The following is a 56,765-nucleotide window of genomic DNA, read 5'->3' on the forward strand; positions in this document are numbered from 1 at the left end:
GTTCCACTTTAGTTGAGCGTTGAACTTTCTGCCACCCCCAACGACGACGGCCCGGAGGGAATGCCCCCCGGGCTTCGCAGCGCGCGGCGGCCGCCGAGGGCGTAGCGGGCGTCGGGGGAGCGCAGGGTGCTGTCGAGACCCCGGCCGCCTCGGGCGCGGCGGCCGCCGAGGGCGCGGAGGGTTCGTCGGTAGCGGGGAGCGCTTCGGCTGCGGAGGGTGCGGCGGTTCCGGGGGGTACGGCGGTTCCGGAAAAATCGCAGGCCGCGGACGGTACGGAGGCTACGGCGCAGGCAGGTTCTGACGCCGAGGTGGCGCCCGCCGGCCCCCGCTCGCGCCGTGCCCGCAGCGCGTCCGAAGGTTCCGCCTCGCAGCGCGCGGTACAGGAACCGGCGGCGGAGAAGCCCACCCGTGCGGCCACCCCCCGCAGCTCCGACGCCCCTTGGCACCACGCCCGCCCTGCTTTCGACGAGACCGGGGCACCCGACGCGCAGGTCGAGGACGGGGGCGAGGTCGGGATCGAGGCCGCGGACGAGGGCGGCATCGGGATCGAGGTCGCGGACGAGGGCGGCGTCGAGGTCAAGGGCGCGGAGAGCTCCCGCGAGACCCCCCGGAACTCTCCGGAGCCCCCCGCCCCCAAGGACTCCGGCCCCGACGATCCGCCACCCCCCACCCCCGAAGACCCTCAAGGAGGCCGGCAGTGAACGACGTGTTCGACGTCGCCCAGCGACTCCTGATCGTCTTCGTCGTCTTCCTGACCTTCCCCTTGATCGTCGGCCAGACCGAGCACAAGGTGATGGCCCATATGCAGGGCCGCCTCGGCCCCATGTACGCCGGTGGCTTCCACGGCTGGGCCCAGCTCGTCGCGGACGGCGTGAAGTTCGCGCAGAAGGAGGACATCGTCCCGTCGGGGGCGGACCGCCGCATCTTCCAGCTCGCCCCGGCCGTGGCACTCCTTCCCTATCTGCTGGTGCTGCTCGCCATCCCGATCGGCCCCGGCGAGGGTGCCGTGGGTGTGGTGATCGACGCGGGCATCTTCTTCGTGCTCGCCGTCATGGGCGTCGGCGTCCTCGGCTCGCTCATGGCCGGCTGGGCCAGCGCCAACAAGTTCTCCCTCCTCGGCGGCCTGCGCACCGCGGCCCAACTGCTCGCCTACGAACTGCCGATGCTGCTCGCCGCCGCCTCCGTCGCCATGGCGGCCGGCACGGTCTCCCTGCCCGGCATCCTCGCCGCCTTCGAGTGGTGGTGGCTGCCCTGGCAGATCGTCGGCGCGATCGTCTTCTTCGTGGCGGGCCTGGCCGAGCTCCAGCGCCCCCCGTTCGACATGCCGGTCGCCGACTCGGAGATCATCTTCGGCGCGTACACCGAGTACACGGGTCTGCGCTTCGCCCTCTTCCTCCTCGCCGAGTACGCCGGGATCGTCGTCCTGTGCGGCCTCACCACCGTTCTCTTCCTCGGCGGGTGGCACGGCCCCTGGGGTGCCGACGGCCTCGGCTGGGTCTGGACGCTGCTGAAGTCGGCCGTGCTGGCGTTCCTCGTGATCTGGCTGCGCGTCACCTACCCGCGGCTGCGCGAGGACCAGCTCCAGAAGTTCTCCTGGACCCTGCTCGTCCCCCTCTCCCTAGCCCAGATCGCCCTCACCGGCATCGTCAAGGTGGTGATCCGGTAGCCATGGCCGAATCCCTTCCGCCCACCCGGCCCCGCTTTCCCGGCAGCGGTCTCGCCAAGGGGCTGGCCGTCACCCTGCGCACGATGACGAAGAAGACCGTCACCGAGCAGTACCCGGACGTCCAGCCCGATCTCCCGCCCCGGACCCGCGGCGTGATCGGCCTGTTCGAGGAGAACTGCACGGTCTGCATGCTGTGCGCCCGCGAGTGCCCGGACTGGTGCATCTACATCGACTCCCACAAGGAGACCGTGCCGCCCGCCGCCCCCGGCGGCCGTGAGCGCAGCCGCAACGTCCTCGACCGGTTCGCGATCGACTTCGCCCTGTGCATGTACTGCGGCATCTGCATCGAGGTCTGTCCTTTCGACGCCCTGTTCTGGTCCCCGGAGTTCGAGTACGCCGAGACCGACATCCGCGACCTCACCCACGAGCGGGACAAGCTCCGCGAGTGGATGTGGACGGTGCCCGCCCCGCCGGCCCTCGACCCCGGCGCGGAGGAACCGAAGGAGATCGCCGCCGCCCGCAAGACCGCCGAGAAGCTGGCAGCGGCAGCGGCAGACCGTGCGGCAGACTCCGCAGCAGCCCAGCGCGAGGCACCCCGGCTCCAGTCCGAGGCACCCCAACCTCAGTCCGAGGCCCCCCGGCCCCGGCGCGAGGCACCCCGGTCTCAGTCCGAGGCACCCCAGCCCCGGCCCACGGAGCGTGGCGAACCCATCGAGCCGACCGATCCCCAGGGAGGAGCCTCGTGACCCTGGCCGCGACCTCGTACGGCTACCTCGCCGCCACCCCGCACGACCACCTCGCCGCGACCCAGCCCGGATTCCTCTCCCCGACCGGCGTCGAAATCGCCTTCCTGCTCGTCGGCGTGGTCACCTTCGGCGCCGCGATCGTCACCGTCACCACCCGGCAGCTGGTGCACGCCGCCCTGTGGCTGGTGGTCGCCCTCGGTGGTCTCGCCGTCGAATACCTCCTGCTCACCGCCGAGTTCATCGCCTGGGTGCAGGTGTTGATCTACGTCGGTTCCGTCGTCGTCCTCCTCCTCTTCGGGCTCATGCTCACCAGGGCCCCCATCGGCCGCTCCCCGGACGCCGACTCCGGCAACCGCTGGGCCGCCCTCGCCGTGGCCGTCGCCTCGGCCGTCGCCCTGGTCTGGGTCGTCGTCGACGCCTTCCGCACGACCTGGATCGACCTGGACGGCGCCCCCGCCGGATCGACCGAGGTCACGGGCAAGGCCCTCTTCCAGAACTGGGTCCTCCCCTTCGAGGCACTCTCCGTCCTCCTCCTCGCCGCGCTGGTCGGCGCGATCGTCCTGTCCCGTAAGGCGAAGGCCGGCGCGGCGACGGCCGGCTCGCCGAACAGCCCGTCGGTCCCCGGCACCCGAAGCGACAAGGGCGGTGCCCGCTGATGCACCTCGCCTACCCCGCCGTGCTCTCCGCCCTCCTGTTCTGCACCGGCCTGTACGGCGTCCTGGCCCGCCGCAACGCGATCCTGGTCCTGATGTCGGTCGAGCTGATGCTCAACGCCGTCAACCTCAACCTGGTCGCCTTCGACGTCTGGCTCAGCAGGACCGCCCAGGAGACCCTGCACTCCGGCCAGGCCCTGACCCTGTTCACCATCGCCATCGCGGCGGCCGAGATCGGCATCGGCCTCGCGATCGTCCTCGCCGTCCACCGCAACCGCGGCACGTCGGACATCGACAAGCTCCGCGACACCGCCGAGGGCCACGAGACCGACGGACCCGACGACGAGGCCGGCGAGACCGGCGCGGCCGAGCCGGGCGCCGAGAAGGCTGAGGCCACCGCGTGACCACGACCACCCTCGCCTACCTCGTCCCCCTCCTTCCGTTCCTGGGCGCCGCCGCCGGGCTCTTCCTGGGACGCACGGCCCCCGGCTTCGTCCGCCCGATCGCCGTCCTCCCGACGCTCACCTCGCTCGTGCTCGCCGTACTGGTCGCCGTACGCCAGAGCGGCGACGAGGCCGTCACCTCCGCCACCGAACTCACTCCCACCGGGTCGATCCCGATCGAACTCGCCCTGTACATCGACGGCTTCGCAGCCCTGGTCGCCGTCCTGGTGGTGTTCGTCGCGCTCTGCGTGCAGATCTACTCGACCGGCTACCTGCAGGACGACCCGCGCTACCCCTCGTACGCCGCACTCGTCTCCCTGTTCACCTCCGCGATGCTCCTCGTCGTCTACTCGGGCGACCTGATGGTGCTGCTGGTCGGCTGGGAAGTCATGGGCATCTGCTCCTACTTCCTGGTCGGGCACTACTGGGAGACCCCGGAGGCCCGTGCCGCCTCCATCAAGGCGTTCCTGGTCACCAAGCTCGGTGACGTCCCCTTCCTGATCGGACTGTTCGCGCTCGCCGTCGACGCCGGGTCGTTCCGCATCACACGGGTGCTCGGCGCGGTCGCGGGCGGCGGGCTCGACCACCCCACGCTGATCGCCCTGCTGCTCCTGGCCGGTGTGGCGGGCAAGTCCGCCCAGTTCCCGCTCCACACCTGGCTTCCCGACGCGATGGCGGGCCCCACACCCGTCTCCGCGCTGATCCACGCGGCGACGATGGTCGCCGCCGGCGTCTACTTCATCGCCCGTCTCCTCCCCGTCTTCCAGGCATCCGAGGCCGCGCTGGTGGTCCTCGCCGTGATGGCCGCCGTCACCATGGCCGGATCCGGCGTCGCCGCGCTCGCCCAGGACGACATCAAGCGCGTCCTCGCCTACTCGACGATCGGTCAGCTCGGCTACATGACCGGCGCGCTGGCCGTCGCCGACCGCGGCGCCGCCGTCTTCCACCTCATGTCCCACGGCGCCTTCAAGGCGCTGCTGTTCCTCGCGGCGGGCGTGGTCATCCACGCCGCGGGCACCAACTCCCTGGCCGCCATGTCCCGCATGGGCGGTCTGCGTGACCGCGTCCCCGACGCCTACTGGACGATGACCGTCGCGCTCCTCGCGCTCGCCGCGATCCCCCCTTTCAGCGGCTTCTTCTCCAAGGAGTCCGTCCTCGGCGCAGCCGAGCACGTCACCACCGGGCACACCGCGCACGTCCCCGGCGCCGCGGGCTGGATCGTCCTGGTCGCCGGCCTGCTCACGGCCCTGCTCACCGCCGCGTACGCCATGCGCTTGTGGCTGCTCGCCTTCCGCGGCCACGGCGCCGAGGTGCCGGACCACGGCAGGCAGCCGCTGACGATGACCGTCGTGCTGTGGGTGCTCGCGGCCCCGGCCCTGGCCCTGGGCGGACTGGCGTACCAGTCACTGCCCGGCTGGTTCGACGGCGGGGCGCTGACCCCCACCCTCACCACCTCCGTGCTGGGCACGGGCCTGGCCCTGGCCGGCGGCCTCGTCACCTACGCCGCCTGGCGCCACACCAGCGCAGGCGCCGCCCGTGCCCCGCTCGGAGCTGTCGCCGCCCACCCCGAGGGGGACGCCGGGCAGGTCGAGGCCGAGGCCGTCGCCGCCCACGAACCCGCCTACGGCGACGTGGCCCACGCACCCGACCCGGCGGATCCCGGACGCCTGCTGCTCGGTCCGCTGCACCGGCACGCCGCCGTCGGCTTCCACCTGGACGCCGTGTACTCGGCGCTGTTCGTCCGCCCGGTGCAGGGCGGCGCGAGTCTGGTGCGGTTCCTCGACCGCGAGGTCGTCGACACCTACGTACGCGGGGCGGGCGCCCTGCCCCGCTGGCTGGGAGCCGCCGTCCGGCGTGCCCAGACCGGCAATGTGCAGACCTATGTGAGCGCGCTGCTCGCCGGCACCGTCGTCCTGGTGGTCGCCGTCGTCCTCGTCGCCTCGGGAGCGTGAGCAGGCGTGATCGATATCAACGAGTCCGTGATGCAGTTCCTTCTGGCGTTCGTCGTCGTCGGCCCGCTCCTCGGCGCCGTCGCCGCTCTGCTGCCCGCGCCGCCCGGACTGAAGGGGAAGTCGCCCGAGCAGGCGGTACTGCGGCACGGCGTGACCGTGACCGGCGTCGTTCTCGTCGCCGCCCTCGTCCTCGCGCTCGGCTTCGACCACGACCAGCCCTCGAAGATGCAGGCGAGTACGGACATCAGCTGGATCCCCGCGCTCGACGTGCGGATCCACCTCGGTGTCGACGGCATTTCCCTCCCCCTTGTCGTTCTGACCGCGCTGCTGACCTTCCTCTGCGCGCTCTACTCGTACTTCAAGATGCCCGCGGGCCCGGCCCCGAAGGCGTTCGTCGCACTCCTGCTCGTCCTGGAGGCCGGCACCCTCGCCACCTTCACCGTCCTCGACCTGCTGCTCTTCTTCCTCGCCTTCGAGACCGTCCTGATCCCGATGTACTTCCTCATCGCCCGCTGGGGCGGTGAGGGGCGGGCCCAGGCCGCCTGGAAGTTCATCCTCTACACGCTGCTCGGTTCCGTGGTCATGCTGCTCGGCCTGCTCCTGATCGGAATCACGGCGGGCACATTCGACATGGTGGCACTCGCCACTGACAACGGCCGGTCGATGACCACATCCGTGCAGGTCATCGCCGTTCTGGCGGTCGGCATCGGGCTCGCGGTCAAGACGCCGATGTGGCCGCTGCACAGCTGGCTGCCCGACGCCCACACCGCCGCTCCGACCGTCGGCTCGGTCCTGCTGGCCGGCGTCATGCTGAAGATGGGAACGTACGGGTTCGTCCGGGTTCTTCTCCCTGTCGCGCCTGACGGATTCCGCACCTTCGCCCCGTACCTCGCCGCGTTCGCCGTCGTCGGCATCATCTACGGATCCCTTGCCTGCCTCGCCCTCGCCAAGCAGGGCGCGAAGGGCGACCTCAAGCGCCTCATCGCCTACTCCTCCGTCGGCCACATGGGCTTCGTCCTGCTCGGCATCGCCACGATGACGCCGACCGGCGTGAACGGCGCCCTGTTCGCCAACATCGCCCACGGCCTGATCACCGGCCTGCTGTTCTTCCTGGTCGGAGCGCTGAAGGACCGTACGGGCACCACCGACCTCGATGCCCTCGCCGACAAGACCGGCGCCGCGCTGTACGCGAAGGCGCCGCGCTTCGGCGGCCTGCTCGCCTTCGCCGCCGTCGCCTCCCTCGGCCTGCCCGGCCTCGCCGGGTTCTGGGGCGAGATGCTGGCGCTGTTCGGTGCCTTCCAGCCCGCCGCCGGACTCAGCCGCCCGGCGTTCCTCACCTTCATGGCGATCGGCGCGTTCGGCACCCTGCTCACCGCCGCGTACCTGCTCGTCGTGGTCCGCCGGGTCTGCATGGGCGCCGTCCAGCGGGAGGCGCCGCAGCTCACCGACGTACAGACCTACGAATACGCGGCGTGGACCCCGCTGGTCGCCCTCACCGTCGTCGCCGGGCTCTGGCCGAAGGCCCTCCTCGGTCTGACCGACCCGGCCGTGCAGCAGCTCCTCGCAGGAGGCACCCGATGAGCTCCTTGGCCCAGTCGCCGGCTGTGTCCCTGGTCCAGTCCGTCGACTGGCTGGCCATCGCTCCGCCCACCGTCGCGGCCGTGGTCGCCCTCGCCGTCCTCGTCGCCGACCTGTTCGTCGGCGATGCCAGGAAGGCGCTGCTCGGATGGGTGTCCGTGGCCGGTCTCGCCGTCTCCACGCTGATGCTGCTGCCGATCCTGGACGGCGAGCGCTCCACCTTCTGCCTCACCGGCGACTCCGACGTGTGCAGCTACACGGCGGACCGGTTCACGCTCGTCATCCAGCTCCTGGTCCTCGGCGGCGCCCTCCTGGCCGCCCTGCTGTCCGTCACGGCGCTCAAGGACGCGCGCGGGGGACTGCCCGAAGGGGAGTTCTGGTTCCTGCTGCTCTCCTCCGCGGCCGGCGCCGCCCTCCTGCCCGCCTCCCGCGACCTCGCGACCCTGATCGTCGCCCTGGAGGTCGCCGCGCTTCCCTCGTTCGCCCTGGTCGGCCTCCGGCACGGTGACAGGAAGTCCTCCGAGGCGGCCCTGAAGTTCTTCCTGTCGTCGGTCACCGCGACCGCCGTCAGCCTCATGGGCATCAGCTTCGTGTACGCCTCGACCGGCACGCTCTACCTGACCCAGATCGCCGAGCGCATCCAGGACGTCGACGGACAGCTGCACACCCTCGCCCAGACCGGCGTCGCCCTCACCCTCATCGGCTTCGCCTTCAAGACGGCCGCCGTGCCCTTCCACTTCTGGGTGCCCGACACCTACGTGGGCGCCCCGCTGCCGGTCGCGGCCTACCTGTCGGTGGTCGGCAAGGCGGTCGGCTTCTCCGGGCTGATCCTCGTCACGGTCATCGCCTTCCCGTCCTACGCCGACGTCTGGGGCCCGGCACTCGCCGTCCTGGCCGCCCTCACCATGACCGTCGGCAACGTCGGTGCCCTCCGGCAGCAGAGCACGCGCGCGTACAGCGCGGTCCGCCTGCTCGCCTGGTCCTCCGTCGGCCAGGCCGGCTATCTCTTGGTGCCGATCGCCGCCGCCGCGTACTCCGGCGACCCCGAGCACTCGATCGGCTCCACGGTCGCCTACGCGCTCATGTACGCCGCCGTGAACCTGGGCGCCTTCGCGGTAGCCGCGCTGGTGGGCCGAACCTGGACCCTCAACCGCGTCAGCGACTACCGCGGCCTGTACGCCTCGAACCCGGTGACCGCGCTGCTCCTGGCCTTCTTCCTGCTCTGCCTGGCCGGACTGCCGCCGGGCGTCGTCGGCCTGTTCGCCAAGGTCACCGTCTTCTCCGCGGCCGTCGACGCGGGCCTCGGCTGGCTCGCCGTGGTGATGGCCGTCAACGTGGTGATCGCCCTGTACTACTACCTCCAGTGGACGGCCCTGCTCTTCCGCGCTCCCGAGACAGAGCCCGCCAGGCATCTCGTGCCCGCCCCGCTCACTGCCGCGCTCGCACTGACCGCCGTCCTGGGCATCGGGCTGTCCGGTGCCCCGCAGCTCGCCCTGCGCTTCGCCGACATCGGGCTCTTCTAGACCCACGGCGCCTTTCCGCAGACGACTCGCACGTACGGGTGCCCTCACCCGTACGGCCGACGCGCGCCGCCGCACGGACCAGGGAACTGGTGGCGCTCGCCTCGCGTTGTGCAAATCGGAAGGGTCCACTGGACGTGACACCACGGCACCAGCGGGACCGGAGATCGACTAGCAAAGGGTTCCCCTGCTGCACCACTTGGAGGGCGTACCGTGCACCGCCGGCACAACGGGCTCAGGACCGCAGTACTCCTCGGGGGACTGTCCGCGCTCATCATCCTCATCGGCAGCTTCTTCGGGCGTGCCGGTCTCGTCGTCGCCGTCCTGATCGCTCTCGGCACGAACGCCTACGCCTACTGGAACAGCGACAAGCTGGCCCTGCGCGCGATGCGGGCCCGCCCGGTGAGCGAGTTCGAGGCCCCCGCCCTGTACCGCATGGTCCGCGACCTCTCGACACAGGCCCGCCAGCCCATGCCCCGCCTGTACATCTCCCCGACGGAGGCGCCCAACGCCTTCGCGACCGGCCGCAACCCGCGTAACGCCGCCGTGTGCTGTACGGAGGGCATCCTGCGCATCCTGGACGAGCGCGAGCTGCGCGGCGTCATCGGCCACGAGCTGAGCCACGTCTACAACCGCGACATCCTCATCTCGTCGGTCGCCGGTGCGCTCGCCTCCGTGATCATGTTCCTGGTCAATTTCGCCTGGCTGATCCCGATCGGCCGCTCCGACGACGACGACGGCCCCGGCATCCTCGGCATGCTGCTGATCATGATCCTGGGCCCCCTCGCGGCCACGGTCATCCAGCTGGCCATCAGCCGCTCCCGCGAATACGAGGCCGACGCGTCCGGCGCCCAGCTCACCGGCGATCCGCTCGCCCTCGCCGGCGCTCTGCGCAAGCTGGAGGCCGGTACCAAGCAGCTGCCCCTGCCCCCCGAGCCCCGCATCGAGACCGCGAGCCACATGATGATCGCCAACCCCTTCCGCCCGGGACGGGGACTGTCCAAAATGTTCTCCACGCACCCGCCCATGGCCGAGCGCATCGCTCGCCTCGAACAGATGGCAGGTCGGCGCCCATGAAGACAATCCTCAACGTCATATGGCTTGTCCTGAGCGGCTTCTGGCTGTTCCTCGGCTATCTGCTGGCGGGTGTGCTGCTGTGCATCACCGTCATCGGCATTCCGTTCGGCATCGCGGCGTTCCGTATCGGTGTCTACGCCCTGTGGCCCTTCGGATACACGACGGTCGAGCGCCGCGACGCCGGAGCCCCGTCGTGCGTCGGCAACGTGCTGTGGCTGGTCCTGGCGGGCTGGTGGCTGGCCCTCGCCCACATCGTCACAGGCATCGCTCTGTGCGTCACGATCATCGGCATCCCGCTCGGCATCGCCAACTTCAAGCTGATCCCGGTCTCACTGCTGCCTTTCGGCCGCGACATCGTCTCCACGGACCAGCCCTTCGTCTCCGGCTGGTGACGCAGACCTCGCACGTTGTCCACAACCAAGCGGTTGTCCACAGGGCGGCCCCCGTTGTCTGTGCCGCCTTGCATCATGAACGCATGACCGAGATCGAGCAGTTACTGGCACGGGTGGAGGACAAGGCCGGTAACACCCGGCCACGGGGCTGGACTTCACTTCCCGAGCCCGTGGAAGCCGCCACCGTGGCCCGCGCCGAGGCCGCGCTCGGCTTCCGCTTGCCACCCCTGCTCGCGCGGCTCTACACACGGATAGGGGACGGCGGATTCGGCCCGGAGTACGGCCTGCTGCCCCTGCTCGACAGCCCACCCGCCGGCGAGCCCGCCGCCGTCGTGCAGTACCTCGCCCACCGCGAAGGCGCCCGCCGGGACCCCGAGTGGCCCTGGCCCGAAGGAGTGCTGCCGATATCGCACTGGGGTTGCGCGATGTATGCCTGCGTCGACTGCCTCGACCCGCGGGCCCCCGTCCTGCTCTACGAACCGAACGCGGGCGACGCCGCCCACGCCTGGTACGCGGACGCCCCGAGCCTCACGGACTGGCTGCACGCCTGGGTCGAGGGCACTGGCTGGTACGAGGAGACGGAAGAGGGATCGGAGATGGAGCCCTGGTCCGACTTCCCCCTACGCACGGCCCCGATGTCCACGCTCTAGCCGGATTCCGCCCGGCTCCTCGGCACGGTGTGGCATCCGCCGCCCGCCCACCGGCCGTTGCAACCCTGAGGTACCGCGCTGCCGTCTTCCAGAGGAGGACGACACAACGTGAGCCGCCGCCGAGGCTGCCCTCGGCGATGTGCCCGCGTTGTGCCCTCAGAAGTCTGCCCAGCTACATTTGTGCACGTCAGGTGCGTCGATTACCGGTAGTTCACGAACTGCAGTGCGAAGTCGAAGTCCTTGCCCTTCAGGAGGGCGATCACAGCCTGCAGGTCGTCCCGGTTCTTGGACGTGACGCGCAGCTCGTCGCCCTGGACCTGGGCCTTGATGCCCTTCGGGCCCTCGTCCCGGATGATCTTCGCGACCTTCTTCGCGTTGTCCTGGGAGATGCCCTCCTCGATCGAGGCGAAGATCTTGTACTCCTTGCCCGAGAGCTGGGGCTCGCCCGCGTCCAGGGCCTTCAGCGAGATGCCGCGCTTGACCAGCTTGGACTGGAAGACGTCGAGGACGGCGTTCACGCGGTCCTCGGAGTTCGCCTCCATCAGGATCTTTTCGCCGGACCACGAGATCGAGGCGCCCACGCCCTTGAAGTCGTAGCGCTGCGAGATCTCTTTGGCGGCCTGGTTGAGGGCGTTGTCGACCTCCTGCCGCTCGACCTTCGAGACGATGTCGAAACTGGAGTCGGCCATGTGGTGTGGCTCCTTGTATCAGGGGGCGAGTCGGTGCGTAGCGGCGTACGCGGGCGGCGACCCGGCCCGGCTGGGACCCGGGGCCGCATCCGGACAAGACTAGCCACCCCCCGTCCTCAGGGCGGCGATCAATCGGGTGGCGAAGCACCCCTGCGTATCGGGTATCGTTTACGTCGTTGCCAGAGAACAACGCCGAAAGGCGGTTCGAACGGCGGCAAACCCCCGGCGGTGTGCCCGAGCGGCCAAAGGGAGCAGACTGTAAATCTGCCGGCTTCGCCTTCCCAGGTTCGAATCCTGGCGCCGCCACAAGACCGAAAGGGTCTGTGACCAGCAGCAATGCTGATCGCAGACCCTTTCGGCGTTCACGGGCAAGGCGTGGTCGCTATGGGTGCTTTTTCCCAGTATGTCTCACCCTGATTCGGGTGCTGACCAGCCCGTGTGGGGCAGGCGTGGGGCAGCTTCCGGCCCTCCTAGCTGCCGTTCTTCAGCGCCCGCTCGATCCGGGCGTTCGCCGTGGCGGCGCCACCGTCCAGGCACTTCGCGTACACCCGGAACAGCACGGCCACGCTGTGGCCGGCGCGCGCGGCCACCTCCTGCGGTTCCACCCCGGAGCTGAGCCACGTGGACACGGCGGCGTGGCGGAGATCATACGGGCGCTTCGCCAGCAAAGACGCGCACTGAGCGGGTGTGAGAGCACGCGAACGGGCTTCCGCCCACACCTCGCCGTATCCGGTGTCCTGGATGAGTCCGCCGCGTTGCGTCCGGAACAGCCGCCCGTCGGGGGCGACGCCGTAGGCCGTGATGTGCCACCGCAGCAGGTTCACGAGGTCGGGTGGGATCGGCACAGTGCGGACCGCTTTCCGGGGCCGGTGCTTGAGCCCTCGCCGGTCGTGCGCTTCACCGCTGTCCGTCCAGGCCGATCCCGAGCGCGGGCGGGTCTCCCGAAGTCGCAGAGTGCCCCATCCTCGGCGGGGCAAGTCGCAGTCCTGGAGACGGAGGCCGATGACTTCCGCCGGCCGCGCCGCCGCGTAGTACATGCAGCCGAAGAAGGCGACCAGGCGCCGCCCGCGGGGGCTCTGCGTCCGCACGGCATCGAGCAGGGCGAGAGCTTGCCGGGGCTCTGGCACTGAAGCCGGGTCCAGTTCCTCAGCCACCTGCTCCGGAGCCTTCCACTGCACCTGTGGCAGGGGGTTGTCCGTGAGGCGGCCAGCGTCAACGGCGTAGCCGAGTGCGTTGTGAAAGATGGCTCGCTTCCGGCGGATGGTCGACGCCGCCGCCGTGGTGCCGTCCAGCTTCTTGGTCAGGGCGTCCAAGGCGGCGCGTACCTGCATGCGGTCGGCCAGAGCGGAGGTGGGCAGGGACTTCCGCTCGAACCACGCGAGCACGGCGGCCACCTCGTCGGGCGGGTCCTGGTTGCGGCGGCTCACGTTGAATGCCCAGCTATAGAGGGCCGTCCGAACGGTCGTGGCGTCGGCCATGCCCTTGGTGTCCTTGACGAGAGTCGGCGTCACGGTGGCCATGGCTTCCGCGAGCGTCCGGCGAGTCGAGCCGGGGGAGTGCTGCCACTTCATCTCGATGTACTCGCGGGCGTGCTGGTACCAACTCACGTCGTTGCGCTGTCGCAGCTCAGAGAGCGGCACCCCGGTGGCCTCGTCGAACGGCTCGCCAGCGTGTGCCGCCCTCAGCAGCTCAGCACGTCGCCCCTCTGCCAGTGTCTTGGTGCGGAACGTCTGAGAGTGAGGGGTCTCACCCGTCTTCCAGCGCAGTTCTGCGGAGGTCTGTCCACGGTCCTTCCGCTGCCGGACGGACCAGATTCGAACGTCGTACGTCTTCCCCATCGGGGGCCTTCCTGCGAACGGGGCCCGGCATGAGCCGGGCCCCGTGGGTGGGTTGGTCAGTCGGTGCGATCAGTAGGCGGGGGAATCCAGGTTGCTGAGCCAGTCGTCCAGGTCGTTGCGGCGAACCCGCAGGTGACCGTTGGGCAGTTTCACGAGTCGCGGCGCCTGCCCACGGGCGCGCATGCGGTAGAAGGCGGCGCGGCTCATACCGATCTCGGTGAGGACTTCGGGGAGTTTGAGCATCTGGGGGCGTGCCACGGTGCGACTCCTTGGCGAAGTGTGGTGGTGGGGCTCTTGGCCCCCTTCTGGGAAGTCCGCTACATCCGCTACGCCGCTACATCGCAGGTCAGCGGGGGTGTTTTTGTAGCGGAGGGGTGGCGTGTAGCGGCTACGCGTGTGCTACGGGGTGGTGGGCGTAGCCGCTACACGCTTGGGTGCCGCTACAGATTCAGGGGCTCTGAGCTGGGCTGTAGCGGTGTAGCGGATGTAGCGGACTCTGCGGGAGGGGGCGGGCAGTAGCGGGCCCACGCGTCCGCCAGGTCCTCGGCGTGGAAGCCTTTGAGGACGCCGCCGGCGGTGCGGATGTTGCGGGACCGGACGGGGCCGTTGTCGGCGGTCATGTACTCGCTGAGCATGCGGGCCAGGCGCCGGTTGTCGAGGGGCTTGCCGTCGAGGTCGGCCCAGGGGGCGTCGTCGAGGGCGTTGAGCCGGTCGAGGATGGCGATGGTGGGCAGTTTGTCCACGCCGATCAGGACGTGGTCGCGCAGGTCGGTCAACAGCCGGATGCCGAGACTGTGTTTGTCGGTGGTCTGCGCGGCCTTGACGAGCGTCACGCACGCGTCGCGGGCCCGCTCGGGCCACTGGCCCCCGACTGCGTCCGCGATGGCCAGCAGCGGCTCCCACACGTCGGCGGGGCGGTCGGTGACGCCGTCGGGCATGTCCGGCCAGGCTCCGAGCACGAAGCCGCGTGCCTGTTCGGCCCATTGGGCGAGCCGGTCACGGAGCTTGTGGCCCTCGGCTTCGTGGATGCGGGCGCGGAAGGGTTCGACGCGTTCGTTGCGGGCCCGCCGGCGCATGCGGATGACGATGGAGCGGGTGAGGATCGTGTCCGGCAGGGAGCCGAGTCCGGCGACCGCGACCGCGCAGTACGAGGGGAATGCCTGCACGGTCTGGTTGCCGCCGTCGCCGATGCACCGGTAGGTGACGCCGGTGCGGCGGTGTCCGGCGTTCAGGAAGCCGCGCAGGTCCTCGTTGTCGCCTGCCTTGGGGCCGAAGATGGTGTCGATCTCGTCGAACAGGATCGTGGGCCGCCCGTCGGCCCCGGACACGGCCCGGAACAGGGCGGCGGCCGACGCGTTCACGGCCACCATCGGATGCGGCACTAGGGTTTCCACGATCTCCAGCGCCCGCGACTTCCCCGACCCCGGTTCGGGGGACAGGAAGGCGAGGCGGGGGGTGGAGTCGAAGCAGTCGAGCAGGTGGGCGTGCGCGTCCCACAGGGCGACCGCGACGTAGGCGGCGTCGGTGGGGAAGACGTTGAACCGTCGGTGGAAGGCTTCCACCTCGTCGAGCAGTGCGGCGCCGTCGACGGTGGGCGGGGCGGGGGGCTGGTCGCTCATGCGGCCCGTCCTTCCTGGCGGTTGCGTGACGAGCGGGTGGCGTGGCGCCCGTCGTCTGCGTGGCGGTCAGTACCAAGAGCAGTTCGGACGCCTTCGGCGACGCCCTTCGGGTCGCCCACGGCCGGTGTGGGCGGGGCGAGTTCGGCGACCTGGGGTCCGTTCGCGGGAGGCTGGCCTTCCAAGGGGGAGGATCGGGGGCCGTTCACGCCGCCTCCCGGGGTCGGGCCTTGCGGATGGAGCTGTCCAGAGCGCTGCGGATCGTGGCGCGGCACTCGGCAGCGGTGAGCCCCCGCGCTTCCCCCGCCCCTTGGAAGGCCTCTTCCACCACGTGCCGGGGGATGTCGCCCCACGCGACGAAGCGCCCCACCTTGAAGGCGCACCGGTTGAGCGTGGTGTTGCGTTGCTTGTCCGGCGCCCCGGACACGGCGGCGCACTCGGCTTCCAGCGCGGACAGAGCCGCGCGGCTCCCGTCGACCGCGGGAAGCCTCAGCGGCCCCGCGGGGCGAGTGGGGACGGGTGCCAGGATGGTTCGCAGCCATCCGGGTAGTAGGGCCGCCACAGAGCCGCTCATGGCTTCGTACGTTCCGGTGGCGGTGGTGCTGCCCGCGGCGACGACGTAGCCGCCCCACGCGCGAGTGTCGACCGAAGCGGCGACCGTGCCAGCCGTGTTGGTGAGCCGGACGCCGTTCGGGGCGGTGAAGTACAGGTGTGTTCCGCCGCTGGTGGTCCGCACGCGGTAGGTGTCGGGGACGGCGTGCCCGGCGCGCTCGCAGAGCGCCCCGAAGGTTGTCGCGCCGTCAGGCGCGTCCGAACTGCCGTTGTGCTCTGGCGTGTCCAGGTCGACCACGACCAGTCGGGAGGGGCCGGTGGCGATGCCGACGTTGAACGGCGCCCGCGACCATGCGGCGCGGATGTGGTCGGGGTCGGTGGTGGCGCGTTGCTCCCACTTCACGTGCCCGCCGGCGCACTCGCCGGTGCGGGTGCATGTGCGCTCGCCGTGCAGGGCGGGGCGCTTGGTGCCGGGGCGCAGGGGGAAGACGTGCCAGCCGCGTTCGGCGGCGTCCAGCGCTGCGGACAGCAGCGCGGGGCGGGGGTCATGGGTCATGCTGGAGTTCTCCAGTTCCTTGACGGGTGCTGGCTGGCAAGGGCGGCCCCGCGACTTTGGCGAGACGGAGGGGCCGCCCTTGGCGTGGTCAGGCGATGTCGAGGGCGAGCTGGGACGGGCCGGGGTCGGCCGCTTCGGGGGCGGGGACGGCGAGCAGGGCACGGTAAGCGAGGGCGGCCTGATGGATGACGACGCCGTTGCCGAGGATCTTGAGCTGGTCGGAGCGGGACAGTCCGAGGTCGGTGCCGGTGACCCAGCCGGGATCGGCGCCCATCATCCATTCCACGAACGCCGGGGACAGGCGCCGGTTTCCCTTGGTGCCCGCTTCGGTCGGCTCGGGTGCGGGCCGTCCCAGGACGGTTTCCCAGCGGCGGATGGCGGGGCCGTAGTCGGTGCCGTTGGTGGCCACCCATCGTGAGCCGTCGGCCAGGCCGCGGGCGAGGTACTCGATCGAGGGGCGCGAGCTCGCACCCTCCGATGCGGACCGGTTGCGGCCGTAGCGAGCGGCGGTCGGGGTGGGCAGCAGGTTGACGACCACCTCGTTCAGCGGCCGGGAGTTGGTGCCGATCAGGTTGGAGGCGCCGGACTTCCAGTCCCGCGCGGCCGGCGTGGGCAGCAGTGTCACGGCGGTGCGCAGGTTCATGCCGCCCTGCCGCTTGGGCGAGACGCCCGGACCGCCGGTTCCGTCGGCGGCGGCCGGGGTGGGCAGCAGCCTCAGGTGTCCGTCGGGGGCAGCAAGAAGACCACTTCGTCCTCCAGCGTGGGCCCGTGACCGCCAGCCTTGCGCTTGTCCGGGTGCTGGGGTCCGCCGTTCCTGCCGAGCTGTGAGGTGGGGGTTTTCAGCAGCGGGATACGCGACGGCGAACCAGCGGTCGCGGCGGTGGCAGGCGCCGACTTCGGGGTCTCCAGCGCGTAGGCACATCCAGCGTGCGTCGTACCCGATCGCGGCCAGGTCGGCGGCGACGACGTCGAGTCCCCGGGAGCGGATGGCGGCGACGTTTTCCAGGAAGACGAGTCGGGGTCGAAGAACGCGAACGGCGTGGGCGATGGTTTTCCAGAGTCCGGAGCGGTCACCGGCGATCCCTCCCCGAGGTCCGGCGTTGGAGATGTCCTGGCAGGGGAAGCCGGCGGTCAGTGCCGCCGGGCGGGGCGTGAACGCGGCGACCGCTTCCCAGTCGACGGCCGTGACGTCACCGAGGTTGCGGGCGTGGGGCATGCGGGCGGCCAGCAGCCGGGAGGCGGCCGGGTCCTTCTCCGCGACCGCGACCGTGGGCAGGCCGGTGACGGCTTCCACGGCCTGGTCGAGGGCGGCGGAGCCGGTGCACAGGCTGACGTTGCCGCCGTCCGGCGGCATGCCGGGGTGATGGGTCATGCTGGAGTTCTCCAGTTCCTTGACGGGTGCTGGCTGGCAAGGGCGACCGCGCATCTTTGGCGAGAGCGGGCGGTCGCCCTTGGCGTCCTCGGACTGTCAGGCAGTCGAGGCAGGGGGCGTAGACGCGGCGAGACAGCGGGTGTCATGATCGCGAGGGCTGCCGGGACGGGTCCGGCGCCGGGGGGGATCATGAGGGTCTATCTCGTTTTGGGGCTGCTGGGTCTACTTGTTGCCGCATCCGGTCTTGCGACCCTTGCCAGGGGATGGGTGTTGCCGGGCTATCGGCGGGTGGTTCGCCGTCCGCCACTCTTCGGTTGGGGGCAAGTGATTCTGGCCTTGGGGCTGTGTGGGCAAGCCATCGTTGTGCTGCTGGTTCACGACCCCGAGACCAAGCGCTGGTGTGTTCAGACAGGCAACGCGGTTCTGTTCCTCGGTGCGGGCATGATGGTTGTGAGCCAACTCCGAACGCGTCCTACGCGGCGAGGCTCCGACGTGTCCTAGCCGTGGAAGTGGTTGCGCTTGATGACGGCCTTGCGGATGTTGACCGTGGTCCCACCGGCGTGCCGGTTGGCTCCGAAGACCTGCACGGCGATCCATCCGCCGAAGACGATCGCGGCCAGCGTGATGAGCTGGGTGATGAGCGCGGTGAGGGCGGTGATGAACGTGGTGAGGAGCAGCAGGCCGCCGCACACGGCGAGGAACCCGACGCCCCCGAGGGCGACGTTCACCGCCGCGCGGGAGACGACCGGCTTCGCGGCGACCGGTTCCGGCTGCACGGGGCTCATGGCGTAGCCGGTGACGACGCGGCCGTCCGGCAGGACGACGCTCGCGACCGTCGGAACGGCGCCCGGCTGCACCGGCATCAGCGGCGCCGGCTGCACGACGACGGGCGTGATCGGGGTCGGCTGGTAGGCGGTGACGGCCCGTTCGACGGGCACGCCGGGGGTGTGGTCGGGGTACATGCGGAATCCCTTCCGGTGCGAGGTTGGGGAGGCAGGGACACCCCCTGCCGGGGGCGCTGTGGAGGGGGTTTGAGGGGTCTGAGCTGGGGTGCCTCCCCGCCTCCCCGAACCGATGTTTTCGCTGATCACCGTGGGGGAGGCGGGGTGGGGAGGGGGTTGGGGAGTTCTCCCCGCCTCCCCGGACCGGGGCGGCGCGCCTCCCCGTCACCCGTCGGCGGAAGCGGAAGCGTCGGTGTCGCGGTCGGTGAGGGCGCGGGAGAGGTCGTCGCGGCGGACGGTCATGCGGCCGTGCGACTTGTACGCCTCGACCCCGGCGGCTTCCAGGACGCGCTTGAGGTCGCCGAAGGTCCATCCGCCGTAGGCGTCCTCGCTGAGGATCGCGAGCCGCTTGATGATGTCCTGCGTGAAGGAGCGGTCGGCTGTGCCCATGACGTCGAGGACGTCCGCGAGCGCGTCCCGCTCCTCACCCTGCTCGATGGCGTGCAGGGTGGTGACCCCGTCCCGCAGTGCCTTGGCCCGGTCGGCGATCAGGTGGGCGTCGTCGGTGCTGATGTAGTGCGTGCGCACGGTGATGGACGCCTGTCCGGCGGGGATCGCGATGCCGTCGGAGGCGACGACCACGGTTCCCTTGTCCAGGCCGGGACGGAGCAGGTTCGGCGCGGCCCCGCCGTCGACCGCCTTGTCCCCCAGCGCCATCCGCGCCTGTGACTCGGTGCCCAGCGCGAGCGAGGCACGCGTGTGCGCGCCTTCGCGCACGAGCTTGGGGAGGTTCTGGTCGGTGGGGTCCTGGGTGCCCTGCCACATCAGGACGTTGACCGCACGCCCCTGGTTGTGGATCTTGCGGACGGCGGTGAAGTACCGGGACTTGGCCTTCGAGCCGCCGTAGGGGCGCTTCTCGTCGTCGACGGCCGGGCACATGAACGCCACCTGCGCTTCGTCGACCAGCACGATCAGCGGCGGGAAGCCGGTGCCGGGCGGGGCCGTCAGGCGGCGGTTCATCTCGTCGACCGCGCCCTCGACCATCTCGGTCACCTCGATCACGTGCTCATCCGTCGGGCCCTGGATGAGTACCGTGGCCAGGCCGTCGAACATGGCCCAGTCACCGGCACCTTTGAGGTCACCCATGAGGAACTGCACCGACCGGTCCAGAGCGAGCCACAGGGCGAGCGCGCGCAGGGCGGCGGTCTTGCCCTGGTTGGACAGACCCGTGATGAGCAGGTGGCGCTGGTAGAGGCTGATGGCGGCGGCGTCCCCGCGCAGGTCCTGCCCCCACGGGGCACGGCCCTTGGCGTAGTCGCCGGTCAGGGTCTCGTCGGTGGCCAGCGGAGACGGCCCGATCGGCTCGTCCAGCGCCCCCGAGTCGGCGACCCACAGCCGCACCGTGCGCGCCGCCTGAGGGATCGTGATGAACACCTCGTGCTCGTGCCTGCTCAGGTTCTCGGCAAGCTTGCGCCGGCGCTGCTGCACCTCGTTCGTCGACACCCCGGACGGCAGCGTGACGTCGACCTCGACCCCGCATCCGGCGATCACGATCGGGGACAGCATCGAGGCGCCGGCGTCGCCCATCTCCTTGATGGCGTTGCGCAGCGCCGGGACTCCGAGGTCGCGCAGGGCCTTGACCACGATGGACGGGGTGATCGGCTCACCCTCACCGGAGCGGACGTTCGCCGGGAGTGCCCACTGGGGTGCGGCGTGCTGCTTGCGGCCGACCGACCACAGGGCCAGCAGGGCGAGGAACGGGCCGATCGAGACGAGCGGGCCCCACACCACCTGCACGATCCGGATCAGCAGCGCGATGAAGTCAACGGTTGCCGACAGCGGGGTGATGATGTCGCCGACGTGGCCGGTGTTGATTGCCATCACGATCCCGAGCGCGACCAGGACACCGACGCCCATGCCGGCGCCGACGGCGACGCCCTTGGCCGCGTCGACGGGCGAGTGCAGGAGGTCCATGCGGCGGTGGTGGCGGGCGGCACGGAAGCGCTGCAACCGCTCCTCCCACTCCTGCGCCGCTTCCAGGTTCCCCGCGGCTTCCGCCGCCCGGATCATCCGCTCGTAGCGGGAACCGGTACGCCCGTCCCACGTGCGACGGGCCACTATCCGCCCGCCGTTGACCGTGTACAGGCTGTGCCGGGCGATCCCGCGCACGGTCGCCTTCGTGTGCTCGTGCGTGACGGCCGTCCGAACGGCGCGGCCGGAGCGCACCCACAGCGGCACGGGCGCGGGCGGTGCCGGGTCGGGGACCACGGTCAGCGTGGTCACGGCCGCCGTCGCGGTCGCGGTGCCGGGGGGCGGGTCGGTGGGCTTGTGGAGGTGAACGACGTTCTCGGACATGCGGGGAGTACTCCTGACTGCCCGGATCGGGCGGGAGTTGAAGAAGAAGGGGGTGCCGGGGCGGTCGGGTCCGTGGCAGTGGGCGACCGCCCCGGGGTGGGTCAGTGGCCCTGCCGGGCCCGGTTCTCGGACGCGCTGAGCTGCGACGGCTCGAAGCGGGGGCCGTCGACCCAGCAGAACGGGCGGATGGTGTCGGCAGCGGTGAAGACACGGATGGCGGCGCCCGCGGGGGCGTCGGGCAGGGCGTAGACGCGGCCGCCGTCGAGTGAGGCCAGCAGGCGAGCGGCGTGGTGCTCACAGCCGTTCGCGCCGCCGTTGAACGCGTCCAGCACGGTCACCACGGCCGGCCCGACGCACGGCGTGGGGTCCTCGGGGTGCGCGGACGGGCAACGGAGCTGGTCCACGCTCACCACCACCCCGACGACTTCTTCGCCGCCTTGGCGCGGGCGGCCTCGGTGATGAGCCTCTGCCGTTCGCCGTGCAGCGCGGTCAACTCCGCGCTCAGCCGCATCTCCGCAGCCGTCGCGGTGGTGTCCATCTGTTGCTCCGCACGGCCGGTGCTGCGCCCCTTGGCGGCGCGGTAGGAGCCGCCCGCCAGGGCGCGGGCCATGGCCCGCCGCTCGCTGCCGTTCAGAGGCCACCACTCGCCCCGCCGGACCGCTTCGAGCTTCTTCGCCGTTGCCTGGATCTCACGGTCCAGGCGGCGGATATCGGAGTTGCCCATGTCAGGGGCTCCCTTCAGACCCGTACGGGCCGGGGTAGGCGCACGGCACGCACATGCCGAGCGAGACGGGGATGACGTATCCGGCATCACGCCGGCAGGCCGGACAGACGCGCCGCGCGGCGTTCGCCTTCGCCAGTGCCGCCCGACGGGCGGGCGTCATCGGCCGGACCGGTTGGGCCAGGTCGACGCGGTAGAGGTAGGCGACCAGCGGTTCGCGCCGTCGGCGCGGACGTTCGAGCTGCGCGGCCACGCCTTGACCGCCGGGGCGCAAACCTTGGGCGCGCAGTTGGCGGCGGGTGGCGTAGCCGTCCGGGGCCAGCCGCCACCGGAACACCGGCAGCGCGGCCATCAGGCGACGCGCTTCCACGCGGCCCGAAGGCGGACCTCGGATGCGGAGTGGCCGGCCGCCCGGAAGCGGATCGCCATCTCCCGGTATGACAGGGCGGGCGTTTCGCTGCGCCGGATGTCGTCCACGATCACGTCCAGCGCGTCATCGGTGAGCGCCGGGGCGGCTTCCAGCGACCGCGGCGAGACATCCTCGGTGGGCCCCCAGACAGGGAGTTCCCACAGGGGCGTGACGCCGGGCGTGACGCGGTGCGTCACGCTGGTCAGCGCCCTGCCGGTGTCCTCGCCCCGACGGGCCGTCTCCAGCGTCGACCACGCCGCGGACAGCGTCTGCGCGGTCCTCGCCTGCACCCGTGCGACGCGCGCCCCGGCGGCCGTCACGGCCGTCAGCCGGGTCTCCTCGGTGGAGGCTTCGGCGCGCAGCCGGGCACGGGCCACGGCCGCCTCGTCGCGGGCTTCCTGCTGAATGCCCGCGATGGCGTCCAGCGCGGCCGGGGTGAGAGCGGTGCGCTCCCACAGGCCATGGACCAGCCACAGTGCCTTCGCCGCGACCGGGAGCCACGCGACGGCCAGCCACGCGCCGGCCGAGTGCTCCGCGGTCAGGGCGTGGGCGACCAGGACGCCGGTGGCGATGAGGCCGAAGGACCAGCCGACCGCGGTCACGGCCCGGTTGTGGTCGCCCTGAGCGGCGAGACGGCGTTCGTAGGCGAGGGTGGCCAGCCATCCCCCGTCGATCCCCAGACCGACCACCAGCGCGACGGGCCACGGCATCGCCGTGCCGAGCCACATCATGACCACGGCCAGCGTGAGGACCATGGACACCGCCGTCATCGCGACGGCGGGTGCGGCGGTCTTGCCCCTCACGCCGCACCGCCCGGCAGGCTCGCGGCGGCGGTGCGGTTGGCCAGCTCCACCCGGGCGGCGAGCGCCCGGCGACGGGCCCGGCGGATCCGCCGGGCGTCCAGCTCGGTCGGGGTGCGGTCAAGGGTGGTGATCTGCGCGTCCAGCAGGTCGACGTCCGCGAGGATCACGGGCATCTCCAGCTCGACCGCGTCCAGCTCCGCATCCGTCGGCTCCATGAAGTCGGCGAACGCGGTAACAGCGTCCTGAACAGTAACGATGTGCTCCATTGGGTCGTGTTCCTCTCAGATAGGAACGGCCCATCGCGGCTCCCGGGTGGCACCCCGGGAGCCGCTCGCCGTTGGAGTCGGTTCCGGCTCCCCTCAGCGCTGCACGTAACGAGACGTGCAGCGGAGGCAACCGGCCGCCGCGCAAGGCGGCGGGAGTCAGAGGCACGCGGGCCTGAGCCGCGCCGGACACCTTTTGCGGGAGGTGACGGCCCGTACTGCGCGATATGGATCTGTGCCTCAGTCCCGCTCCTCCGAGGAATCGCAGCTCGGTCTCTTCGCGCGGCGTGGTTGCCCTTGGGCAGATCCGTTCTTTTGAGTCGGCACGTGTCCCTGACGGGAGAAGACCGACTGGTCTCCACTCACCTCGGCCCGCATGGTCACGGCCGTCATATCTGTGGCGGATCACGCTGTGGAGTTGTTGTCTGCACACCGAGAGCGGGAGCTACCTCCAGCGTTCTGGTGCGCACCAGTAGGTTCCCATCTGGTGCGCACCAGAGTCAAGACCGGTTCGCTCGGTTGGTTGGGATTGCCCCTCGCGGTGCATCTCCAGAAAACCTCTGGAGGCAGGGCCGCCGGTAGCCAACAGGGCTTAACATCCGTCCTGTTAACCCCTGTTGACCTGCGGCAACGTGCGTCATGCTGGCAAGGTGGTGCGAGGGAACCAACGCCGGAAGGTGGCCCGTGAGTACAGGACTTCGAAGCGCGCGGTCGGCGCGCGGGTGGTCGCAGGAACGTCTTGTTCGCGAGATTGAGCAGTTCGCCCGACGGAACCTCACGGACGTTGCCTCAACCGCGAGTTTGCGGGTGTACGTATCCGAGTGGGAGAACGGCAAGCGCACCATCTCCGACCGGTACGCGCGTGTCCTGCGGCAGCTCCTCGGGGTCACGGACGGGGAACTCCGGGACGCCGTACCAGCGCCGACGGCGCCATTCGCAGACGGCTACGACGACCTTCTGAGCCGGATCGATTCGGCCAGCAGTGTCAGTGATTCCATGGTGAAGACGTTCAATGACCAGACCGAGCTACTGCGCACGATGGACCGGCAAAGGGGTGCGGCGGCCCTTGTCGACCAGATGAGCGGTCACCTTGCAGCCCTGGAAGACGCGCTCAACTTCGCTGTGCTGCCTGCCACGCGCCGGCCGGTGGCGCTCGCACTCGCGGGAGCGTCAACGCTCGCAGCGTGGCAAGCGATCGACTCGGGGGCGGTTGAGCGGGCGTGGCGGCACTACGAACTCGCCAAGCGCGCAGCACGCGATGCCGAAGAACCTATGTACCTAGCGCACGCGATGGGCGAGCAGGCCTACGTGCTCTGTGAGGCGGGACGACCAGCGCTCGCTGTCGACCTCGTGCGCGATGCTCAGCGCACCGTCGCGCAATCCGGATCCGCCCGGCTGCGGGCATGGCTGTACGCCGCGGAAGCCGAGTTGTGCGCCCATGCCGGGCTGCCGGACGACAGTCGCCGTGCGCTGGACGCTGCCGCGGCCGTTATCCCGCAGGGCCAGGAGGACCGGGACCCGGACATGCTGAGCATCTTCCTGAACGGTGCCCATCTCGCCCGGTGGCAGGGCAATGTGCTCGCCCTACTCGGGGAAGAATCGGCGGTTACCAACCTCTACGGCGCGCTCGAAGTGATGGACCCGACGTTTGTACGCGCCCGGGGCGGACTGCACGCTGACCTGGCCCAAGCGCACCTCACGCGAGCCGAGTACGACGACGCCAGTACGCATCTGCGTCAGGCTCGCCTGTTGGCGAGCCGGACCGGTTCGGTCCGGCAGCGCCGTCGCGTTGACCTGCTTACTGCGCGGTTGTGAGTCCCTGCGTGCGCCGTGCCGCGAGGATGTGCAGCAGAGCGACCAGGGTGCCCGATCCCAGCAGTTCACCGCGGGCCATGAGTCCAGGGATGTCCGTCAGGGGTACCCACTCGATGTGGCCGGCTTCTTCGAGGTCGGTCGGTTCTCCGACCTTCTCAGCGCCGTGCCCTACGAAGATCTCGTGGGGCGAATCGACCATGCCGACCATGGGCTGATAGCTCACGACGTGTTCCAGCGACTTGGGGCGCCATCCGGTCTCTTCGACCGTTTCCCGCAGCGCCGTATCAGCCGGGTCCTCCCCTTGGTCGACGATGCCGCCAGGGAGCTCCCAGCCGAACTGCTTCGGAACGAAGCGGTAGCGCCAGATCATCAGAACGCGGTCCTGATCATCAATGACGGCCGTGATCGCTACGTGGTGCAGCCTCACGACGTGGTGTTCGAACCGCTTCACGCCCGGCGGCTCAACGTCCCAGAGCTGGAGTTTGACCCATCGGTTGTCGTACACGTCGCGCTCGCCGTGGATCCGCCAGGGCTCTACCCCCTCCGGGCGCTGAATGCTCACCGCACCAGGTACCCGGTACGAACTCCGTTCCCGAACCTCCAACAACCCCTCTGAGACGAGACGGGCGAGTACTTGTCGTAGGGCTGTCCGGCCGATGCCGAGTTCTTCCACAAGTGTGCGTTCCGAGGGGAATTTGTCACCGGGTACATAGTCGCCTGCCGCGAGCCGCGCGCGAAGCGTCTCGTAGACCTTGGTCGTCTTAGGTCCCATCTGCGGAGCACTCTCCGTTCTGACGTGGTGCGTACCAGGTTACCGGGGCTGTTCTCCCTGCCGGCCGGAGTGGCTCAAGGTCTTTGTCTACGGCGCGCGGCGAACTCGCCTGAGAGTGGGCGAGCCTCCGTGCATGAGCCGCCCGAGGAGCCACCTAGAGATGTGCGACCGTCACCGGTGAGCCATTTTTTACTTTATGTGAGATTTTGCGGCATTTGAGGTGACGCAATAGTAGGCGAATACTTGCAACCCTCTTGCGAGGTTCGGTAAAAGCTGGATGATTGTTGCACCTACGTGTCGCGCCCGCTGCAAAGTGTCGAGTGGGCAAGTCATGAAACGAGAATTCATTGAGTCAGCCCCCTGGCGCTCCGCGTTTCAGTGTCGAGGAGATAACCAACCGCCTAGGCATGCCTGTGTCGTTCCTCGGATCCGGAGCATTCGGCGACACTTGGAAGGCGGGTGATGACGCTGTAAAAGTGATTTGCGTGGATGGCTACCCGAGGACGAGGTTGGAGCGAGAAGTAGAAGGGCTCTCACGTGTCAGCTCCCCCTACGTTGTCGCATTTCGTGGGCTGGAGGAAATAGAACTTGGGGGTCAGCAGAGGCCGGCATTGCGCTTCGAATATATCGAAGGCGGCGACGTCGAGCATCGTCTGAACAATGGAGAACTGTTGTCGATGAACTCCGTGCGTGGCTTCCTCAGGGGGCTGTTGCTTGGAGTGCAGGCCCTTCATAAGGCGGCGACGATACATCGTGACGTGAAGCCCGCCAATATTGCGTTGCGTGAAGGGCGGTGGGACCGTCCGGTCCTGCTAGACCTGGGTCTGGCCAAGCAGATGGATTCAACCACAATCACGGTTTATCCAGGACACATTGGCACCGTGCCCTACATGGCTCCCGAGCAGCTTGAGGGGCGGCGTGCGCGCAAAGCAGCTGACTTGTGGGCTGTGGGTGTATCGGTACGCCAGATAATTACTGGGCGACATCCTTTTTATTTGCCGCATGAAAAGTACACCCTCGATGAGGCCTTCGCTAAGCTTGCGGCGGGCCCCGAGACCCTACCAGAGAATTGTCCAGATGACGTTAGACAGGTACTAGATAGGCTGACGGCATTCATCGAGCATGAGCGTGGCAGTAGCGCCAGCAACTTGGCACGGCTCATCGAGTAGCAGGCTCACGGAATAATTGGGGGGGAAATGGCCCACGAAGAGCCGGAACCGATGTTTGATGGTGATCTTGAGTGGTCGGGGGACAACGATAGCTTGACGCCAGCAGTTAACGAACCGGAGTTGGAAGACGAGGCCGCCGCAGCGTGGCTCGCAGCTGAAGAAGCGTATATTCCGCTGGACGACGGAAACGGCTATCTGGCGGTTGGGGGAACTGGTGCGGGCAGCATCGTGTCCGCCCTGCCGACCGGGTCACCTGCAGTCGCCCAAACTACAGCCCCTGCAATCGTTGGCCGTGACACCGCTCTGGCTGGCGGCCGTCCAATCTATCTTGTGCATCGTGGAGTCCGTCATGCGGACCTTCTGCCGATAGTGATGGGCGATCTGCACCACAAGAAGGGCCGGGATCTGGCTATTGGGGCCATTGCCAGCCTGCCCAGTGCCAAGACCCAAAAACTTGCTTCCTTCTTTGATCAAGCCTCCGTGGCGACCCTCCGAATAGCTGACCCTCAGTGCTATCGCCTTGATGAAAAGGTGCTTCGACTCCCGCCCAATAACATCGGCAAGAGGGCTGTGGAGTATGCGCCATACCTTTCTACCAGTGGCCACGCCGGCTGGTTGCGTCAGGTCGTGGACGCGCAGCGATCCGTGGGCGCCAACCTGCTCTTGACTCCGGGACGTGCTCTGGACCCGGATGATGCGCAGAACTCTCTCGATGCTGTTATCCAGGAAGCGGAGCATGTCCTGGCCTTGACGGAGCGAGGCGAGCGGGTAGCCCTGAACCTTACGCTGCCGTCTCGCTGGCTTTCCGTTGGGGCACTTCGGAATCGGTTGCTCGACGAGATCCTCGAACAAGACCAGTTCGACGTGCTGTATGTCCGGATTCAATGGGCCCAGACCAAGGCATTTGCTCCAACTGAGGATGCCGATCTACTGATGGGTATTAGACGGCTTGCCAACCTCTGCCAGGACGAGGGGCGAGCATTGCTGCTTCCTCAGACCGGATTGACGGGTTGGTTTGCTCTTGCGCACGGGGCTGTTGGCTACGGCCTGGGAGTTAGTGGCGCCGACCAATGTTTCGCTGAGCACGTCTTTAGGCGAGGACGTCAAGGGCAGCAGCAGGCGCAAAGATATTTCGAGAAGCAGATGTTGCACACAATTGACGGCAGCTCTCATGACGTGGTGCAAATGACGCCGGGGTACATCCAATGTGACTGCTTGTACTGCCCAAGTCTCTTCAGTAGTCAGCCCTGGTCTCATGCTCTCTCGGCGCTCCACCACATCTTCTCGATGGGTGTGTTGACTGCCCGCGTCCAAGAGGACTCGGCTAGGGGCGGTCGGCATGGTGCTGTGCGGCGGATTGTTGCTGCTGCTAGACGGTGGTCGAGTGGACTGCCGCTGGGACCTGGCGACGTTCCGCGCCACCTGAACGTCTGGGATCAGGCCCTGTAGTGGTAGTCAGGTCTACACCGAATACCAGTCCGATCGTGCCGCTCACCTCGCCCCTGGAGTAGAGCTGAGCGGCCCTTTCGGCGAGTAGTTCGCGGTAGATGTTGAACTTTTTCCTGGAGTTCTTGATAGAGGGCGCTACGACGTGATCAATTCCGTCATGAGGATGTAGGGTGGCCAAGCCAATGCCAGCTCGTTCGAACCATTCTCTATGAGCGCTTGCTTGTGAGGAGTAAGTTGAATCCATCACGAGCCAGGACTCATCTGCTGATGCTCTGTGTCGCAGTGTTTGGCTATACCCGCTACGCCAGTCGTTGATTTTGACTTCCAGCGTGCCAATGTACTTGGCGGTACTCACGTACTGAGACGCGGCGTGCCAGTGTCCGCGCGACTCTTTGTGGACGTATCCGTACTCCATGAGCCGCGGTAGAATTCTTGCCCCGATGTACTTGGCGCTAAAAGGTGCCTTATCTGAAAGTTTCGACGCGGTTACGGTTTCCGTGTCGCTGGACTGCAGGGCGTGAAGCACGCATAGGTCAGCGAAGTCCACAATGAAAGAGAGTGAACTCTTTTCCCTTTCTCTCAGGGCCCCCTTATCGAATTCGATAAAAACGATATCTGGAATTCCAGCACTAGTCTGCACTTCGAAAAGCGTTTCGACATCTCGCCCCGGAGTGAGGCGGGTCGCCTGCTCGGAAATTGGCGCGAGCATGTCGGCTTCTCGTTGAAATTTATTTTTCCGCACGCCACTCCCCTGGGTTTGATCGCTGGGGGTCAGTATACGGTTATCTCGCGAATATTTCCATAGGTGTAGGTGAAGTATCCTCTTAAAGAGTTGCTAAATCCGTGTGGGGCGGGCTTTGTTGCCGACTTGGGGCGGTGGAATTGAAATTCGTCACGCGTCAGCGCTCAACTCAACGCGGGAGGTGGCATGGTCGCCAGCTCGACGCGCATGCTGGGTCTTCCCGCTCGCGCGCAACCCACTGGCCGGGCGGGCCGGAGCTGGCTCTATGGGGCAGATGTGGGGTAGGCCGGGTCTATGCCGGTGTACGTCATGGCCAGGGGATGGCTGCGGCGCAGACTGTAAATCTGCCGGCTTCGCCTTCCCAGGTTCGAATCCTGGCGCCGCCACACTGGGGAGAAACCCCCTTCGATCAGCCTCGATGGCAGGTCGGAGGGGGTTTTTCGTTGTGGTCCGGGGTCGCTTCAAGCGGAACGCAGGGCCAGTTCGTTGAATCCGGTGCCGGTGTCCATGGCGCTGACCTGGTCCTCGAGCAGGGGAAGCTGTTCGGTGAGGGCGGGGTCGATGAGGCCGGTCTGGGCGAGCACCGCCGCCTGGTCCCAGTAGATGTGCTCGCTGTCGATCGCGCCGTCGCGGAACGCCACGATCGCCACGAGGGGGATCTGTACCGCCCGGCCGGTCGGCTGCACGCCCGGAAGGATCCAGGGGACCTCGGTGTCGTGCGTGAAGGAGACGATCAGCTCGTCTACGACCCGGTCGTCCCCGATGGTGCGGGAGACCGACCGCAGGGCGAAGTCGGAGGGGTTGTGGCCGATGAACCAGCGGGCGTAGAAGTCGGAGACCTGGCGTCGTCCACTGGCGCCCATGGCGGTGGGCACATGAAGCACCGTCGGATGGTCGGTCATCGTGCTCATGGTGGCCCGCAGGTCCAGGTTCACGAACTCGCCGTCCGTGTGGGCCGTCCAGCAACGTTCCATGGCCGCGTGGTCAACCATGCGGATCTCCTCGGGGCGGGCCTTCAGTATCCGAGCGGATCCGGCCACCCGCTACCGCGGTCCACGGCACCAGGACGCTTGGTCCCGGTGCCAGGAGGAGGCATGCGGTCCGCGCCATGACAGTTCCCGACCACTTCCCGTGCCCTCTTTGTGTTAGATACGGGTTATGTCGCGCCCCACTCCCGACGACGACAGAGGTACGGACACAGGCACGGACACAGGCACGGACGCAGACGCAGGCACAGACGGGCTCCAGGAGGCCGCGGTCACGCGATCCGTGCTGAAGGCGGCGGTCGCGGACCCGCAGCGGTTGCCTGAGACCCTCGCGTCCTACGCCGTCCGCCAGATGGGCCCGGCCGCCGCGCGTTCGGTGACCATGACACGCGCGGCGCACCCCGATGCGACCACGGCCGAGCTGCAGGACCTGCTGCTCACCCGGGGCAAGCGCCGGGTCGTCTCCGACGGAGTGCTCATCGGCGGCCCTATGACGATCATGGCGCCGTTCGCGTTCTGCGCGGCGCTGCTCAGTCAGGCGCGTATCTGCCTGGAGCTGGCGGCTCTGGGGGGACACGACCCCACCGTTCCCGTCCGTGGCGCCGAACTCCTGGTTCTGCAAGGGGTGTACCCGGACGTCGACCGGGCCCGGGTCGCACTGTCGGACGCAGTCCTCGCCGAGCGGGGCGAGGCCGGGAAGAGGGCCTCGCGGTCCGTGGAGGCCGGGCCGCGCCGGGGCAGGGCGGCAACCCTTTTCGAGCTGACCCTGCGGATGGCCCGCGTCCTGGGGCTCATCGCGCCGAAAGAGCAGGCGAAGGAGGGTGGTGCGCGGCGATGGCTGCTCGCGGTGGGGCGTTACGTCCTGCTCGGGGTCGTGTTCCTGGTCGGTCTGGTCGCCCCGCTCGTCTGGATGCCGTACGTGGGCCGGTCGTACAGCAGGGCCACCGATCGCCTCCTGGAGCGGGCCCTGGCTTTCTACTTCGGGGACCGGGCCGCCCAGCCCCGCAGGACGGCGGGGGGCGCTCCCGGAATGAGGACGGCCATGGTCAAAGCGGTGCTCTCGCTCCTGATCCCGGCCGGCCTGGTCGCGGTGGTCGTCCTCGCCGATCTGCGGGTCGCGGACAGTCACTGGCCGGTTGTGGCCGTCACCCTGCTGACGGCGTCCTTCGGTGTGGCGGCGGTATGGCAGTGGCGGCGCCGTCGCAGACGCCGGGCAGGCTGACGATCACTCAAGCGTGCTGCTCGACCGGACCGTTCCTTGTGCAGGGTGCAGGGTGCAGGGTGCAGGGTGCAGGGTGCTGGGTGCGAAGAGGTGTTCGGGGCACACTGGCCCCATGAGCTTCCGCTCCTCCCGCCGCAGGATCTGCCCCGAGTGCCGTCGTGAGATCGCCGTCGTCGCGGGGCGGTTCGCCCGGCACGACCCGCCCGGTGCCCGCGACAGCGGTCGGCTCGTCTCGTGTCCCGGGTCGCGTCGCCAGGCCCAACTGGGTGCGGTACAGCCGTCGTTGGACGGACACGTCGTGCCGGAGTTCCCCGGACAGCTGCCGCTGTTCTGAGGCTCGCGATCGTCGACGTACGGTCCGCCGGTCCGTTCGGAGGGTGTGCGAGCTCAGTTTCCGGCCACTGACTTCACGGCCACCGACACCGGTGTCGAACCGCTGATCAGTTCGAGGGTCAGGCCCGCCGTGGCCGGGGTCTCGAGCAGTTCGACGAGTGTGGCGGCCACGTCGTCGCGCGGGATCGGACCGCGACCGGTCTGCGCCTCCAGGCGGACGAGGCCGGTGCCGGCGTCGTCCGTCAGCCGGCCGGGGCGCAGGATCGTCCAGTCCAGCGCCTGCCGACGGCTGACGTGGGCGTCGGCCTCGCCCTTGGCGCGCAGATAGACGTCGAAGACCTCGTCCCCGGCGTGGTTCGGGTCGGCGCCCATCGAGGAGACGATCAGGAAGCGTCGTACGCCGGTCCGGACCGCCGCGTCCGCGAACAGCACCGCGGCGTCCCTGTCGACCGTGCCCTTGCGTGTCACTCCGCTGCCGGGACCAGCGCCCGCCGCGAACACCGCGGCATCGGCGCCCTGCAGATGTGCGGCGACCTCTTCGACGGTGGCCGACTCCAGGTCCAGCAGTACCGGTTCGGCGCCCGCTTCCCGCAGATCGTCGCCCTGATCGGCGCGGCGGATGATGCCCGCGGCCTCGTCACCGCGCGCGGCGAGCAGACGCTCCAGTCGCAGCGCGATCTGTCCATGGCCTCCAGCGATGACAATGCGCATGCTTCCGACCGTACGCCCGAACGGCCCCACTCGCCGTATGCGGCAGGTGGCGTTCCGGGTGTACGGCACGGCGAGGGCTCGCCGGGTAGCCGTGCCGCCCGGGCGCAGGCCGCCCCGGCGTCCTCCGCCCAGCGGTCCGCCGCCGAACTCCGCGCTCCTACGACACTTCCCCCCGCCCCTGCCTGGGCAGCCCCAGCTCCGCCGACACGGCCGAGTTGCAGTACTCGCGTACCGCGCTCGTCCGTGCCACCACGCGCCCCCGGTGCACCACGATGCGGCTGTACGCCAGTGACAGGGCACCGGACAGCCGGTCACCGCGGACGGCGAGAAGCTCGGCCGGGAAGCCTGCCTCCACACGCACCTCGGGAAGGCCCAGGGCGGCGCGGGCCGAGGTGCTGACCGCGTCGTAGGCGTCCTCGGGGCGCAGACCGTGGTGGGAGGCCAGAAGATAGGCGGCCTCCAGGGGGTCGCCGCGGCCCACGGGGTTCGAGGTGTCCCGCAGGGCCCCGCTGCCGGCGGCGAGGCGTACGCCGGCGGAGCGGAGCAGCCGTACCGGGGCCGTCCCGCGCCGGTCGGAGCCCGCGCAGCCCCCCTGCGGCAGACACACCACGGTCACGCCCGCCGCCGCCAACTGGTCGGCGGTGCGGGACGCCACGTGGGTGGGCAGGTCGCCCAGACCGCCGCAGGGACCGATCGTCACCCCGGGGCGCAGGCCGCCGGCCATCGCGGCGAGGCGGGCGAGGCGTGCCGGGTCGGTGGCGTCGGTGTGCAGGTCGACGGGGCAGCCCTGTTCGGAGGCGACCTCCAGCACGGCCTCCACGTACCCCGTCGGGTCGGGGTCGAGATCGGGGCAGCCGCCCACCACCGAGGCGCCCATCTTCACCGCGTCCCGCAGCATGGCGAGCCCGTCCGCCCCGGCCACCCCGGTGAGCAGCCGCGGCATCGCCACGGTCGTCAGTTCCGCGAGCCCGCGCAGCGACCGCCGCGCGCGCAGGACGGCGGTCAGCGCGCCCAGTCCGGGAACGTCACCGACACGCACGTGCGCCCGCAGCGCCGTCGCCCCGTGCCCGAGTTGCAGCAGGGTCGCCTCGGTGGCTCGGCGCTGGACGTCCTGGGGGTCGTACGAGACCGGGCCGTCGCCGTCGGCGGACAGGGCCGAGTCGGCGTGGGCGTGGGCTTCGACGGGGGCAGGCAGGAGGAGGTAGCCACCGAGGTCCACGCGGCTGCCGCCGATACCCCCTCCTCCGCCCGTGCCACCGCCGGCGCCGCCGCGGGATCCGCCCAGGCTGCCGGCCGTGCCGACCGCCTCGATGCGCCCGCCGCCCAGCCGGACGTCCACCGTGCGGCCGTCGGTCAGCCGCGCGCCGCACAGGAGGAGGGAGTTCCCGTCGCCCCGTCCCGAGCCCGACGGGAACGACGACGAGGGGGGCGGCTGCGGCTGGCTGTCGGGCATCGCGCTCCAGGGCTCGGGACCGGTACTCGGGTCGGGTACTGGGTTCGGGTACGGGTTCAGGAACTCGAAAAGACGCAAGATCACGCAGAGTGAGTCGAGCCTATGGCGGCGTTCGGCCCGTGGCGCGGAGGAGCGCAATAGTCGTACCGGTGTGGTCCGCCCGTCGAGGGCGCCGCGGCAGGGGCGTTCGGGGCTGCTGAGAAGCGCGCGACGGGGGCCGGGCAGGGGCCGTGAAATGGATTTGGGTGAACGGCGGCCGAGCGTGTAATGTCTTCATCGCTCGCCCCAATAGCTCAGTCGGCAGAGCGTCTCCATGGTAAGGAGAAGGTCAACGGTTCGATTCCGTTTTGGGGCTCTGGTGTGTGAGGTTCCCGTCGCGAGGCGGGATCCGATCGCATCACAGCGGTGTAGCTCAGTCGGTAGAGCAAGCGGCTCATAATCGCTGTGTCACCGGTTCAAGTCCGGTCACCGCTACTGACAGTAGCCGATTGCGGGGTCGGTCCTTCGATCGGCTACTCTTTCTTGCGTTGAATTAACCTACCCGTTCGTCAAGGAGCACTCACGTGGCTGCCACCGACGTCCGCCCGAAGATCACGCTGGCCTGCGTGGAGTGCAAGGAGCGGAACTACATCACCAAGAAGAACCGGCGTAACAACCCGGATCGTATGGAGATGAAGAAGCACTGCCCGCGTTGCAACGCGCACACAGCGCACCGCGAAACGCGCTGACACAGGCCAGTAGATCTCGCAGGACTCATCACACGAGGCCGTCCCCGCAGTTCAGGGGGGCGGCCTCGTGGCTTTTTTTCGGTCACTCTTTCGGTCAGCGTGGCCACCGAGCGCAATCGGCCGTGGCAGCCTTTTATACGGTTGACGCGGCACGGTGCTCGCTCAGCGCGCCCTTTGAGGGGCCGTCGTTCACCGGTCCACCCGGAGCAGAAACCAGGAGGTGCCGAGCCATGGCGCTCGACCAGTCCTTCGTGGGGCGGAGCTACCCGCCCACCGACCCGTACGAGGTGGGACGAGAGAAGATCCGTGAGTTCGCGGAGGCGGTGGGGGACGCCAACCCGGCCTACACGGACCCGGAGGCCGCCAAGGCTCTCGGTCATCCCGATGTGATCGCCCCGCCCACGTTCGTGTTCGCGATCACGTTCAAGGCCGCGGGGGAGGTCGTCGCCGACCCGAAGCTCGGCCTGGACTACAGCCGGGTGGTGCACGGCGACCAGAAGTTCGCGTACAGCCGCCCGGTGCGCGCCGGGGACCGGCTTTCGGTCACCTCGACCATCGAGGCCGTCAAGTCCATGGCCGGCAACGACATCCTGGACATCCGCGGCGAGGTGCACGACGAGGCCGGAGAGCACGTCGTGACCGCCTGGACCAAGCTGGTGGCCCGCGCGGCCGAGGAGGCGTGAGCAGATGACCGCTCAGATCGCGTACGCCGATGTCGAGGTCGGGACCGAACTGCCCGCGCGGAGCTTCCCTGTGACGCGTGCCACACTTGTGCGCTACGCCGGTGCCTCCGGGGACTTCAACCCGATCCACTGGAACGAGAGGTTCGCCAAGGAGGTGGGCCTGCCGGACGTCATCGCGCACGGCATGTTCACCATGGGCGAGGCGATCCGCGTGGTCACCGACTGGATCGGGGACCCGGGCGCGGTCGTCGAGTACGGCGTTCGCTTCACCAAGCCCGTCGTCGTCCCGAACGACGACCAGGGGGCCGTGATCGAGGTCAGCGGCAAGGTGGCCGCGAAGCTGGACGACAACACGGTCCGTGTGGACCTGACGGCGACGAGCGCCGGCCAGAAGGTCCTGGGGATGTCGCGGGCAGTCGTCCGACTGGCCTAGGACCCGCACCTGAGTGGCCCGAGTCGCCCGAGTCACCCCCCGGGTCCTTGAAAGGGTGGGTCTCTGAGCCGAGGCCCGGCACACCCTCTCGAGCGGTGCGCCACGGCACGGCACCGCTCACCGGACCACACGCGTGCGCGTCTCACCGGTCCGCACGCGTGTGCGTGCCCCGTCTCTCCGGACGGGACCGTACGCGCGCACGTCCTCGGGAAGGACCGCTCGTCGCACACGTGCCCCGTCACCGGCGTCGTCCGCCCAGCCTCTCTGTCGTCTCTGTCGTGCCTGTCGGGGCTGTCGGTGCCGTCTCGTAGTCTTGGGCGCGTGCAGGTACTCCACGACGCTCCCCTCGCCCCGTTGACCACGTTCCGGCTGGGCGGACCCGCGACCCGGCTGGTGACCGCGACGAACGACGCCGACGTCGTCGAGGTGGTCCGGGAGGCCGACGCCACCGGGACGCCGCTGCTGGTCGTCGGCGGCGGGTCGAACCTGGTCATCGGCGACAAGGGCTTCGACGGCACCGCACTGCGCATCGCCACCCGCGGCTTCGAGTTGTCCGGTACGCGACTGGAACTGGCCGCAGGTGAGGTGTGGACCGACGCCGTCGAGCGGACGGTGGAGGCCGGGCTCGCCGGTGTCGAGTGCCTCGCCGGCATCCCCGGCTCGGCGGGCGCGACCCCGATCCAGAACGTGGGGGCGTACGGCCAGGAGGTCTCCTCCACCATCACCGAGGTCATCGCCTACGACCGCGCGGCCGGTGAGACGGTCACCCTGACGAACGCCGCGTGCGGCTTCTCCTACCGCCACAGCCGCTTCAAGGCCGCCCCCGAGCGGTACGTCGTCCTGCGCGTCCGCTTCGGACTGGAGGACGCGGGCGGACTGTCGGGACCCCTGCGGTACGCGGAGACGGCCCGCGCGCTCGGGGTGGAGGCGGGGGAGCGGGTCCCGCTCGGCGACGCCCGCGAGACCGTGCTGAAGCTGCGCGCGGGGAAGGGCATGGTGCTCGACCCCGAGGACCACGACACCTGGTCCGCAGGGTCCTTCTTCACCAACCCGATCCTCACGGACGCCGGGTTCGCCGCGTTCCACGCGCGCGTGAGGGAGCGCCTCGGTGAGGGCGTGGAGCCGCCCGCGTATCCGGCCGGCGAGGGGCACACCAAGACCTCCGCCGCCTGGCTGATCGACAAGGCGGGGTTCCGCAAGGGGTACGGCACCGGTCCGGCCAGGATCTCCACCAAGCACACCCTCGCCCTCACCAACCGCGGCGAGGCGACCACGGAAGACCTGCTGGCGCTGGCCCGCGAGGTCGTCGCCGGGGTGCGTGAGGCATTCGGGATCACCCTGGTCAACGAGCCGGTGACGGTGGGCGTCAGCCTCTGACGGCAGCCGGCGCGTCCGACGTCAGCCAGGTGTCGACGCCCGCCAGCAGCTCCTTCTTGGTCTCGTCCGGCGCGGCCGACGCCCGTACCGACTGGCGGGCCAGCTCGGCCAGTTCCGCGTCCGTGAAGGCGTGGTGCTCGCGGGCGATCCGGTACTGCGCCGCCAGCCGCGAGCCGAACAGGAGCGGGTCGTCCGCGCCGAGCGCCATCGGGACGCCGGCCTCGAACAGCTTGCGCAAGGGGACGTCCTCGGGCTTCTCGTAGACGCCCAACGCGACGTTCGACGCCGGGCACACCTCGCAGGCGACACCGCGGTCGGCGAGGCGCTTCAGCAGACGCGGGTCCTCCGCCGCGCGCACACCGTGGCCCACACGGTCGGCGTGCAGGTCGTCCAGGCAGTCCCGGACCGAGGCGGGGCCGGTCAGTTCCCCGCCGTGCGGGGCCGACAGGAGGCCGCCCTCACGGGCGATGGTGAAGGCGCGGTCGAAGTCGCGGGCCATGCCGCGCCGCTCGTCGTTGGAGAGTCCGAAGCCGACCACACCCCGGTCCGCGTAGCGGACGGCGAGACGCGCCAGGGTGCGGGCGTCCAGCGGGTGCTTCATACGGTTCGCGGCGACCAGGAGGCGCATCCCGATCCCGGTGTCCCGCGCGGCCGTCTCCACCGCGTCCAGGATGATCTCCAGGGCCGGGATGAGACCGCCCAGGCGCGGCGCGTACGACGTCGGGTCGACCTGGATCTCCAGCCAGCCCGAGCCGTCTCTCACGTCCTCCTCGGCCGCCTCGCGCACCAGCCGCTGGATGTCCTCGGGCTGCCTCAGGCACGAGCGCGCGGCGTCGTACAGACGCTGGAAGCGGAACCAGCCCCGCTCGTCCGTCGCGCGCAGTCTCGGCGGCTCCCCACCGACCAGGGCGTCGGTCAGCGCGTCGGGCAGCCGGACGCCGTACTTGTCGGCCAGCTCCAGCAAGGTGCCCGGCCGCATGGAGCCGGTGAAGTGCAGGTGCAGATGGGCCTTCGGGAGGTCGGAGACATCACGTACACGTTCCATTCGAGGATCCTGCCGTACGGCTTGCTCGTCCCTCCAGCGCTTTCCCCTTTAGTGGTCTTGCTCGCACGAAAACACGAAGGAACACGAAGACGAAAACGATGGAACGCACGAACGAAGGAACGGGCCGTCTCCCCCCGGGGGAAACGGCCCGTCACGCGCGCGTGCGCCGCGAGGACGTCGTAGAACGTCAGTCGCGCGCCTCCGCCAGCAGCTTCTGGATCCGGCTCACGCCCTCGACGAGGTCCTCGTCACCCAGGGCGTAGGACAGCCGCAGGTAGCCCGGCGTGCCGAAAGCCTCACCCGGGACGACCGCGACCTCGGCCTCGTCCAGGATCAGCGCGGCCAGCTCGACCGTGTCCTTCGGGCGCTTGCCGCGGATCTCCTTGCCGATCAGGGCCTTCACCGACGGGTACGCGTAGAACGCGCCCTCGGGCTCCGGGCAGAGCACGCCCTCGATGTCGTTGAGCATCCGGACGACCGTGCGGCGGCGGCGGTCGAAGGCCTCGCGCATCTCCTCGACGGCGACGAGGTCGCCGGAGACGGCAGCGAGGGCGGCGGCCTGGGCGACGTTCGACACGTTCGAGGTGGCGTGCGACTGAAGGTTCGTCGCGGCCTTGACGACGTCCTTCGGGCCGATGACCCAGCCCACCCGCCAGCCGGTCATGGCGTACGTCTTCGCGACTCCGTTGACCACGACGCACTTGTCGCGCAGCTCGGGCACGACGGCCGGCAGTGACACGGCCGAGGCGCCGCCGTAGACCAGGTGCTCGTAGATCTCGTCGGTGAGCACCCACAGGCCGTGCTCGACGGCCCAGCGGCCGATGGCCTCCGTCTCGGCCTCGGAGTAGACCGCGCCGGTCGGGTTGGACGGGGAGACGAACAGGACGACCTTCGTCCGCTCCGTGCGGGCGGCCTCCAGTTGCTCCACGCTCACCCGGTAGCCGGTCGTCTCGTCGGCGACGACGTCGACCGGAACGCCGCCGGCCAGCCGGATCGACTCGGGGTACGTCGTCCAGTACGGCGCCGGGACGATGACCTCGTCGCCCGGGTCGAGGATCGCGGCGAACGCCTCGTAGATGGCCTGCTTGCCGCCGTTGGTGACCAGGACCTGGGAGGCGTCGACCTCGTAGCCGGAGTCACGCAGCGTCTTCGCGGCGATCGCGGCCTTCAGCTCTGGCAGGCCGCCGGCCGGCGTGTAGCGGTGGAACTTGGGGTTCTTGCAGGCCTCGATCGCGGCCTCGACGATGTAGTCGGGGGTCGGGAAGTCGGGCTCGCCGGCGCCGAATCCGATCACCGGACGCCCGGCGGCCTTCAGGGCCTTGGCCTTGGCGTCCACGGCGAGGGTGGCTGACTCGGAGATCGCGCCGATGCGGGCCGAGACCCGACGCTCGGTGGGTGGGGTTGCAGCGCTCATGAGTCCATCGTTTCAGACCGGAAACCCGCCCGGCACACGGGTTTCACGGACTGGGCAGCCCGGCCGGACCGTTGAACAACAGTCCGGATATCTCCGGTGTCCCGGCGATCTTCGGCCGGTCCGCAGGCCGGATGGTGACGGGTCTGCCGCGAGCGCGGGGCGCACAGGCCATTTCTGTTCGACGCCCGGCCCAGGAGCACGTACACTCACTCCTCGTTGGCCTCCAGCGAGTCAGCACTCGACCGGTGCACACCGAGCACCCGGTCGGATGCGGTACGTTGGGGGACACACGAAGGGTCGTAGCTCAATTGGTAGAGCACCGGTCTCCAAAACCGGCGGTTGGGGGTTCAAGTCCCTCCGGCCCTGCTACACACACCGCCAGGATGTGTGCGCAGGTACATACACCTTTGCATCGCCGTGCAGCTCGGACCGGGCGCGGCACGGCCACGACCCGGGATCAGGTGAGGACGAATGACGGACGCCGTGGGCTCCATCGACACGCCTGATGCCGAGGACGAGGCACCGGAGAAGAAGACCCGCAAGGGTGGCAAGCGCGCCAAGAAGGGCCCGCTGAAGCGGCTCGCCCTCTTCTATCGGCAGATCATCGCCGAACTCCGCAAGGTCGTCTGGCCGACTCGCACGCAGCTGTCGCGCTACACGACCGTCGTGATCATCTTCGTGGTCGTCATGATCGGACTGGTCACCGTCATCGACTACGGGCTCGACCACGCGGCCAAGTACGTCTTCGGCTGAGCCAAGAGCGAAGGGCGCCGGAACCCGGCGCCCCTTTCGCGTGTTCCACCCCTCTGTATCCAGGAAGAAGCAGCCACCGTGTCTGACCCGAACGTGAACGACGACGCCATCGAGCCGGTCGAGTCCGTGGAAGACGAGCTCGACATCGTCGAGGGTGCGGACGAGGACCTGGACCAGGCCGAGGCTGCCGACGCCGCCGAGGGTGAGCCCGCCGAGGAAGCCGCCGTGCACGTGGAGGACGAGCTCGCCGAGGAGTCCGAGGACGACGCCGAGGATGAGTCCGAGGACGACAACGAGTCCGAGGCCGAGGCCGAGGCCGAGCCCGCCGAGGAGGCGGAGCCCGAGTCCGACCTCGACCCCGTCCAGAAGCTCCGTGAGGAACTGCGGACCCTGCCCGGCGAGTGGTACGTGATCCACACCTACGCCGGTTACGAGAACCGCGTGAAGACCAACCTCGAGCAGCGCGCCGTCTCGCTGAACGTCGAGGACTACATCTTCCAGGCCGAGGTGCCGCAGGAAGAGGTCGTCCAGATCAAGAACGGCGACCGCAAGACCATCAAGCAGAACAAGCTCCCGGGCTACGTCCTGGTCCGCATGGACCTGACGAACGAGTCCTGGGGCGTCGTCCGCAACACCCCCGGTGTCACCGGCTTCGTGGGCAACGCCTACGACCCCTACCCGCTGACCCTGGACGAGATCGTCAAGATGCTCGCCCCGGAGGCGGAGGAGAAGGCCGCCCGCGAGGCCGCCGAGGCCGAGGGCAGGCCGGCGCCGCAGCGCAAGGTCGAGGTCCAGGTGCTGGACTTCGAGGTGGGCGACTCGGTCACCGTCACCGACGGTCCGTTCGCCACGCTGCAGGCGACGATCAACGAGATCAACCCCGACTCCAAGAAGGTCAAGGGCCTGGTGGAGATCTTCGGCCGGGAGACGCCGGTCGAGCTCTCGTTCGACCAGATCCAGAAGAACTGACCCTCTGCACATATCGCTTCCGCGCAGGTCAGATGGGCTCTCGCAGCCTGTCTGACCTGCACGGTTTTTAGCCGCGCATCTATACCCGTTATCGTTGTGCGGTATGCCTTCCGCCGAGACGCGACTCGGCGGGGGGTAGACCCGAATCGAAAGGACCCGGAGAGCTATGCCTCCCAAGAAGAAGAAGGTCACGGGGCTCATCAAGCTCCAGATCCAGGCCGGTGCCGCCAACCCGGCTCCGCCGGTCGGCCCCGCGCTGGGTCAGCACGGCGTCAACATCATGGAGTTCTGCAAGGCCTACAACGCCGCGACCGAGTCGCAGCGTGGCTGGGTCATCCCGGTGGAGATCACGGTCTACGAGGACCGCTCCTTCACCTTCGTGACCAAGACCCCGCCGGCCGCCAAGATGATCCTCAAGGCCGCGGGTATCGAGAAGGGCTCCGGCGAGCCGCACAAGACCAAGGTCGCCAAGATCACCGAGGCGCAGGTCCGCGAGATCGCCACCACCAAGATGCCCGACCTCAACGCCAACGACCTGGACGCCGCCGCGAAGATCATCGCCGGTACCGCGCGTTCCATGGGCGTCACGGTCGAGGGCTGAGCCCCAACCTCCCAGAGCAGTAGTGGAAGGGCCTGCTCGGCCTGGACCACAACTCCTTAGAAACCCAGGAGCAGTAGTGAGCAAGCGCAGCAAGTCTCTCCGCGCTGCGGACGCCAAGATCGACCGGGACAAGCTCTACGCCCCGCTCGAGGCCGTCCGTCTCGCCAAGGAGACCTCCACGACCAAGTTCGACGGCACCGTCGAGGTCGCCTTCCGTCTGGGTGTCGACCCGCGCAAGGCCGACCAGATGGTCCGTGGCACCGTGAACCTTCCGCACGGCACCGGTAAGACCGCCCGGGTCCTGGTCTTCGCGACCGGCGACCGTGCCGAGGCCGCGCGTGCCGCGGGCGCCGACATCGTCGGCGCCGACGAGCTGATCGACGAGGTGGCGAAGGGCCGTCTGGACTTCGACGCCGTCGTCGCCACCCCGGACCTCATGGGCAAGGTCGGCCGTCTGGGCCGCGTCCTCGGCCCGCGTGGTCTGATGCCGAACCCGAAGACCGGCACCGTGACCCCGGACGTGGCCAAGGCCGTGACCGAGATCAAGGGCGGCAAGATCGAGTTCCGCGTCGACAAGCACTCGAACCTGCACTTCATCATCGGCAAGTCGTCCTTCGACGACACCCAGCTGGTGGAGAACTACGGCGCGGCCCTGGAGGAGATCCTCCGTCTGAAGCCGTCCGCCGCCAAGGGTCGCTACATCAAGAAGGCCGCCATCGCCACCACGATGGGCCCCGGCATTCCTCTCGACCCGAACCGCACCCGCAACCTCCTCGTCGAGGAGGACCCGGCCGCGGTCTGAGCCTGACGGCTCGCTGAAGTCGGACACGGGCCCCGCACCTCTCGCAGGTGCGGGGCCCGTTCGCGTACCCGGACCCGGCGAACGGGACTGTCGTCGCGCCGTCGGGGCACCGGCAAATCCCCGGGGCCCTGTCGGACCCCTGGGATAGGCTCGCGGCTCACACAGGTGATCCACAGGTCGCACATGTGACCCAGAGGGTGCTCACAGACTTTCCGTGGGGGAATCGATGAAGCTTTCCGCGCGTACGCGCACCGGAACCGGACTCGCCGCGCTCGCGGCCTTGACGCTGGCCGGCGGTGCCGTCGGCTGCGGCGCCGGCACGGGGGACGGCGCGTCCGGCTCACGGAGCGTCCAGCAGGTCCTGACGGTGGCCTACGAGAAGACCGCCGAGGCCAAGTCCGCCAAGGTCGAGATGACCATGTCCATGCCGGCCGGGATGGATGCCGGCGAGATGACCATGTCCGGTGTGATGGGCTGGGACCCGACCGTCATGGACGTGACGATGAAGGGCCCCATGCTCGCCGCCGAGTCGGACGCGCCCGAAGAGGTGCGCATGCTCTGGCGTGACGACGCAATGTACATGCACATGGCGGGCTCGGGCGTCAAGAACATGGACGGCAAGAGCTGGATGAAGCTCGACCTCAAGGCCGCCGCGGAGGCCGCCGGGGACCCCGCCCTCACCCGCCAGATGACCTCCGGCCTGGACAACATGAACCAGAACCCGGCCGAGCAGTTGGCCATGCTCCTGGAGTCGCCCCACGTCAAGCACGTCGGCAGCGAGAAGGTCGACGGCGTCGAGACCGAGCACTACAAGGGCACGCTCACCGTCAAGGAGATGATGGAGAGCAACAAGAGCCTGGACGTCCTGGAGCCGGGGGACCGCAAGAAGCTTCTGGAGAACGTCGAGAAGTCCGGCATCAAGGGCTATGACACCGAGGTCTGGGTCAACAAGGACGACCTGCCGGTGCGGATGGACGTCACGATGGAGTCCCCCGCCGGTGACGTCGAGATCAGCATGAAGCTCTCCGACTACGGCGCCGAGGCCGAGGTGGAGGTGCCGCCGGCCTCCGAGACCTTCGACCTGTTCGAGATGTTCAAGGGGCTGGGCGAGGCCGGGAGCGGCGAGGGTGCCTTCGACGAGGACGCGTTCGGTGAGGGCGCCTTCGGTGAGGACCCGTTCGGCGAGGATTTCCCGGAGCTGGATCTGAGCGGGCTGGAGGCCCCGGAGTCCGGATCCGACGTTTAGCTCCTGCGGGACCGGATTTGCTCCATGGCGATCCGGTCCCGTACTCTTCCATCGAAGCCAAAGACCGCTGGTCGTTGCCGTGTGCTCGTTCGAGGACACGGTGGCCGAAGGATCCGCTGAACAGCGGACGACCCGCGCAGGTGACTGTGGAAGTGCTCCCGGAGTACGTACGCCAACGTATGTACAGCCGGTCGAGTCCGCCCCGTGCGCCTGCGCCGGGGCGTTTCGTTTTTCCCAGTCCTCCTTCGGGTCCGCGCGGTCGAATCACCCGGAAGGAGGCCGAGGCTCTATGGCGAGGCCCGACAAGGCTGCCGCGGTTGCCGAGCTGACGGACAAGTTCCGCAGCTCCAACGCCGCCGTGCTGACCGAGTACCGCGGTCTCACCGTGGCGCAGCTCAAGACGCTGCGTCGTTCGCTCGGTGAGAACGCCCAGTACGCCGTGGTGAAGAACACGCTGACCAAGATTGCGGCCAACGAGGCCGGGATCACGCTCGACGACCAGCTCTTCGCTGGTCCGACGGCCGTCGCCTTCGTCACCGGTGACCCGGTGGTGTCGGCGAAGGGTCTTCGTGACTTCGCCAAGGACAACCCGAACCTCATCATCAAGGGCGGTGTCCTTGACGGTAAGGCGCTGTCCGCCGATGAGATCAAGAAGCTTGCGGACCTCGAGTCCCGCGAGGTTCTGCTCAGCAAGCTGGCCGGTGCCTTCAAGGGGAAGCAGTCCCAGGCTGCCTCCGTCTTCCAGGCGCTGCCGTCGAAGCTCGTCCGCACCGTGGACGCGCTGCGCGCCAAGCAGGCCGAGCAGGGCGGTGCCGAGTAACTCGGCTCGCACACTGACCGCCGCGGTCTGAACGCGACGGTCACAGCGGGCCAGACGTACGCCCGCCAGACATGTACATCCGGCACCAGCCGAATTAGTGGAAGGACCGCCATCATGGCGAAGCTGTCTCAGGAAGACCTGCTCGCGCAGTTCGAGGAGATGACCCTCATCGAGCTCTCCGAGTTCGTGAAGGCGTTCGAGGACAAGTTCGACGTCACCGCCGCCGCGGCCGCCCCGGTCGTCGTCGCCGGCCAGGGTGGCGGCGCTGCCGCCGAGGCCGTCGAGGAGCAGGACGAGTTCGACGTCGTCCTCACCGGCGCCGGCGAGAAGAAGATCCAGGTCATCAAGGTCGTGCGTGAGCTGACCTCCCTCGGCCTGAAGGAGGCCAAGGACCTGGTGGACGGCGCCCCGAAGCCCGTCCTCGAGAAGGTCGCCAAGGACGCCGCGGAGAAGGCCGCCGAGGCCCTCAAGGGCGCCGGCGCCTCCGTCGAGGTCAAGTAAGACCTTCACGGGTCCCGCACGGACTCTCGCGCGCGGACCGCGGCCCCGTAGGGTCGTGAACAGTCCCCTGGGGCTGTAACGCGAACGCACCGAAGAGCGATCATCCATCCGGGTGGTCGCTCTTCGGCGTTCCGAGGGCCCGGCGGCGGCTGCCTTGCACCCGTGGTCCCGAGGGGTAAGGTGATCTTCGTCGTGCCTCTCGGCGCCCCCGGTGGCAGGCTGCACGTGACGAGCGCAGCACCCCGGCTCGGGCAAGGGGGCCTTGACGAACCGCACGCAGCGCGCAATTCTCAGGACGCGTCGTCACAAGGATCCGAATCCGAGGCATGGATCGACGACGAAGAGGGCAGTATCACCGTGGCGTTGAGGGCGTGGCCTTGTCGCAGGGGTTGAGAACAACGAGGGCATCGAGGGTCTTCGAAACCCGCACTGGACATCAGTGTGCCAAGTGGCTACACTGACCCTTTGCGCTGCCTGTTAGCTGTCCCCTGCCCGTCACCAGGGGCATGCCCTCGCTTGAGCACCGACGACCGGACCGTCCCTGACCTGGGATTGTCTGTCTCTGTGCATCGGTGAGGGGCCGGTACGCGCGTAGTGAGTCCGAGCCCTCGGAAGGACCCCCTCTTGGCCGCCTCGCGCAACGCCTCGACCGCGAATACGAACAACGGCGCCAGCACTGCCCCGCTGCGCATCTCTTTTGCAAAGATCAAGGAGCCTCTCGAGGTTCCGAACCTGCTCGCGCTGCAGACCGAGAGCTTCGACTGGCTGCTCGGCAACACGGCCTGGCAGAGTCGGGTCGAGGAGGCACTGGAGAACGGTCAGGACGTCCCCACCAAGTCCGGGCTCGAGGAGATCTTCGAGGAGATCTCCCCGATCGAGGACTTCAGCGGGTCGATGTCGCTGACGTTCCGTGACCACCGCTTCGAGCCGCCGAAGAACTCGATCGACGAGTGCAAGGAGCGTGACTTCACCTACGCGGCTCCGCTCTTCGTCACCGCCGAGTTCACCAACAACGAGACCGGCGAGATCAAGTCCCAGACGGTCTTCATGGGCGACTTCCCGCTCATGACCAACAAGGGCACCTTCGTCATCAACGGCACCGAGCGTGTCGTGGTGTCCCAGCTGGTCCGTTCGCCGGGTGTCTACTTCGACTCCTCCATCGACAAGACGTCCGACAAGGACATCTTCTCCTCCAAGATCATCCCGTCCCGGGGTGCCTGGCTGGAGATGGAGATCGACAAGCGCGACATGGTCGGCGTCCGCATCGACCGCAAGCGCAAGCAGTCCGTCACCGTCCTCCTGAAGGCGCTCGGCTGGACCACCGAGCGGATCCTCGAGGAGTTCGGCGAGTACGAGTCCATGCGCGCCACCCTGGAGAAGGACCACACCCAGGGCCAGGACGACGCGCTGCTCGACATCTACCGCAAGCTGCGTCCGGGCGAGCCCCCCACCCGTGAGGCCGCGCAGACGCTGCTGGAGAACCTGTACTTCAACCCCAAGCGCTACGACCTCGCCAAGGTCGGCCGCTACAAGGTCAACAAGAAGCTGGGTACGGACACCGGGCTGGAAGCGGGTGTCCTGACCGTCGAGGACATCATCGCGACGATCAAGTACCTGGTGAAGCTGCACGCCGGTGAGACCGAGACGGTCGGTGAGTCCGGTCGTTCGATCATCGTCGAGACCGACGACATCGACCACTTCGGCAACCGCCGCATCCGCAGCGTCGGCGAGCTGATCCAGAACCAGGTCCGTACGGGTCTCGCCCGTATGGAGCGCGTCGTGCGCGAGCGCATGACCACCCAGGACGTCGAGGCGATCACGCCGCAGACCCTGATCAACATCCGGCCGGTCGTCGCCTCCATCAAGGAGTTCTTCGGCACCAGCCAGCTGTCCCAGTTCATGGACCAGAACAACCCGCTGTCGGGCCTGACGCACAAGCGTCGTCTCAACGCCCTCGGCCCGGGTGGTCTGTCCCGTGAGCGGGCCGGCTTCGAGGTCCGTGACGTCCACCCGTCGCACTACGGCCGCATGTGCCCGATCGAGACGCCCGAAGGCCCGAACATCGGTCTGATCGGCTCGCTCGCCTCCTACGGCCGGGTCAACGCGTTCGGTTTCGTCGAGACGCCGTACCGCAAGGTCGTCGAGGGCCGGGTCTCCGACGACGTCGACTACCTGACGGCCGACGAGGAGGACCGCTTCGTCATCGCGCAGGCCAACGCCACGCTCAACGACGACATGCGGTTCGTCGAGAACCGCGTGCTGGTCCGTCGTCGTGGCGGCGAGGTCGACTACGTCGCCGGTGACGACGTGGACTACATGGACGTCTCGCCGCGCCAGATGGTGTCGGTCGCGACCGCCATGATCCCCTTCCTGGAGCACGACGACGCCAACCGTGCCCTCATGGGCGCGAACATGATGCGCCAGGCCGTGCCGCTGATCCAGTCGGAGTCCCCGCTCGTCGGCACCGGCATGGAGTACCGCTCCGCCGTCGACGCCGGCGACGTGGTCAAGGCCGAGAAGGACGGTGTGGTCCAGGAGGTCTCCGCGGACTACATCACCACGGCCAACGACGACGGCACGTACATCACGTACCGCCTGGCCAAGTTCTCCCGGTCCAACCAGGGCACCTCGGTCAACCAGAAGGTCATCGTCAACGAGGGCGACCGCGTCGTCACGGGCCAGGTGCTCGCCGACGGTCCGGCCACCCAGAACGGCGAGATGGCGCTGGGCAAGAACCTGCTCGTGGCGTTCATGCCGTGGGAGGGTCACAACTACGAGGACGCGATCATCCTGTCGCAGCGCCTCGTGCAGGACGACGTCCTCTCCTCGATCCACATCGAGGAGCACGAGGTCGACGCCCGTGACACCAAGCTCGGCCCCGAGGAGATCACCCGGGACATCCCGAACGTCTCCGAGGAGGTCCTCGCCGACCTCGACGAGCGCGGCATCATCCGTATCGGTGCCGAGGTCGTCGCCGGCGACATCCTCGTCGGCAAGGTCACGCCCAAGGGTGAGACCGAGCTGACGCCGGAGGAGCGCCTGCTGCGCGCGATCTTCGGTGAGAAGGCCCGTGAGGTCCGTGACACCTCGCTGAAGGTCCCGCACGGCGAGATCGGCAAGGTCATCGGCGTCCGCGTCTTCGACCGCGAGGAGGGCGACGAGCTTCCCCCCGGTGTGAACCAGCTGGTGCGCGTGTACGTGGCGCAGAAGCGCAAGATCACCGACGGTGACAAGCTCGCCGGCCGGCACGGCAACAAGGGTGTCATCTCGAAGATCCTGCCGATCGAGGACATGCCGTTCCTGGAGGACGGCACCCCGGTCGACATCATCCTCAACCCGCTCGGTGTGCCGTCCCGAATGAACCCGGGACAGGTTCTGGAGATCCACCTGGGCTGGCTCGCCAGCCGCGGCTGGGACGTCTCCGGTCTCGCCGACGAGTGGGCCGAGCGTCTGCAGGCCATCGGCGCCGACAGTGTCGAGCCCGGCACCAACGTCGCCACCCCGGTCTTCGACGGTGCGCGTGAGGACGAGCTCGCGGGTCTGCTCGAGCACACGATCCCGAACCGCGACGGCGAGCGCATGGTGCTCCCCAGCGGCAAGGCACCGCTGTTCGACGGCCGCTCGGGCGAGCCGTTCCCGGAGCCGATCTCGGTCGGCTACATGTACATCCTGAAGCTCCACCACCTGGTCGACGACAAGCTGCACGCCCGTTCGACCGGTCCGTACTCGATGATCACCCAGCAGCCGCTGGGTGGTAAGGCCCAGTTCGGTGGCCAGCGGTTCGGCGAGATGGAGGTGTGGGCGCTGGAGGCTTACGGCGCCGCGTACGCCCTCCAGGAGCTGCTGACCATCAAGTCCGACGACGTCACCGGCCGCGTGAAGGTCTACGAGGCCATCGTCAAGGGCGAGAACATCCCTGAGCCCGGCATCCCCGAGTCCTTCAAGGTGCTCATCAAGGAGATGCAGTCCCTGTGCCTCAACGTGGAGGTGCTGTCCAGCGACGGCATGTCCATCGAGATGCGTGACACCGACGAGGACGTCTTCCGCGCAGCGGAGGAGCTCGGCATCGACCTGTCCCGGCGCGAGCCGAGCAGCGTCGAAGAGGTCTGACGGAGTCCGGCGGGCCTTCTGAACACCCATAGAAGGCCCGCCGACCCCGGGACCCCGTTTCAGACCCCAAGACTTACAACCCTGAGAGGGATTGACGCATAGTGCTCGACGTCAACTTCTTCGATGAGCTCCGGATCGGTCTGGCCACCGCTGACGACATCCGTCAGTGGAGCCACGGCGAGGTCAAGAAGCCCGAGACCATCAACTACCGCACCCTCAAGCCCGAAAAGGACGGACTCTTCTGCGAGAAGATCTTCGGTCCGACCCGGGACTGGGAGTGCTACTGCGGCAAGTACAAGCGCGTCCGCTTCAAGGGCATCATCTGCGAGCGCTGTGGCGTCGAGGTCACGCGCGCCAAGGTGCGCCGTGAGCGGATGGGCCACATCGAACTGGCCGCTCCCGTCACCCACATCTGGTACTTCAAGGGCGTTCCGTCGCGGCTGGGCTACCTGCTCGACCTCGCCCCGAAGGACCTGGAGAAGGTCATCTACTTCGCCGCGTACATGATCACGTACGTGGACGAGGAGCGCCGTACGCGCGACCTGCCCTCGCTGGAGGCGCACGTCTCCGTCGAGCGTCAGCAGATCGAGCAGCGCCGCGACGCCGATCTGGAAGGCCGCGCCAAGAAGCTCGAGACCGACCTGGCCGAGCTGGAGGCCGAGGGCGCCAAGTCCGACGTGCGCCGCAAGGTGCGCGAGGGCGCCGAGCGTGAGATGAAGCAGCTGCGCGACCGTGCGCAGCGCGAGATCGACCGCCTCGACGAGGTGTGGAACCGGTTCAAGAACCTCAAGGTCCAGGACCTGGAGGGCGACGAGCTGCTCTACCGCGAGCTGCGTGACCGCTTCGGCACGTACTTCGACGGTTCGATGGGTGCCGCGGCGCTGCAGAAGCGCCTGGAGTCCTTCGACCTCGACGAGGAGGCCGAGCGCCTCCGCGAGATCATCCGCACCGGCAAGGGCCAGAAGAAGACCCGTGCGCTCAAGCGCCTGAAGGTCGTCTCCGCGTTCCTGCAGACCAGCAACAGCCCCAAGGGCATGGTGCTCGACTGCGTGCCGGTCATCCCGCCGGACCTCCGCCCGATGGTGCAGCTGGACGGTGGCCGCTTCGCGACCTCCGACCTGAACGACCTGTACCGCCGTGTGATCAACCGGAACAACCGTCTGAAGCGGCTTCTCGACCTCGGCGCGCCCGAGATCATCGTGAACAACGAGAAGCGCATGCTCCAGGAGGCCGTGGACGCCCTCTTCGACAACGGTCGTCGTGGTCGCCCGGTGACCGGTCCCGGCAACCGCCCGCTCAAGTCCCTCAGCGACATGCTGAAGGGCAAGCAGGGTCGTTTCCGTCAGAACCTCCTCGGCAAGCGTGTGGACTACTCCGCGCGTTCCGTGATCGTCGTCGGTCCGCAGCTGAAGCTGCACCAGTGCGGTCTGCCGAAGGCGATGGCGCTGGAGCTGTTCAAGCCGTTCGTGATGAAGCGTCTGGTCGACCTGAACCACGCGCAGAACATCAAGAGCGCCAAGCGCATGGTCGAGCGCGGCCGCACCGTGGTGTACGACGTCCTCGAAGAGGTCATCGCCGAGCACCCGGTGCTGCTGAACCGTGCGCCCACCCTGCACCGCCTCGGCATCCAGGCCTTCGAGCCGCAGCTGGTCGAGGGCAAGGCCATCCAGATCCACCCGCTCGTCTGCACCGCGTTCAACGCGGACTTCGACGGTGACCAGATGGCCGTGCACCTGCCGCTGTCCGCGGAGGCGCAGGCCGAGGCCCGCATCCTGATGCTGTCCTCGAACAACATCCTCAAGCCCGCCGACGGCCGTCCGGTGACGATGCCGACCCAGGACATGGTGCTGGGTCTGTACTTCCTCACCACGGACGCCGAGGGCCGTGAGATCAAGGGCACCGACCGCCTGTTCTCCTCGGTCGCCGAGGCGATCATGGCGTTCGACGCCGGCGAGCTCTCGCTGCAGGCGCCGGTCGACATCCGCTTCCCGGTGGGCACCATCCCGCCGCGTGGCTGGGAGCCGCCGGTCCGTGAGGAGGGCGAGCCGGAGTGGCAGCAGGGTGACAGCTTCACCCTGAAGACCACGCTGGGCCGCGCGCTCTTCAACGAGCTGCTGCCCGAGGACTACCCGTTCGTCGACTACGAGGTCGGCAAGAAGCAGCTCTCCCAGATCGTCAACGACCTGGCCGAGCGCTACCCGAAGGTCATCGTGGCGGCGACGCTCGACAACCTGAAGGCGTCCGGCTTCTTCTGGGCCACCCGCTCCGGCGTCACCGTGGCCATCTCCGACGTCGTCGTTCCCGAGGCGAAGAAGGAGATCGTCAAGGGCTACGAGGCGCAGGACGAGAAGGTCCAGAAGCAGTACGAGCGCGGTCTGATCACCAAGGACGAGCGCACGCAGGAGCTCATCGCGATCTGGACCAAGGCGACCAACGAGGTCGCCGAGGCGATGAACGAGAACTTCCCGAAGACCAACCCGATCTTCATGATGGTGAACTCGGGTGCACGAGGCAACATGATGCAGATGCGTCAGATCGCCGGTATGCGTGGTCTCGTGTCGAACGCCAAGAACGAGACGATCCCGCGTCCGATCAAGGCCTCGTTCCGTGAGGGTCTGTCCGTGCTGGAGTACTTCATCTCCACGCACGGTGCCCGTAAGGGTCTGGCGGACACCGCTCTGCGTACCGCCGACTCGGGTTACCTGACCCGTCGTCTGGTCGACGTCTCGCAGGACGTCATCATCCGCGAGGAGGACTGCGGCACCGACCGCGGTCTGCGGCTGTCGATCGCCGAGCGTGGCGCCGACGGCGCGCTGCTCAAGGCGGAGGACGTCGAGACGTCCGTGTACGCGCGCTGCCTCGCCGAGGACATCGTCGTGGACGGCAAGGTGCTGGCCCCGGCCGGCACCGACCTGGGCGACGTGCTCATCGACGAGCTGATCCGCCACGGTGTCTCCGAGGTCAAGACCCGCTCGGTCCTGACCTGTGAGTCCGCCGTCGGCACCTGCGCCATGTGCTACGGCCGCTCGCTGGCCACCGGCAAGCTGGTCGACATCGGTGAGGCGGTCGGCATCATCGCCGCCCAGTCCATCGGTGAGCCCGGTACCCAGCTGACGATGCGTACCTTCCACACCGGTGGTGTGGCCGGTGACGACATCACCCAGGGTCTGCCGCGTGTCGTCGAGCTCTTCGAGGCCCGTACCCCGAAGGGTGTCGCCCCGATCTCCGAGGCCTCCGGCCGCGTGCGGATCGAGGAGACCGAGAAGACCAAGAAGCTGGTCATCACCCCGGACGACGGCAGCGACGAGACGGCGTTCCCGATCTCGAAGCGCGCCCGGCTCCTGGTCAGCGAGGGCGAGCACGTCGAGGTGGGCCAGAAGCTCACCGTGGGTGCCACCAACCCGCACGACGTGCTGCGCATCCTGGGTCAGCGTGCCGTCCAGGTCCACCTGGTCGGCGAGGTCCAGAAGGTCTACAACTCGCAGGGTGTGTCGATCCACGACAAGCACATCGAGATCATCATCCGGCAGATGCTGCGCCGTGTGACGATCATCGAGTCCGGCGACGCCGAGCTGCTGCCCGGCGAGCTGGTCGAGCGCTCGAAGTTCGAGACCGAGAACCGTCGTGTGGTCCAGGAGGGCGGTCACCCGGCCTCCGGTCGTCCGCAGCTGATGGGTATCACCAAGGCCTCGCTGGCGACCGAGTCGTGGCTGTCGGCGGCGTCCTTCCAGGAGACGACCAGGGTCCTGACGGACGCGGCGATCAACGCCAAGTCCGACTCCCTGATCGGCCTCAAGGAGAACGTCATCATCGGTAAGCTCATCCCGGCCGGTACGGGTCTGGCCCGCTACCGCAACATCCGGGTCGAGCCGACCGAGGAGGCCAAGGCCGCGATGTACTCGGCCGTGGGCTACGACGACATCGACTACTCGCCGTTCGGCACGGGCTCCGGCCAGGCCGTCCCGCTGGAGGACTACGACTACGGTCCGTACAACCAGTAAGCGAGTCGCATGAGTCGAGGGGCGGTCCCGTTCGCGGGGCCGCCCCTCGGCGTTTGCTCAGTGGTCGGTCAGTCGGTCAGCCGTGCGTCGCGCCGGACGGCCGGACGGTCGGCCCGACCCCGGGCCGGACGCTAGTTCTTGGTGCCGTCCACGATGACCGGGGTGCCGTCGGCGCCCGTGCCGCAGGGCACCGCGTAGACCGGGTTGGCCTTGGAGGCTTCCTTGAACGCCTCCAGGCACTGGTTGTAGAGCACCTTGTCGCTCAGCGACCGGTCGATGATCTTGTTGGCGCGGGCGATGCCCTCCGCCTCGATCCTCTTGCGCTCCGCCTCGGCCTCGGCCGTACGTGCCGCCTCGGTGGCCCGCTGCGTGGCCTGCTCCTGCTGGATCTTCTTGTCGATCTGCTCCTGCAGCTTCTCCGAGGGCTTCACATTGCGCAGGTTGACGGCGGTGACGTCGATCCCGCGCGGCGCCAGGCGCTCCTTGATCAGAACGGCGATCTCCGAGCTGATCTGCTCGCGGGCGGAGACGTAGCCCTCCTCGCTGGTGTGCTGCGCGAAGACATTGCGGATGATCTCGCGGCTGTCCGGCATCACCAGCCGCTCCTGGACCGCCTCCTCGCTGCCCGCCAGCCGGTACAGCTCGACCGACTTCGACGGCACGACGGCCCACTTGATGGTGACGTCCGCGTACAGGACACCGCCCTGGGAGGAACGGACCTCGACGACGTCGTCGTCGTGGAGGTTGAGGTCCACCGGGCGCGTGGCGAAGGACGTCACGTCGGTGAACGGCGACTTGACGTGGATGCCCGAGGTCATCGGCTCACCGATCTTGCCGAAGGTGACCGGCACGCCGACCTCGTAGGCGGTCACGACATGGACGCAGGCGAAGACGCCGGCCAGCAGGCCCGCCACGGCGCTCAGCGCGGCGCCCAGCTTCCAGCCTCCCCCGGCACGGGCACGTCCGATGAAGAAGACGACGACCGCCGCGATGAGCAGCAGGATGGACAGCACGAACACGGGTTTCCCCCTCCGGGACAGGGTGTCGCGCCCCTCCCCGGGCGCGACAGGCAGCGCAGCCTAGCCTCCGGGTGATCGCGGCGAGGGGGATACCAGATGAACAGCCGCCCGGACCTGTGTCGTGAACGTGCGACGGCTAGGGGATGCCCAGTTCGAACAGCGCATAGTGGGCGTACCAGCCCGACGCCGGGGCCGCGGTCGCGAAGAACACGGTGAGCATCGGCCCGGACAGCCGGCTCATCGCGGCGGCCGGGGCGAGCAGGAGGGGGAAGCAGGGGAGCAGATAGCGCGAGGTGTTGCCGAAGATCTGCTGGGTGCCCAGCACGCTGACGACACTGGCGAGCGTGTACGCCACCAGCACCAGCGGCGGGCGCTTGCGCAGCATCAGCGCGATCAGGAACGGCAGTGCCAGGACCAGTTGGAAGGCGAGGAGGTCGGGCACGGAGAACGCGAAGATGTAGTCGTGCTTCCCGATCGCCGTGTTGCCCAGCACGTCGAGGGTGTACGCGCCGAAGTCGAAGAAGTGCAGCCATCCGTCGCGCTGGAGCGTGAAGTACGCCGTCAGTTCGCCCATGCTGAGCCCGACCCAGGCGACGTAGGTGAGCAGACCCAGCGGTGCGGCGCACATGGCGTACACCGGGCCCGCCACGCCGTGCTTGCGCCGGCTCTCCCGCCGGGCGAGCGTCACCAGCGCGGCGAGCCCCACGGCACCGATGAGCGCGGCGGAAGTGGGCCTGTTCAGGCCGGCCACGAAGGCGAGCATCCCGGCGGCGACCCAGCGCCCCTTCATCACGCTGTAGCAGCACCAGGCGGCGATCGCCACGAACACGGACTCGGAGTACACCGCCCACTCGACGCCGGAGCCGGGCGCCACCGCCCACAGACCCGCGGCGATGGTGCCGGCGCGGGCGCCCGCGAGCAGCGAGATCACGGCGTAGATGCCGGCCGCCGCGACGAAGGAGGCGATCACCGAGACCAGGATCCCGGAGCCGTACAGTCCGAGCCCGGTCACCTCGGAGGTGCCGCGGATCAGGCCGGGGTAGAGGGGGAAGAACGCGACGGAGTTCTGCTCCACCGTGAACATCCCGCCGGGATCGAGTCGCCGCAGGGGCCCGGGGTCGTAGCCCTTCTCGGCGACCTGGAGGTACCACCAGCCGTCCCAGGTGGCGAGGACGTCCCACCAGTGGGCGCCGCCGCCGAAGCGGGGGTTCTTCTCCCGGTACTCGCCGGACGCCATCAGCAGGACGGCGAAGACGAAGGTCCCGACGAGCTTGGCGGTGCCGTAGAGGAGCAGGGGAGCGCCGTACGGTCGCAGTCCGTCCGGGACCCTGAGGGGACGGGAGATCCGCGGAATGCGCGAGAGGTACGTACGTGGCGTACGCGGCCGATCCGCGCCGGCACCGGCCCGCGCGGCGGAATCCGTCGTCTCGGAACTGGCGGCCGTGCTCATGCCTGTGGTCCCCCTCCGGCCCGATCCCCGTGCCCCGGGCGGGGCGTCACATCCCGGATGATCGCGAAACATGTGCCTTAAGATCCCGACAGCGTCGCACATGCGTGCAGGGCCGTGGGGGCTGGGTGGGAACGGGGGGCCGGGCCGAAGAGGATGTTTGGCATGGTCAGTGCCACTCTGTGGGCGCCGGGCATTTGTTTTGACCGCAGCGTATGCGGTAGGTACGCTCAGACCTTGTGCCTGGGGTGTGCCCTGGCTTCCGTGCGTGTCTTCCGCCGCACGGGGAGTCCGAGAGCGGCCACCGTGATCTGCGCTTCCTCCCGCCTCGCGGCGGGGGTCCGCTGGATTCGACACACCCGACCGCGTGGGTCGGCGATGTTCCAGGTTAGCTTCACCATTCGGCACACAGAAACCGGAGAAGTAGTGCCTACGATCCAGCAGCTGGTCCGGAAGGGCCGGCAGGACAAGGTCGAGAAGAACAAGACGCCCGCACTCGAGGGTTCCCCTCAGCGCCGGGGCGTCTGCACGCGTGTGTTCACGACTACCCCGAAGAAGCCGAACTCGGCCCTGCGTAAGGTCGCGCGTGTGCGTCTGACCAGCGGGATCGAAGTCACCGCTTACATTCCGGGTGAGGGACACAACCTGCAGGAGCACTCCATCGTGCTCGTGCGCGGCGGCCGTGTGAAGGACCTGCCGGGTGTTCGCTACAAGATCATCCGCGGATCGCTCGACACCCAGGGTGTCAAGAACCGCAAGCAGGCCCGCAGCCGCTACGGCGCCAAGAAGGAGAAGTAAGAATGCCTCGTAAGGGCCCCGCCCCGAAGCGCCCGGTCATCATCGACCCGGTCTACGGTTCTCCTCTGGTGACCTCCCTCATCAACAAGGTGCTGCTGAACGGCAAGCGCTCCACCGCCGAGCGCATCGTCTACGGCGCCATGGAGGGCCTGCGTGAGAAGTCGGGCAACGACCCGGTCATCACGCTGAAGCGCGCGCTGGAGAACATCAAGCCGACCCTTGAGGTCAAGTCCCGCCGTGTCGGTGGCGCGACCTACCAGGTTCCGATCGAGGTCAAGCCCGGTCGCGCCAACACCCTCGCGCTGCGCTGGCTCGTCGGTTACTCGCGCGCCCGTCGCGAGAAGACCATGACCGAGCGCCTCCTCAACGAACTTCTCGACGCGTCCAACGGCCTCGGCGCCGCTGTGAAGAAGCGCGAGGACACCCACAAGATGGCCGAGTCCAACAAGGCCTTCGCGCACTACCGCTGGTAGTCGCAGACCCCATCGAGACCGAGAGAAGACTGAAGCCTTATGGCTACCACTTCACTTGACCTGGCCAAGGTCCGCAACATCGGGATCATGGCCCACATCGA

At 68.6% G+C, this 56,765-nt stretch carries 53 protein-coding genes and 4 tRNA genes (1 of these 57 running past the window's edge); 36 read left to right on the forward strand and 21 right to left on the reverse strand.

Annotated elements, in window-relative coordinates:
* Positions 1–308: 308 nt before the first annotated feature.
* From ACWCPM_RS26195 to ACWCPM_RS26245, 11 genes are all read left to right on the forward strand, one after another.
* Positions 309–701, forward strand: coding sequence for a hypothetical protein (locus ACWCPM_RS26195; RefSeq protein WP_450978717.1), 393 nt, complete (start codon positions 309–311; stop codon positions 699–701).
* Positions 698–1,666 carry a complex I subunit 1/NuoH family protein gene (locus ACWCPM_RS26200; protein ID WP_450978718.1) on the forward strand — a complete coding sequence of 323 codons (969 nt, stop codon included), beginning with the start codon at positions 698–700 and terminating at the stop codon, positions 1,664–1,666. The genes ACWCPM_RS26195 and ACWCPM_RS26200 overlap by 4 nt, the downstream gene beginning before the upstream one ends.
* 2 nt (positions 1,667–1,668) lie before the next feature.
* A complete protein-coding gene (locus tag ACWCPM_RS26205) occupies positions 1,669–2,412 on the forward strand; it encodes a 4Fe-4S binding protein (RefSeq protein ID WP_450978719.1) in 744 nt (247 codons plus the stop codon).
* Positions 2,409–3,068, forward strand: a complete 660-nt coding sequence (locus ACWCPM_RS26210; protein ID WP_450978720.1) for an NADH-quinone oxidoreductase subunit J family protein — start codon at positions 2,409–2,411, stop codon at positions 3,066–3,068. The genes ACWCPM_RS26205 and ACWCPM_RS26210 overlap by 4 nt, the downstream gene beginning before the upstream one ends.
* Positions 3,068–3,469 carry an NADH-quinone oxidoreductase subunit NuoK gene (gene nuoK, locus ACWCPM_RS26215; RefSeq protein ID WP_450978721.1) on the forward strand — a complete coding sequence of 134 codons (402 nt, stop codon included), beginning with the start codon at positions 3,068–3,070 and terminating at the stop codon, positions 3,467–3,469. The genes ACWCPM_RS26210 and nuoK overlap by 1 nt, the downstream gene beginning before the upstream one ends.
* Positions 3,466–5,460, forward strand: a complete 1,995-nt coding sequence (locus ACWCPM_RS26220; protein WP_450978722.1) for an NADH-quinone oxidoreductase subunit 5 family protein — start codon at positions 3,466–3,468, stop codon at positions 5,458–5,460. Before nuoK ends, ACWCPM_RS26220 begins: the two co-directional genes overlap by 4 nt.
* A gap of 6 nt (positions 5,461–5,466) precedes the next feature.
* Complete coding sequence (locus tag ACWCPM_RS26225; RefSeq protein WP_450978723.1) at positions 5,467–7,041, forward strand: complex I subunit 4 family protein; 1,575 nt, start codon at positions 5,467–5,469, stop codon at positions 7,039–7,041.
* Positions 7,038–8,561, forward strand: a complete 1,524-nt coding sequence (locus ACWCPM_RS26230) for an NADH-quinone oxidoreductase subunit N (protein WP_450978724.1) — start codon at positions 7,038–7,040, stop codon at positions 8,559–8,561. The genes ACWCPM_RS26225 and ACWCPM_RS26230 overlap by 4 nt, the downstream gene beginning before the upstream one ends.
* Before the next feature lie 210 nt (positions 8,562–8,771).
* A complete protein-coding gene (htpX, locus tag ACWCPM_RS26235) occupies positions 8,772–9,635 on the forward strand; it encodes a zinc metalloprotease HtpX (protein ID WP_450978725.1) in 864 nt (287 codons plus the stop codon).
* On the forward strand, positions 9,632–10,027 hold the full coding sequence (locus ACWCPM_RS26240; RefSeq protein ID WP_450978726.1) for a YccF domain-containing protein: 396 nt from the start codon (positions 9,632–9,634) through the stop codon (positions 10,025–10,027). Before htpX ends, ACWCPM_RS26240 begins: the two co-directional genes overlap by 4 nt.
* 83 nt (positions 10,028–10,110) lie before the next feature.
* Positions 10,111–10,677 (forward strand): SMI1/KNR4 family protein, encoded by a 567-nt coding sequence (locus tag ACWCPM_RS26245; RefSeq protein ID WP_450978727.1) that lies wholly within the window; start codon positions 10,111–10,113, stop codon positions 10,675–10,677.
* Between the two features lie 200 nt (positions 10,678–10,877).
* On the opposite strand, the gene ACWCPM_RS26250 is transcribed toward ACWCPM_RS26245, so the two are convergent.
* Entirely contained in the window at positions 10,878–11,366 is a 489-nt protein-coding gene (locus ACWCPM_RS26250; protein ID WP_450978728.1) for a YajQ family cyclic di-GMP-binding protein, read from the reverse strand.
* Positions 11,367–11,590: 224 nt separating this feature from the next.
* Between ACWCPM_RS26250 and ACWCPM_RS26255 the strand changes: the two genes are divergently transcribed.
* A tRNA-Tyr gene (locus tag ACWCPM_RS26255) sits at positions 11,591–11,672 on the forward strand.
* Positions 11,673–11,836: 164 nt separating this feature from the next.
* Here the strand turns inward: ACWCPM_RS26255 and ACWCPM_RS26260 are convergent.
* The 12 genes from ACWCPM_RS26260 to ACWCPM_RS26315 all read right to left on the reverse strand — a co-directional run bounded on the left by ACWCPM_RS26260 (position 11,837) and on the right by ACWCPM_RS26315 (position 22,795).
* Positions 11,837–13,204 carry a tyrosine-type recombinase/integrase gene (locus tag ACWCPM_RS26260; RefSeq protein WP_450978729.1) on the reverse strand — a complete coding sequence of 456 codons (1,368 nt, stop codon included), beginning with the start codon at positions 13,202–13,204 and terminating at the stop codon, positions 11,837–11,839.
* Between the two features lie 69 nt (positions 13,205–13,273).
* Positions 13,274–13,462 (reverse strand): helix-turn-helix transcriptional regulator, encoded by a 189-nt coding sequence (locus ACWCPM_RS26265; RefSeq protein ID WP_138045206.1) that lies wholly within the window; start codon positions 13,460–13,462, stop codon positions 13,274–13,276.
* A 182-nt stretch (positions 13,463–13,644) separates the two neighbouring features.
* Positions 13,645–14,823 (reverse strand): DUF3631 domain-containing protein, encoded by a 1,179-nt coding sequence (locus ACWCPM_RS26270; RefSeq protein ID WP_450978730.1) that lies wholly within the window; start codon positions 14,821–14,823, stop codon positions 13,645–13,647.
* A 202-nt stretch (positions 14,824–15,025) separates the two neighbouring features.
* Positions 15,026–15,928 carry a bifunctional DNA primase/polymerase gene (locus tag ACWCPM_RS26275; protein WP_450978731.1) on the reverse strand — a complete coding sequence of 301 codons (903 nt, stop codon included), beginning with the start codon at positions 15,926–15,928 and terminating at the stop codon, positions 15,026–15,028.
* An 88-nt stretch (positions 15,929–16,016) separates the two neighbouring features.
* On the reverse strand, positions 16,017–17,300 hold the full coding sequence (locus tag ACWCPM_RS26280) for a DNA cytosine methyltransferase (protein WP_450978732.1): 1,284 nt from the start codon (positions 17,298–17,300) through the stop codon (positions 16,017–16,019).
* A 497-nt stretch (positions 17,301–17,797) separates the two neighbouring features.
* A complete protein-coding gene (locus tag ACWCPM_RS26285) occupies positions 17,798–18,262 on the reverse strand; it encodes a hypothetical protein (protein WP_450978733.1) in 465 nt (154 codons plus the stop codon).
* Positions 18,263–18,466: 204 nt separating this feature from the next.
* Entirely contained in the window at positions 18,467–20,596 is a 2,130-nt protein-coding gene (locus ACWCPM_RS26290) for an ATP-binding protein (RefSeq protein ID WP_450978734.1), read from the reverse strand.
* 101 nt (positions 20,597–20,697) lie between these two features.
* Entirely contained in the window at positions 20,698–21,000 is a 303-nt protein-coding gene (locus tag ACWCPM_RS26295; RefSeq protein ID WP_450978735.1) for a hypothetical protein, read from the reverse strand.
* 2 nt (positions 21,001–21,002) lie between these two features.
* Positions 21,003–21,320 (reverse strand): hypothetical protein, encoded by a 318-nt coding sequence (locus tag ACWCPM_RS26300; RefSeq protein WP_450978736.1) that lies wholly within the window; start codon positions 21,318–21,320, stop codon positions 21,003–21,005.
* A 1-nt stretch (position 21,321) separates the two neighbouring features.
* A complete protein-coding gene (locus ACWCPM_RS26305; protein ID WP_450978789.1) occupies positions 21,322–21,669 on the reverse strand; it encodes an RRQRL motif-containing zinc-binding protein in 348 nt (115 codons plus the stop codon).
* Positions 21,669–22,529: a protein spdB gene (locus ACWCPM_RS26310; RefSeq protein ID WP_450978737.1), complete on the reverse strand. Its 861-nt coding sequence runs from the start codon at positions 22,527–22,529 to the stop codon at positions 21,669–21,671. The genes ACWCPM_RS26305 and ACWCPM_RS26310 overlap by 1 nt, the downstream gene beginning before the upstream one ends.
* Entirely contained in the window at positions 22,526–22,795 is a 270-nt protein-coding gene (locus tag ACWCPM_RS26315) for a DUF6284 family protein (RefSeq protein ID WP_450978738.1), read from the reverse strand. The genes ACWCPM_RS26310 and ACWCPM_RS26315 overlap by 4 nt, the downstream gene beginning before the upstream one ends.
* A gap of 804 nt (positions 22,796–23,599) precedes the next feature.
* Here ACWCPM_RS26315 and ACWCPM_RS26320 point away from each other — a divergent pair.
* Entirely contained in the window at positions 23,600–24,607 is a 1,008-nt protein-coding gene (locus ACWCPM_RS26320) for an XRE family transcriptional regulator (protein WP_450978790.1), read from the forward strand.
* Here ACWCPM_RS26320 and ACWCPM_RS26325 read toward each other — a convergent pair.
* Positions 24,591–25,379: an NUDIX domain-containing protein gene (locus ACWCPM_RS26325; protein WP_450978739.1), complete on the reverse strand. Its 789-nt coding sequence runs from the start codon at positions 25,377–25,379 to the stop codon at positions 24,591–24,593. The two genes, ACWCPM_RS26320 and ACWCPM_RS26325, sit on opposite strands and share 17 nt — an antisense overlap.
* Positions 25,380–25,786: 407 nt before the next feature.
* On the opposite strand from ACWCPM_RS26325, the gene ACWCPM_RS26330 reads away from it, so the two are divergent.
* Both ACWCPM_RS26330 and ACWCPM_RS26335 read left to right on the forward strand, forming a co-directional pair.
* Positions 25,787–26,548: a serine/threonine-protein kinase gene (locus ACWCPM_RS26330; protein ID WP_450978740.1), complete on the forward strand. Its 762-nt coding sequence runs from the start codon at positions 25,787–25,789 to the stop codon at positions 26,546–26,548.
* 27 nt (positions 26,549–26,575) lie between these two features.
* The gene (locus ACWCPM_RS26335; protein ID WP_450978741.1) at positions 26,576–27,997 is read left to right on the forward strand and encodes a hypothetical protein; all 1,422 of its coding nucleotides are present in this window, start codon (positions 26,576–26,578) and stop codon (positions 27,995–27,997) included.
* A gap of 1,203 nt (positions 27,998–29,200) precedes the next feature.
* Here ACWCPM_RS26335 and ACWCPM_RS26340 read toward each other — a convergent pair.
* Positions 29,201–29,731: a nuclear transport factor 2 family protein gene (locus tag ACWCPM_RS26340; protein ID WP_450978742.1), complete on the reverse strand. Its 531-nt coding sequence runs from the start codon at positions 29,729–29,731 to the stop codon at positions 29,201–29,203.
* 310 nt (positions 29,732–30,041) lie between these two features.
* On the opposite strand from ACWCPM_RS26340, the gene ACWCPM_RS26345 reads away from it, so the two are divergent.
* On the forward strand, positions 30,042–30,947 hold the full coding sequence (locus ACWCPM_RS26345) for a hypothetical protein (protein WP_450978743.1): 906 nt from the start codon (positions 30,042–30,044) through the stop codon (positions 30,945–30,947).
* A 112-nt stretch (positions 30,948–31,059) separates the two neighbouring features.
* Positions 31,060–31,281, forward strand: coding sequence for a hypothetical protein (locus ACWCPM_RS26350; protein WP_450978744.1), 222 nt, complete (start codon positions 31,060–31,062; stop codon positions 31,279–31,281).
* A gap of 53 nt (positions 31,282–31,334) precedes the next feature.
* Here the strand turns inward: ACWCPM_RS26350 and ACWCPM_RS26355 are convergent, their stop codons facing one another.
* Positions 31,335–31,991, reverse strand: a complete 657-nt coding sequence (locus tag ACWCPM_RS26355; protein ID WP_450978745.1) for an SDR family oxidoreductase — start codon at positions 31,989–31,991, stop codon at positions 31,335–31,337.
* A gap of 157 nt (positions 31,992–32,148) precedes the next feature.
* Complete coding sequence (locus tag ACWCPM_RS26360) at positions 32,149–33,444, reverse strand: amidohydrolase family protein (protein WP_450978746.1); 1,296 nt, start codon at positions 33,442–33,444, stop codon at positions 32,149–32,151.
* 282 nt (positions 33,445–33,726) lie between these two features.
* Here ACWCPM_RS26360 and ACWCPM_RS26365 point away from each other — a divergent pair.
* From ACWCPM_RS26365 to ACWCPM_RS26390, 6 genes are all read left to right on the forward strand, one after another.
* Positions 33,727–33,799, forward strand: a tRNA-Thr gene (locus ACWCPM_RS26365).
* Between the two features lie 46 nt (positions 33,800–33,845).
* Positions 33,846–33,918: transfer RNA gene (locus tag ACWCPM_RS26370), tRNA-Met, on the forward strand.
* 89 nt (positions 33,919–34,007) lie between these two features.
* A complete protein-coding gene (rpmG, locus tag ACWCPM_RS26375; RefSeq protein ID WP_018834916.1) occupies positions 34,008–34,172 on the forward strand; it encodes a 50S ribosomal protein L33 in 165 nt (54 codons plus the stop codon).
* A gap of 230 nt (positions 34,173–34,402) precedes the next feature.
* Complete coding sequence (locus ACWCPM_RS26380) at positions 34,403–34,855, forward strand: FAS1-like dehydratase domain-containing protein (protein WP_450978747.1); 453 nt, start codon at positions 34,403–34,405, stop codon at positions 34,853–34,855.
* 4 nt (positions 34,856–34,859) lie between these two features.
* Positions 34,860–35,288 (forward strand): MaoC family dehydratase, encoded by a 429-nt coding sequence (locus tag ACWCPM_RS26385; RefSeq protein WP_450978748.1) that lies wholly within the window; start codon positions 34,860–34,862, stop codon positions 35,286–35,288.
* A 321-nt stretch (positions 35,289–35,609) separates the two neighbouring features.
* Positions 35,610–36,665: a UDP-N-acetylmuramate dehydrogenase gene (locus ACWCPM_RS26390; protein ID WP_450978749.1), complete on the forward strand. Its 1,056-nt coding sequence runs from the start codon at positions 35,610–35,612 to the stop codon at positions 36,663–36,665.
* Here ACWCPM_RS26390 and ACWCPM_RS26395 read toward each other — a convergent pair.
* Together ACWCPM_RS26395 and ACWCPM_RS26400 are read right to left on the reverse strand one after the other, a co-directional pair.
* Positions 36,655–37,710 (reverse strand): adenosine deaminase, encoded by a 1,056-nt coding sequence (locus ACWCPM_RS26395; RefSeq protein ID WP_450978750.1) that lies wholly within the window; start codon positions 37,708–37,710, stop codon positions 36,655–36,657. The genes ACWCPM_RS26390 and ACWCPM_RS26395 overlap by 11 nt on opposite strands.
* A gap of 187 nt (positions 37,711–37,897) precedes the next feature.
* The gene (locus tag ACWCPM_RS26400) at positions 37,898–39,124 is read right to left on the reverse strand and encodes a pyridoxal phosphate-dependent aminotransferase (RefSeq protein WP_450978751.1); all 1,227 of its coding nucleotides are present in this window, start codon (positions 39,122–39,124) and stop codon (positions 37,898–37,900) included.
* A 293-nt stretch (positions 39,125–39,417) separates the two neighbouring features.
* Between ACWCPM_RS26400 and ACWCPM_RS26405 the strand changes: the two genes are divergently transcribed.
* The 10 genes from ACWCPM_RS26405 (at position 39,418) to ACWCPM_RS26450 (ending at position 52,927) form a co-directional block, all read left to right on the forward strand.
* Positions 39,418–39,490 (forward strand) — tRNA-Trp (locus tag ACWCPM_RS26405).
* 105 nt (positions 39,491–39,595) lie between these two features.
* Positions 39,596–39,877: a preprotein translocase subunit SecE gene (gene secE, locus ACWCPM_RS26410; RefSeq protein WP_450978752.1), complete on the forward strand. Its 282-nt coding sequence runs from the start codon at positions 39,596–39,598 to the stop codon at positions 39,875–39,877.
* A 78-nt stretch (positions 39,878–39,955) separates the two neighbouring features.
* Complete coding sequence (nusG, locus tag ACWCPM_RS26415; RefSeq protein ID WP_450978753.1) at positions 39,956–40,846, forward strand: transcription termination/antitermination protein NusG; 891 nt, start codon at positions 39,956–39,958, stop codon at positions 40,844–40,846.
* A 166-nt stretch (positions 40,847–41,012) separates the two neighbouring features.
* On the forward strand, positions 41,013–41,447 hold the full coding sequence (rplK, locus tag ACWCPM_RS26420) for a 50S ribosomal protein L11 (protein WP_033528316.1): 435 nt from the start codon (positions 41,013–41,015) through the stop codon (positions 41,445–41,447).
* Between the two features lie 76 nt (positions 41,448–41,523).
* On the forward strand, positions 41,524–42,249 hold the full coding sequence (gene rplA / locus ACWCPM_RS26425) for a 50S ribosomal protein L1 (protein ID WP_450978754.1): 726 nt from the start codon (positions 41,524–41,526) through the stop codon (positions 42,247–42,249).
* A 226-nt stretch (positions 42,250–42,475) separates the two neighbouring features.
* On the forward strand, positions 42,476–43,495 hold the full coding sequence (locus ACWCPM_RS26430) for a hypothetical protein (RefSeq protein ID WP_450978755.1): 1,020 nt from the start codon (positions 42,476–42,478) through the stop codon (positions 43,493–43,495).
* A 289-nt stretch (positions 43,496–43,784) separates the two neighbouring features.
* Complete coding sequence (gene rplJ, locus ACWCPM_RS26435) at positions 43,785–44,315, forward strand: 50S ribosomal protein L10 (protein WP_450978756.1); 531 nt, start codon at positions 43,785–43,787, stop codon at positions 44,313–44,315.
* 114 nt (positions 44,316–44,429) lie between these two features.
* Complete coding sequence (rplL, locus tag ACWCPM_RS26440; RefSeq protein ID WP_450978757.1) at positions 44,430–44,816, forward strand: 50S ribosomal protein L7/L12; 387 nt, start codon at positions 44,430–44,432, stop codon at positions 44,814–44,816.
* 624 nt (positions 44,817–45,440) lie between these two features.
* Positions 45,441–48,926, forward strand: coding sequence for a DNA-directed RNA polymerase subunit beta (gene rpoB / locus ACWCPM_RS26445; protein WP_450978758.1), 3,486 nt, complete (start codon positions 45,441–45,443; stop codon positions 48,924–48,926).
* 101 nt (positions 48,927–49,027) lie between these two features.
* Positions 49,028–52,927 carry a DNA-directed RNA polymerase subunit beta' gene (locus ACWCPM_RS26450; RefSeq protein WP_450978759.1) on the forward strand — a complete coding sequence of 1,300 codons (3,900 nt, stop codon included), beginning with the start codon at positions 49,028–49,030 and terminating at the stop codon, positions 52,925–52,927.
* A gap of 131 nt (positions 52,928–53,058) precedes the next feature.
* Here ACWCPM_RS26450 and ACWCPM_RS26455 read toward each other — a convergent pair whose 3' ends face one another.
* Both ACWCPM_RS26455 and ACWCPM_RS26460 read right to left on the reverse strand, forming a co-directional pair.
* Positions 53,059–53,946, reverse strand: coding sequence for a prohibitin family protein (locus ACWCPM_RS26455; RefSeq protein WP_450978760.1), 888 nt, complete (start codon positions 53,944–53,946; stop codon positions 53,059–53,061).
* A gap of 136 nt (positions 53,947–54,082) precedes the next feature.
* On the reverse strand, positions 54,083–55,396 hold the full coding sequence (locus ACWCPM_RS26460; protein WP_450978761.1) for a hypothetical protein: 1,314 nt from the start codon (positions 55,394–55,396) through the stop codon (positions 54,083–54,085).
* Positions 55,397–55,819: 423 nt separating this feature from the next.
* Here ACWCPM_RS26460 and rpsL point away from each other — a divergent pair, with 423 nt between their 5' ends.
* The 3 genes in view from rpsL to fusA are tightly spaced (at most 39 nt apart) and all read left to right on the forward strand, a layout consistent with a single transcriptional unit that may run on beyond the window.
* Entirely contained in the window at positions 55,820–56,191 is a 372-nt protein-coding gene (gene rpsL / locus ACWCPM_RS26465) for a 30S ribosomal protein S12 (protein ID WP_003948652.1), read from the forward strand.
* Between the two features lie 2 nt (positions 56,192–56,193).
* A complete protein-coding gene (gene rpsG / locus ACWCPM_RS26470; RefSeq protein WP_450978762.1) occupies positions 56,194–56,664 on the forward strand; it encodes a 30S ribosomal protein S7 in 471 nt (156 codons plus the stop codon).
* 39 nt (positions 56,665–56,703) lie between these two features.
* Positions 56,704–56,765 carry the 5' end (the start) of an elongation factor G gene (fusA, locus tag ACWCPM_RS26475; RefSeq protein WP_450978763.1) on the forward strand. The gene runs 2,065 nt beyond the window's last position, so only the first 62 of its 2,127 coding nucleotides appear in the window; it begins with the start codon at positions 56,704–56,706; its stop codon lies beyond the right edge, outside the window.

It is taken from the genome of Streptomyces sp. NPDC002309 (assembly GCF_053593375.1).

Bases quoted from the DNA above. Each gene is read 5' to 3' on its own strand.
- ACWCPM_RS26205 (WP_450978719.1), top strand. From the start codon at position 1,669: ATGGCCGAATCCCTTCCGCCCACCCGGCCCCGCTTTCCCGGCAGCGGT.
- nuoK (WP_450978721.1), top strand. From the start codon at position 3,068: ATGCACCTCGCCTACCCCGCCGTGCTCTCCGCCCTCCTGTTCTGCACC.
- ACWCPM_RS26230 (WP_450978724.1), top strand. From the start codon at position 7,038: ATGAGCTCCTTGGCCCAGTCGCCGGCTGTGTCCCTGGTCCAGTCCGTC.
- ACWCPM_RS26240 (WP_450978726.1), top strand. From the start codon at position 9,632: ATGAAGACAATCCTCAACGTCATATGGCTTGTCCTGAGCGGCTTCTGG.
- ACWCPM_RS26245 (WP_450978727.1), top strand. From the start codon at position 10,111: ATGACCGAGATCGAGCAGTTACTGGCACGGGTGGAGGACAAGGCCGGT.
- ACWCPM_RS26250 (WP_450978728.1), bottom strand. From the start codon at position 11,366: ATGGCCGACTCCAGTTTCGACATCGTCTCGAAGGTCGAGCGGCAGGAG.
- ACWCPM_RS26260 (WP_450978729.1), bottom strand. From the start codon at position 13,204: ATGGGGAAGACGTACGACGTTCGAATCTGGTCCGTCCGGCAGCGGAAG.
- ACWCPM_RS26270 (WP_450978730.1), bottom strand. From the start codon at position 14,823: ATGAGCGACCAGCCCCCCGCCCCGCCCACCGTCGACGGCGCCGCACTG.
- ACWCPM_RS26275 (WP_450978731.1), bottom strand. From the start codon at position 15,928: ATGACCCATGACCCCCGCCCCGCGCTGCTGTCCGCAGCGCTGGACGCC.
- ACWCPM_RS26280 (WP_450978732.1), bottom strand. From the start codon at position 17,300: ATGACCCATCACCCCGGCATGCCGCCGGACGGCGGCAACGTCAGCCTG.
- ACWCPM_RS26285 (WP_450978733.1), bottom strand. From the start codon at position 18,262: ATGTACCCCGACCACACCCCCGGCGTGCCCGTCGAACGGGCCGTCACC.
- ACWCPM_RS26290 (WP_450978734.1), bottom strand. From the start codon at position 20,596: ATGTCCGAGAACGTCGTTCACCTCCACAAGCCCACCGACCCGCCCCCC.
- ACWCPM_RS26300 (WP_450978736.1), bottom strand. From the start codon at position 21,320: ATGGGCAACTCCGATATCCGCCGCCTGGACCGTGAGATCCAGGCAACG.
- ACWCPM_RS26305 (WP_450978789.1), bottom strand. From the start codon at position 21,669: ATGGCCGCGCTGCCGGTGTTCCGGTGGCGGCTGGCCCCGGACGGCTAC.
- ACWCPM_RS26315 (WP_450978738.1), bottom strand. From the start codon at position 22,795: ATGGAGCACATCGTTACTGTTCAGGACGCTGTTACCGCGTTCGCCGAC.
- ACWCPM_RS26325 (WP_450978739.1), bottom strand. From the start codon at position 25,379: ATGGGACCTAAGACGACCAAGGTCTACGAGACGCTTCGCGCGCGGCTC.
- ACWCPM_RS26330 (WP_450978740.1), top strand. From the start codon at position 25,787: ATGCCTGTGTCGTTCCTCGGATCCGGAGCATTCGGCGACACTTGGAAG.
- ACWCPM_RS26335 (WP_450978741.1), top strand. From the start codon at position 26,576: ATGGCCCACGAAGAGCCGGAACCGATGTTTGATGGTGATCTTGAGTGG.
- ACWCPM_RS26340 (WP_450978742.1), bottom strand. From the start codon at position 29,731: ATGGTTGACCACGCGGCCATGGAACGTTGCTGGACGGCCCACACGGAC.
- ACWCPM_RS26350 (WP_450978744.1), top strand. From the start codon at position 31,060: ATGAGCTTCCGCTCCTCCCGCCGCAGGATCTGCCCCGAGTGCCGTCGT.
- ACWCPM_RS26355 (WP_450978745.1), bottom strand. From the start codon at position 31,991: ATGCGCATTGTCATCGCTGGAGGCCATGGACAGATCGCGCTGCGACTG.
- ACWCPM_RS26360 (WP_450978746.1), bottom strand. From the start codon at position 33,444: ATGCCCGACAGCCAGCCGCAGCCGCCCCCCTCGTCGTCGTTCCCGTCG.
- ACWCPM_RS26380 (WP_450978747.1), top strand. From the start codon at position 34,403: ATGGCGCTCGACCAGTCCTTCGTGGGGCGGAGCTACCCGCCCACCGAC.
- ACWCPM_RS26385 (WP_450978748.1), top strand. From the start codon at position 34,860: ATGACCGCTCAGATCGCGTACGCCGATGTCGAGGTCGGGACCGAACTG.
- ACWCPM_RS26395 (WP_450978750.1), bottom strand. From the start codon at position 37,710: ATGGAACGTGTACGTGATGTCTCCGACCTCCCGAAGGCCCATCTGCAC.
- ACWCPM_RS26400 (WP_450978751.1), bottom strand. From the start codon at position 39,124: ATGAGCGCTGCAACCCCACCCACCGAGCGTCGGGTCTCGGCCCGCATC.
- secE (WP_450978752.1), top strand. From the start codon at position 39,596: ATGACGGACGCCGTGGGCTCCATCGACACGCCTGATGCCGAGGACGAG.
- rplK (WP_033528316.1), top strand. From the start codon at position 41,013: ATGCCTCCCAAGAAGAAGAAGGTCACGGGGCTCATCAAGCTCCAGATC.
- ACWCPM_RS26430 (WP_450978755.1), top strand. From the start codon at position 42,476: ATGAAGCTTTCCGCGCGTACGCGCACCGGAACCGGACTCGCCGCGCTC.
- rplJ (WP_450978756.1), top strand. From the start codon at position 43,785: ATGGCGAGGCCCGACAAGGCTGCCGCGGTTGCCGAGCTGACGGACAAG.
- rplL (WP_450978757.1), top strand. From the start codon at position 44,430: ATGGCGAAGCTGTCTCAGGAAGACCTGCTCGCGCAGTTCGAGGAGATG.
- ACWCPM_RS26460 (WP_450978761.1), bottom strand. From the start codon at position 55,396: ATGAGCACGGCCGCCAGTTCCGAGACGACGGATTCCGCCGCGCGGGCC.
- rpsG (WP_450978762.1), top strand. From the start codon at position 56,194: ATGCCTCGTAAGGGCCCCGCCCCGAAGCGCCCGGTCATCATCGACCCG.